At 62.4% G+C, this 57,671-nt stretch carries 51 protein-coding genes (2 of these 51 running past the window's edge); 20 read left to right on the top strand and 31 right to left on the bottom strand.

Features of this window, described 5'->3' with window-relative positions:
• The 8 genes from HBA54_RS02670 to HBA54_RS02635 form a co-directional block, all read right to left on the bottom strand.
• Positions 1-201 carry the 5' portion of an SDR family NAD(P)-dependent oxidoreductase gene (locus tag HBA54_RS02670; RefSeq protein WP_167221105.1) on the bottom strand. 567 nt of this gene lie to the left of the window's left edge, so the window shows 201 of its 768 coding nt (coding positions 1-201); its start codon is at positions 199-201; its stop codon lies off the left edge, out of view.
• 67 nt (positions 202-268) lie between these two features.
• Positions 269-1,042 carry an ATP-binding cassette domain-containing protein gene (locus tag HBA54_RS02665; protein WP_167221103.1) on the bottom strand — a complete coding sequence of 258 codons (774 nt, stop codon included), beginning with the start codon at positions 1,040-1,042 and terminating at the stop codon, positions 269-271.
• An 11-nt stretch (positions 1,043-1,053) separates the two neighbouring features.
• Positions 1,054-2,295, bottom strand: coding sequence for a sugar ABC transporter permease (locus HBA54_RS02660; RefSeq protein ID WP_167221101.1), 1,242 nt, complete (start codon positions 2,293-2,295; stop codon positions 1,054-1,056).
• A 134-nt stretch (positions 2,296-2,429) separates the two neighbouring features.
• Positions 2,430-3,479, bottom strand: coding sequence for a D-xylose ABC transporter substrate-binding protein (gene xylF, locus HBA54_RS02655; RefSeq protein ID WP_167221099.1), 1,050 nt, complete (start codon positions 3,477-3,479; stop codon positions 2,430-2,432).
• A gap of 184 nt (positions 3,480-3,663) precedes the next feature.
• Positions 3,664-5,304, bottom strand: coding sequence for a CRTAC1 family protein (locus tag HBA54_RS02650; protein ID WP_167221097.1), 1,641 nt, complete (start codon positions 5,302-5,304; stop codon positions 3,664-3,666).
• Positions 5,301-5,996, bottom strand: a complete 696-nt coding sequence (locus tag HBA54_RS02645) for a pentapeptide repeat-containing protein (RefSeq protein ID WP_167221095.1) — start codon at positions 5,994-5,996, stop codon at positions 5,301-5,303. Before HBA54_RS02645 ends, HBA54_RS02650 begins: the two co-directional genes overlap by 4 nt.
• Positions 5,997-6,098: 102 nt before the next feature.
• A complete protein-coding gene (locus HBA54_RS02640; RefSeq protein WP_167221093.1) occupies positions 6,099-6,938 on the bottom strand; it encodes an amidohydrolase family protein in 840 nt (279 codons plus the stop codon).
• Positions 6,939-6,952: 14 nt separating this feature from the next.
• Complete coding sequence (locus tag HBA54_RS02635) at positions 6,953-7,987, bottom strand: aldo/keto reductase (RefSeq protein WP_167221091.1); 1,035 nt, start codon at positions 7,985-7,987, stop codon at positions 6,953-6,955.
• A 398-nt stretch (positions 7,988-8,385) separates the two neighbouring features.
• Between HBA54_RS02635 and HBA54_RS02630 the strand changes: the two genes are divergently transcribed.
• The 4 genes from HBA54_RS02630 to HBA54_RS02615 all read left to right on the top strand — a co-directional run bounded on the left by HBA54_RS02630 (position 8,386) and on the right by HBA54_RS02615 (position 13,146).
• The gene (locus HBA54_RS02630; RefSeq protein ID WP_167221089.1) at positions 8,386-9,516 is read left to right on the top strand and encodes a sugar ABC transporter substrate-binding protein; all 1,131 of its coding nucleotides are present in this window, start codon (positions 8,386-8,388) and stop codon (positions 9,514-9,516) included.
• A 98-nt stretch (positions 9,517-9,614) separates the two neighbouring features.
• A complete protein-coding gene (locus HBA54_RS02625) occupies positions 9,615-11,201 on the top strand; it encodes a sugar ABC transporter ATP-binding protein (RefSeq protein ID WP_167221087.1) in 1,587 nt (528 codons plus the stop codon).
• Positions 11,198-12,178, top strand: a complete 981-nt coding sequence (locus HBA54_RS02620) for an ABC transporter permease (protein ID WP_167221085.1) — start codon at positions 11,198-11,200, stop codon at positions 12,176-12,178. The genes HBA54_RS02625 and HBA54_RS02620 overlap by 4 nt, the downstream gene beginning before the upstream one ends.
• Positions 12,179-12,180: 2 nt before the next feature.
• A complete protein-coding gene (locus HBA54_RS02615) occupies positions 12,181-13,146 on the top strand; it encodes an ABC transporter permease (RefSeq protein WP_167221083.1) in 966 nt (321 codons plus the stop codon).
• Between the two features lie 31 nt (positions 13,147-13,177).
• Here the strand turns inward: HBA54_RS02615 and HBA54_RS02610 are convergent, their stop codons facing one another.
• From HBA54_RS02610 to HBA54_RS02580, 7 genes are all read right to left on the bottom strand, one after another.
• Positions 13,178-13,597, bottom strand: a complete 420-nt coding sequence (locus HBA54_RS02610) for a response regulator (protein ID WP_167221081.1) — start codon at positions 13,595-13,597, stop codon at positions 13,178-13,180.
• Entirely contained in the window at positions 13,594-15,090 is a 1,497-nt protein-coding gene (locus HBA54_RS02605) for a sensor histidine kinase (RefSeq protein ID WP_167221079.1), read from the bottom strand. The genes HBA54_RS02610 and HBA54_RS02605 overlap by 4 nt, the downstream gene beginning before the upstream one ends.
• Before the next feature lie 237 nt (positions 15,091-15,327).
• The gene (locus HBA54_RS02600) at positions 15,328-16,236 is read right to left on the bottom strand and encodes an SMP-30/gluconolactonase/LRE family protein (RefSeq protein WP_167221077.1); all 909 of its coding nucleotides are present in this window, start codon (positions 16,234-16,236) and stop codon (positions 15,328-15,330) included.
• Between the two features lie 89 nt (positions 16,237-16,325).
• Positions 16,326-18,029: a hypothetical protein gene (locus HBA54_RS02595; RefSeq protein WP_167221075.1), complete on the bottom strand. Its 1,704-nt coding sequence runs from the start codon at positions 18,027-18,029 to the stop codon at positions 16,326-16,328.
• Positions 18,030-18,054: 25 nt separating this feature from the next.
• On the bottom strand, positions 18,055-19,779 hold the full coding sequence (locus HBA54_RS02590) for a ShlB/FhaC/HecB family hemolysin secretion/activation protein (protein ID WP_167221073.1): 1,725 nt from the start codon (positions 19,777-19,779) through the stop codon (positions 18,055-18,057).
• Between the two features lie 278 nt (positions 19,780-20,057).
• Positions 20,058-21,056: a glycosyltransferase family 4 protein gene (locus HBA54_RS02585; RefSeq protein WP_167221071.1), complete on the bottom strand. Its 999-nt coding sequence runs from the start codon at positions 21,054-21,056 to the stop codon at positions 20,058-20,060.
• Positions 21,057-21,061: 5 nt separating this feature from the next.
• Complete coding sequence (locus HBA54_RS02580) at positions 21,062-21,862, bottom strand: UDP-2,3-diacylglucosamine diphosphatase (RefSeq protein WP_167221068.1); 801 nt, start codon at positions 21,860-21,862, stop codon at positions 21,062-21,064.
• A 348-nt stretch (positions 21,863-22,210) separates the two neighbouring features.
• On the opposite strand from HBA54_RS02580, the gene HBA54_RS02575 reads away from it, so the two are divergent.
• From HBA54_RS02575 to phnN, 3 genes are read left to right on the top strand one after another with little or no spacing between them, the layout of a single operon-like run.
• Positions 22,211-22,951, top strand: coding sequence for a DUF1045 domain-containing protein (locus HBA54_RS02575; RefSeq protein ID WP_167221066.1), 741 nt, complete (start codon positions 22,211-22,213; stop codon positions 22,949-22,951).
• Positions 22,948-23,523: a phosphonate degradation HD-domain oxygenase gene (locus tag HBA54_RS02570; protein ID WP_167221064.1), complete on the top strand. Its 576-nt coding sequence runs from the start codon at positions 22,948-22,950 to the stop codon at positions 23,521-23,523. The genes HBA54_RS02575 and HBA54_RS02570 overlap by 4 nt, the downstream gene beginning before the upstream one ends.
• A 4-nt stretch (positions 23,524-23,527) precedes the next feature.
• Entirely contained in the window at positions 23,528-24,106 is a 579-nt protein-coding gene (phnN, locus tag HBA54_RS02565) for a phosphonate metabolism protein/1,5-bisphosphokinase (PRPP-forming) PhnN (protein WP_167221062.1), read from the top strand.
• Positions 24,107-24,160: 54 nt separating this feature from the next.
• Here the strand turns inward: phnN and HBA54_RS02560 are convergent, their stop codons facing one another.
• Positions 24,161-24,820 carry a hypothetical protein gene (locus tag HBA54_RS02560; protein WP_167221060.1) on the bottom strand — a complete coding sequence of 220 codons (660 nt, stop codon included), beginning with the start codon at positions 24,818-24,820 and terminating at the stop codon, positions 24,161-24,163.
• A 218-nt stretch (positions 24,821-25,038) separates the two neighbouring features.
• On the opposite strand from HBA54_RS02560, the gene HBA54_RS02555 reads away from it, so the two are divergent.
• From HBA54_RS02555 to HBA54_RS02545, 3 genes are all read left to right on the top strand, one after another.
• Positions 25,039-25,359 carry a hypothetical protein gene (locus HBA54_RS02555; RefSeq protein ID WP_167221058.1) on the top strand — a complete coding sequence of 107 codons (321 nt, stop codon included), beginning with the start codon at positions 25,039-25,041 and terminating at the stop codon, positions 25,357-25,359.
• A 272-nt stretch (positions 25,360-25,631) separates the two neighbouring features.
• Positions 25,632-26,411: a DUF1194 domain-containing protein gene (locus tag HBA54_RS02550; protein ID WP_167221056.1), complete on the top strand. Its 780-nt coding sequence runs from the start codon at positions 25,632-25,634 to the stop codon at positions 26,409-26,411.
• Between the two features lie 102 nt (positions 26,412-26,513).
• Complete coding sequence (locus tag HBA54_RS02545) at positions 26,514-27,515, top strand: DUF808 domain-containing protein (RefSeq protein ID WP_167221054.1); 1,002 nt, start codon at positions 26,514-26,516, stop codon at positions 27,513-27,515.
• 34 nt (positions 27,516-27,549) lie between these two features.
• Here the strand turns inward: HBA54_RS02545 and HBA54_RS02540 are convergent, their stop codons facing one another.
• Entirely contained in the window at positions 27,550-28,899 is a 1,350-nt protein-coding gene (locus HBA54_RS02540; protein WP_205944373.1) for a tetratricopeptide repeat protein, read from the bottom strand.
• A gap of 282 nt (positions 28,900-29,181) precedes the next feature.
• Here HBA54_RS02540 and HBA54_RS02535 point away from each other — a divergent pair, with 282 nt between their 5' ends.
• The 6 genes from HBA54_RS02535 (at position 29,182) to HBA54_RS02510 (ending at position 37,865) form a co-directional block, all read left to right on the top strand.
• Positions 29,182-29,919, top strand: coding sequence for a DUF3047 domain-containing protein (locus HBA54_RS02535; protein WP_167221052.1), 738 nt, complete (start codon positions 29,182-29,184; stop codon positions 29,917-29,919).
• Positions 29,916-30,686 (top strand): ferritin-like domain-containing protein, encoded by a 771-nt coding sequence (locus HBA54_RS02530; protein WP_167221050.1) that lies wholly within the window; start codon positions 29,916-29,918, stop codon positions 30,684-30,686. Before HBA54_RS02535 ends, HBA54_RS02530 begins: the two co-directional genes overlap by 4 nt.
• Positions 30,687-30,691: 5 nt before the next feature.
• A complete protein-coding gene (locus HBA54_RS02525) occupies positions 30,692-31,405 on the top strand; it encodes a TIGR04283 family arsenosugar biosynthesis glycosyltransferase (protein WP_167221048.1) in 714 nt (237 codons plus the stop codon).
• A gap of 376 nt (positions 31,406-31,781) precedes the next feature.
• Positions 31,782-34,715 (top strand): DUF8508 domain-containing protein, encoded by a 2,934-nt coding sequence (locus tag HBA54_RS02520; protein ID WP_167221046.1) that lies wholly within the window; start codon positions 31,782-31,784, stop codon positions 34,713-34,715.
• 94 nt (positions 34,716-34,809) lie between these two features.
• Positions 34,810-36,558, top strand: a complete 1,749-nt coding sequence (locus tag HBA54_RS02515) for a type I secretion system permease/ATPase (protein WP_167221044.1) — start codon at positions 34,810-34,812, stop codon at positions 36,556-36,558.
• Positions 36,555-37,865 carry an HlyD family type I secretion periplasmic adaptor subunit gene (locus HBA54_RS02510; RefSeq protein ID WP_167221042.1) on the top strand — a complete coding sequence of 437 codons (1,311 nt, stop codon included), beginning with the start codon at positions 36,555-36,557 and terminating at the stop codon, positions 37,863-37,865. Before HBA54_RS02515 ends, HBA54_RS02510 begins: the two co-directional genes overlap by 4 nt.
• Before the next feature lie 10 nt (positions 37,866-37,875).
• Here the strand turns inward: HBA54_RS02510 and HBA54_RS02505 are convergent, their stop codons facing one another.
• Positions 37,876-38,760: a DUF547 domain-containing protein gene (locus HBA54_RS02505; RefSeq protein WP_167221040.1), complete on the bottom strand. Its 885-nt coding sequence runs from the start codon at positions 38,758-38,760 to the stop codon at positions 37,876-37,878.
• A 169-nt stretch (positions 38,761-38,929) separates the two neighbouring features.
• Here HBA54_RS02505 and HBA54_RS02500 point away from each other — a divergent pair, with 169 nt between their 5' ends.
• The 4 genes from HBA54_RS02500 to HBA54_RS02485 all read left to right on the top strand — a co-directional run bounded on the left by HBA54_RS02500 (position 38,930) and on the right by HBA54_RS02485 (position 45,077).
• Entirely contained in the window at positions 38,930-40,504 is a 1,575-nt protein-coding gene (locus HBA54_RS02500) for a hypothetical protein (RefSeq protein ID WP_167221038.1), read from the top strand.
• Positions 40,505-40,731: 227 nt separating this feature from the next.
• Complete coding sequence (locus HBA54_RS02495; protein ID WP_167221036.1) at positions 40,732-42,006, top strand: MgtC/SapB family protein; 1,275 nt, start codon at positions 40,732-40,734, stop codon at positions 42,004-42,006.
• A 345-nt stretch (positions 42,007-42,351) separates the two neighbouring features.
• Positions 42,352-43,620: a sigma-54 interaction domain-containing protein gene (locus HBA54_RS02490; RefSeq protein WP_205944372.1), complete on the top strand. Its 1,269-nt coding sequence runs from the start codon at positions 42,352-42,354 to the stop codon at positions 43,618-43,620.
• Positions 43,621-43,766: 146 nt separating this feature from the next.
• Positions 43,767-45,077 carry an autotransporter outer membrane beta-barrel domain-containing protein gene (locus HBA54_RS02485; RefSeq protein WP_167221034.1) on the top strand — a complete coding sequence of 437 codons (1,311 nt, stop codon included), beginning with the start codon at positions 43,767-43,769 and terminating at the stop codon, positions 45,075-45,077.
• A gap of 167 nt (positions 45,078-45,244) precedes the next feature.
• Here the strand turns inward: HBA54_RS02485 and HBA54_RS02480 are convergent, their stop codons facing one another.
• From HBA54_RS02480 to HBA54_RS02420, 13 genes are all read right to left on the bottom strand, one after another.
• Positions 45,245-45,844 carry a hypothetical protein gene (locus tag HBA54_RS02480; RefSeq protein WP_167221032.1) on the bottom strand — a complete coding sequence of 200 codons (600 nt, stop codon included), beginning with the start codon at positions 45,842-45,844 and terminating at the stop codon, positions 45,245-45,247.
• Positions 45,845-45,916: 72 nt separating this feature from the next.
• Entirely contained in the window at positions 45,917-46,627 is a 711-nt protein-coding gene (locus tag HBA54_RS02475) for a C39 family peptidase (RefSeq protein WP_205944371.1), read from the bottom strand.
• Between the two features lie 29 nt (positions 46,628-46,656).
• Positions 46,657-47,046 (bottom strand): hypothetical protein, encoded by a 390-nt coding sequence (locus HBA54_RS02470; protein ID WP_167221029.1) that lies wholly within the window; start codon positions 47,044-47,046, stop codon positions 46,657-46,659.
• A 113-nt stretch (positions 47,047-47,159) separates the two neighbouring features.
• Complete coding sequence (locus HBA54_RS02465; RefSeq protein ID WP_167221026.1) at positions 47,160-49,472, bottom strand: beta strand repeat-containing protein; 2,313 nt, start codon at positions 49,470-49,472, stop codon at positions 47,160-47,162.
• A 513-nt stretch (positions 49,473-49,985) separates the two neighbouring features.
• On the bottom strand, positions 49,986-50,303 hold the full coding sequence (locus HBA54_RS02460; RefSeq protein WP_167221024.1) for a hypothetical protein: 318 nt from the start codon (positions 50,301-50,303) through the stop codon (positions 49,986-49,988).
• A gap of 213 nt (positions 50,304-50,516) precedes the next feature.
• Positions 50,517-51,260: a LuxR C-terminal-related transcriptional regulator gene (locus HBA54_RS02455; protein ID WP_167221022.1), complete on the bottom strand. Its 744-nt coding sequence runs from the start codon at positions 51,258-51,260 to the stop codon at positions 50,517-50,519.
• 452 nt (positions 51,261-51,712) lie between these two features.
• Positions 51,713-52,021 carry an Hpt domain-containing protein gene (locus HBA54_RS02450; protein WP_167221020.1) on the bottom strand — a complete coding sequence of 103 codons (309 nt, stop codon included), beginning with the start codon at positions 52,019-52,021 and terminating at the stop codon, positions 51,713-51,715.
• A gap of 86 nt (positions 52,022-52,107) precedes the next feature.
• Positions 52,108-52,299, bottom strand: coding sequence for a hypothetical protein (locus HBA54_RS02445; protein ID WP_167221018.1), 192 nt, complete (start codon positions 52,297-52,299; stop codon positions 52,108-52,110).
• A 71-nt stretch (positions 52,300-52,370) separates the two neighbouring features.
• Positions 52,371-53,717, bottom strand: a complete 1,347-nt coding sequence (locus HBA54_RS02440) for an amidase (RefSeq protein WP_240932474.1) — start codon at positions 53,715-53,717, stop codon at positions 52,371-52,373.
• Between the two features lie 16 nt (positions 53,718-53,733).
• Complete coding sequence (locus HBA54_RS02435) at positions 53,734-55,089, bottom strand: TRAP transporter large permease (protein ID WP_167221016.1); 1,356 nt, start codon at positions 55,087-55,089, stop codon at positions 53,734-53,736.
• On the bottom strand, positions 55,082-55,711 hold the full coding sequence (locus HBA54_RS02430; protein WP_167221014.1) for a TRAP transporter small permease subunit: 630 nt from the start codon (positions 55,709-55,711) through the stop codon (positions 55,082-55,084). The genes HBA54_RS02435 and HBA54_RS02430 overlap by 8 nt, the downstream gene beginning before the upstream one ends.
• Before the next feature lie 103 nt (positions 55,712-55,814).
• Complete coding sequence (locus HBA54_RS02425) at positions 55,815-56,951, bottom strand: TRAP transporter substrate-binding protein (RefSeq protein ID WP_322095964.1); 1,137 nt, start codon at positions 56,949-56,951, stop codon at positions 55,815-55,817.
• 627 nt (positions 56,952-57,578) lie between these two features.
• Positions 57,579-57,671, bottom strand: partial view of a GcvT family protein gene (locus HBA54_RS02420; protein WP_167221012.1) — the final stretch only. The gene runs 2,331 nt beyond the window's last position; 93 of the gene's 2,424 nt are visible here — the last part of the coding sequence; its start codon lies beyond the right edge, outside the window — the gene reads right to left on this strand; the stop codon is at positions 57,579-57,581.

Below are 57,671 nucleotides of genomic sequence, written 5' to 3'. Positions count from 1 at the left end.
CACGAAGTGCGGCTTGTGATGACCCGCCGCCGCCATATCGGCCACCAACGTCTCGGAGCCTTGCGCATCGACATCGACAAAACCGACCCTGGCGCCCTGCCGGCAGAAATGCTCCACGATAGAGGCACCGATGCCGCTGCCGCCGCCGGAGACGAAGACGACGCGGTCTTTCAGACTGGGATATGTAGCTGTCGCTGTCATGGGGCATCACACCTTCAAGAGTAACCACTGATATTCTTCCGGCGGCGCCGGATCCCTGCGCGATCAATCAATGCAGGGCGGCCAGATCCTCCGGCGTTTCCTCTTCCGGCAGCTTGCCGAGGATGATCATACCGAGCACCTCATCCTTGGTGACCTTGGCGGTCTGGCGGGTGCCGACAAGACGGCCGTTCTTCATCACCGACACCCGGTCGGAAAGATCGAAAACATCATGCAGGTCATGACTGATCAGGAAGATGCCGATCCCTTCCTTTTTCAACTGCTGGATCAGTTCAGAGACCATGGCCGTCTCCTGAGGGCCCAGTGCGGCCGTCGGCTCATCCATGATCAGGATCTTGGCGTTGAAGAGAATGGCCCGGGCAATGGCGACCGACTGGCGCTGCCCGCCGGACATGTTCTTCACCGGGTCCTTGATGTTCGTGAAGTTGGGATTGAGGCGGTGCAGCACCGCCCGCGCCTCATGCTCCATGGCATCGTCATCCAGGGTACCGAAGGCCGTCATCAGCTCGCGTCCCAGGAAAAGATTTGCCGGCGCATCCAGATTGTCGGCCAGGGCGAGGGTCTGATAGATCGTCTCGATCCCGAAGCTGCGGGCATCGCGCGGGGTTTCGATCACCGCCCGCTCACCATTCACATAGATCTCGCCGCTGTCGCAGGGGTAGGCCCCCGCCAGCATCTTGATCAGCGTGGACTTGCCGGCGCCGTTGTGGCCGAGCAGTCCGACGACCTCGCCGGGGTAAAGGTCGACCGACACGTCGTCCACCGCCTGCACGCCGCCGAAGCGCTTGGAGATGTTGCGCATCTCTACCAAAGGTCTGGTCATCGCCCTGCCCCCTATCGCCGATTGCGGTTGTAGACGACGTCGAACCAGACCGCCGCCACCAAAACCAGGCCGATGACGATCTGGCGCACCGCGCTGGATACCCCCAGCAGCACCATCCCGTTATCCAGGCTCTGCATGATGACAGCGCCCAGGATCGCGCCGGGAATGGTGCCCAGGCCGCCGGCCAGAGAGGTGCCGCCGATGACCGCGGCGGCGATCACATTCAACTCCGCCAGGGTTCCCATCGAATTGGTGCCGGCGTTGAGGCGTGCCGTGGTGATGACGGCGGCAATCGCACAGAGCATGCCCATCACCACGAAGATCATCACCGTCGTGCGCTTCACATTGATACCCGATAGCGCGGCAGCCTCGGGATTGCCGCCCATGGCAAAGACGTAGCGTCCGAACTTGGTAAAGCGCGTCACGAAAGTCATCACGATGACCACCCCCAGCATGATCAGCACCGGCACCGGAATACCCCGGGCGATATCGCTGCGCGGCTTGGTGTAAGCGTTCATCACCAGCACAAAGCCGATGATCAGCGCCGACCAGACGACGATCATCATCAGCTCCGCCCAGAGCGGCTTCATCGGAAAGCCGAAGCGTGCCCGCTTGGCCCGCGCCTTCAGGCTGAAGAACGCCACCGCGGCTGCCGCGAGAAGGCCCAACGTCAGACTGGCGGTCGCACCGATGGAACCATCGATGCCGCCACCCAGAAGCTGATAGGTCGGATCGAGCGGGGCGACGGTGCGGCCATCGGTGATCATGAAGGCGCCGCCGCGAAACATCAAAAGGCCGCCAAGGGTGACGACAAAAGCCGGCACGCCGCCGTAGGCCACCCAGGACCCCTGCCAGACCCCGACCAGGGCGCCGAGAAAGAGCCCGACCAGGATTGTCGCGGGCCAGTTCCAGGCGGCGCCGAGCGGAAAAATCTCGACCTGCAGGAAGGCGATGCACATGCCGAGAAAGCCGAGAACGGAGCCGACCGAAAGGTCGATGTGGCGGGCCACGATGACCAGCACCATGCCCGTCGCCATGACCCCTACGACCGAGCTTTGAACCGCCAGATTGTAGAGGTTCCGGGGGGTCAGGAAGATCCCGTTGGTCATCACGTTCAGGACGACCCAGATCACGACCAACGCCCCCAGCATCGCCAGCAACCGGGTATCCAGCCCCGTGAAACGGGAGAACTGGTCCATCGGACCTAATTGAAGCTTGCCTGGCGCAGCTTCGGACTCGGCATCGCTTGCCATGATCTCGTTAAAGCCCGTTTGCCCCACCGCCTTTGGCCTTGCAAAGCGGTCCCCGGGTCCGGCCTTCCCTTCTTTGGCGCAACGGCCAGGCGCCTACTGGAGCCCGGCCGCGCGCATTGCTCTTGCAGACAGGATTACTTGCAGGCAGCCGGTGCTTTGGCAGCCTCGACACCCTGGCAGGCCACGTCCTTGCCCACCCAACCGGCATCGATCACGAGACCAAGGTTCTCCGAGGTAATCGGAACGGGTGTCAGGAAAATCGCGTCCATGGTGACCCCCTTGGGGCCGCCGCTCCACTTGGTGGCGCCAGCAACCTTGTTGGCCATGGTGCCGCTGCCAAGTTCGACGGCGATCGCCGCGGCCGCTTTACCCAGCTCCCGCGCATCCTTCCAGACGCTGACCGTCTGCAGGCCCTTGGCCACCCGGTTCAGGGCGGCATGGTCACCGTCCTGGCCGGATACCGGCAGGCCTTCCATGCCCTGTGCGGTCAGGGCGGCGACGACGCCGCCGGCGGTGCCGTCGTTGGAGGCCACGACCGCATCGACCTTGTTGTCGTTGGCGGTCAGGATCTGCTCCATGTTCTTCTGGGCATTCTCCGGCAGCCAGCCGTCGGTGTACTGCTCGCCCACGACCTTGATGTCGCCCGCCTTGATGGCGGCATCCAGCACTTCAAGCTGGCCGGAATGCAGGAAGTCCGCATTGGGATCGGCCGAGGACCCCTTGATGAAGACGTAGTTGCCCTTGGGCTGGGCCTTGAGAACCTCGCGGGCCTGGATGCGGCCGACTTCCTTGTTGTCGAAGGTCAGGTAGAAGACGTCGGGCACCTCGATCAGGCGGTCATAACCAACCACCGGAATACCCTCCGCTTTCGCCTTTTCGATGCCCGGAACGATGGCCGAGGCGTCTTGCGCCAGAATAATCAGCGCCGTTGCGCCGCGGGCGATCAGTCCTTCGATATCGGCAATCTGCTTTTCATTGGAGCTTTGTGCGTCGGCGCTGATATAGGTCGCACCGAGCCGCTCAAGTTCGGCCTTCATTGCCGCTTCGTCGGTCTTCCAGCGTTCTTCCTGAAAGTTCGACCAGCTCACGCCGACAACCGTCTGCGCCACAGCGGCGGTTGCCGCCGAAAGCACCAGGCCCGCCGTCAAGACACCGGCAGCCAGCCCACGTATCACGTGTTTCATGTGTTCCTCCCGTAGTAACCGCGGCGGGCCATCCCGCGGCGGTCGTTCGTTTCATCGAATCTTGTTGCTTGGATCCATATTTGACGTACGCACCCGGTCTGTCAATAAGCTGTTTACCTCAAAAAGAGATAAATTGATCATCCAAAAATGATGCAATCACATCATTTCAATGATTGATCCTGGCCTATCTGCCGGGTTTGCCCGATGTCGTCAGCCGATCGCCGACATCATCATCGCGGAAGAGCTCGACAAACTCCCCACCGGCGACGGCCAGCCAGGGCCCCCAATCGCCCTGAGGCCACCGCACCCGTATTTCGGCTGAGTCCTGATTGCCCAGGCCAAAGTGCAGCCAGCCGGTCCCGCCGCCGGCGTGGCCGCCACCGACAAAGACTTCCCTGCGCTGAATCCGGCCCGCCGTGCGCAGTTCGACCCAGGCGCCGACAGCGTCGCGATTCCCCGACGCCTGGCGTAACCTCACCCGCAGCCAGGACCCGCTGTCACCGGGGCGGTCGATACCAAGGCCGCGCCAGACCTGCGCCGGCTCTTTGCGGTTGAGCACGACGACATCCAACAGGCCGTCGGCATTGAGGTCGACCACCGCGGCACCCCGCCCCCTCGCGCCGCTGTCCAGACCGGACAGGCCGCCGGCCTCGGCAAAACTGCCGTCCGGCAGGCCCAGCAAAAGATTGTTGGGGTCCCGCAGAGCGAAATCCTCCATCGCCTCGATGTTGCCTTTGGCGACGAAGAGATCGGCCAGGGTGTCGTTGTTCACGTCCTGAAATTCGGCATGCCAGGCGGTCGAGGGCTTGCTCTGATCGCCTTCATAGGGGCGGTGCGCCGTCACGCCGCGGGTAAAGGCGATGTCGCGATAGGCCGGCCGCTCGCCGCCGCCGTCCAGGGTGCGCAGCTTGTTGTCCGCCATGGAGGTCAGGAAATAATCCGGCAGGCCGTCGCCGGTAACGTCATGGCTGGCGATGCCCATGCCCCAGACCTGAAGCTGCGCCCAACCCTCCGCCCGGGTATAGGGGCGCGGGGCAGCGCCCGGGCGGACATGCCAGAGCTGCTCCTCACCGCCGCGATAGTACTGCCGGTCATTGCTGATCCTGAGATCGGCCTGCCCGTCACCGTTCCAATCGGTGAACAGCATCGAAAGCGCGCAGTAACCGGGCGACAGGGCCAGCGGCGCGGCAAAGCCACCGCCTGGGCCCGGCCGATGCAGCCTGTTGTCGAAGCAGGTCCCCCAGGGCGCGCCCGGCTGGTCGAGGTCGATGTAGTTGCCGATGGCCAGCGTCGGCCAAGCCTCACCTTCCTCCCAGATCGCCGCGAAAGCGGTCGACCAGGCCGCCCCGCCGTCGAAACCCCAGGTTTCGTTCGCGCGCTCGAAACGGCAATCCCCCAGGCCGCGAAACAGGACATTCTCGCCGAAGCGCAGCACCGCCAGATCCTGAAGGCCGTCGCCGTCGATATCCAGCGCGTAGGCGCCGGTCACCGCGTCCATCGCCAGGGGCGACCCGGCCTCAGCCTCGAACTTCAGGGCACCGCCGGCCACCCCCCGATTCCGGAAAAGCCCGGACGTCGACGCGCCACCGGCCAGATAGAGGTCGGTCATCCCGTCGTCATCGCAGTCCAGATGGGCAAGCCCGCCCCCCACGACATAGCGGCGCTCCCCGCTGAAGACATGGGTCAGGCCGCTGGCGCGGGTCTCCTCGGCGAAGCTGGGCAACGGAACCGTTAGCCCTGCCCTGTCGAATGAGGTTTCCGTGGCCGGGCTGCAGGCCTGCAGCAGCAGGCCGAGAACCAGCAACCCGGCGGCGGTCCGCATCATTCCTCGCCGCAGGGCCAGGAGGCCGGCCGCTGCAGGCCGGCAGGCAGCACGGTTTCGTCATCGCCGCAGGCCGCATCGATCTGGAATTGAACAAGGCCTTTCGTCTGCGAAAGATCGGTCCCTTCAAAGCGGGCCAGATAGGTGTAGGCTTCGGAAAGATTACTGCCCGCCAGGCTCGCGCCCTTGAAAATCGCGCGGGCGATTTCCGAGCGGCTCATGTCGGCGCCGTCCAGTATGGCCCCGGAAAGGTTGGAGCGCCCCAGTTCCGCCTTGATCATCACCGCACCGGTAAAGTCCGCGCCAGTGAAGTCGGCCCGGGACATCTCCGCCTTGGTCATGTCCACGCCTTGAAGCTTCGCTTCTGCGAAGTCGGCGCGGTCGCCGTGGGTCTTGATCATCCTGGCTTTGCCGAGGTCAGCCCCGGTCAGCCGGGCGTTGGAAAAGTCGGCCTCGCTGAGGTCGGCCCCGATGAACCTGGCATCTTTCAGATCCGTGCGGCCGAAATCGGTGTGGGCGAAAACGCCTTTGCTGAGATCCTGGCCGCTGAGATTGAGGCGACGCTTCTCGCACTTCGTCCAGTCTACGCCGACACCCGGCGAGGTGTTGCAGGCTGCGACAGCCTCTTGGCCGGCCAGCAGCAAAACGAAGGTTGAAACCAAAGCCAGCAGGCAAAATCTGGAAGGCGAAGCCATTCGTGTCATCCTGGCAACAGGCTCCTTTTCTGGTTGTAAGGGCCGTGATCGTAGCGAAGCCGCAGGGGCTTGAACAGCGGATGATCATGCACAAAAGCGCGATCAGGACAGGCGATAGGCCCGCACTGCATTGCCGCCGAGCACCTGCGCCTTTTCCGTCGGCGTCAGATCCGCCAGCAGGCGTTCAACCGCTTCCCACCAATCCATATAGCCCGCGGTCAGGGTCAGGACAGGCCAGTCACTGCCCCAGATCAGCCGCGCCGGCCCGAAGACCGACAGCAGATGGTCGACATAGGGCCGAAGGCCCTCCAGCGACCAGCCCGGCCCCGCCTCGGTGATCAGCCCGGAGAGTTTACAGAAAGCATCGGTTTCGTGCGCCAGCAGAGCCATGTGCTTCGACCAGCCGTCAAAGCCGCCGGTGGCAATCTCCGGCTTCGCGCCATGGCAGATCACCGCCCGCAGATCCGGGTGGCGCTGCAGCAGGCTCAAAAGGTTGGACAGATGGACGGGCCGCACCAGGCAGTCGAAGGTCAGGTCCAGGTGAATGACCGCTTCGAAGCCGGCCGTCAGGTCATCGCCCAGCATCCAATCGACATCGGCGATGTCGTGGATCATCGGACGAACCCCCTTGAATGCCGGATGGGCCGCCAGCTTTTCCAAACTGGAAACAGCCTCAGAACCATCCATCGCCACCCAGCCGACAACGCCGGCCACCTCGGGATGAGCATCGGCCTGCCGCAGCAGAAATTCACTCTCGGCGACAGTCGCGGCGGCCTGCACCATCAGAATCCCCTCGATACCGGCCTCGCGGGTCAACGGCCTGAGATCGTCTGCGCCAAAATCCCGTTTTATTCCGGCCAGCCCCTCCGTGCCCGGCCCCATCATCCAGTCGTAATCGCCCCGGCCGAGCTGCCAGAAGTGAACGTGGCTGTCGATGATCATTGTGTAGGCCGGGTCTAAACCGGCGCAGGCGCTTCTTGGCGCAACAGTCCCTCGCCCTTCAAGTCGCTCCACAGGGCCGCCGGAATGGGGTGATCGAAGGTCGCGAGGTTCCGCGAAACCTCATCGGCGGTGCGCGCGCCGGGAATGATGGCGGCGATGCAGGGATGACCGAGAGGAAACCGCAGAGCCGCGCTGGCCAGCGGAACGCCGTGCGCCCGGCAAACCGCTTCAATGCGCCCTACCCGCTCGAGAATCTCGCTGGATGCGGGCTCGTAGTTGTACATGGCGCCCGGCACCGGCCCGCTTGCCAGAATACCGCTGTTGTAGGGGCCGCCGAGAAAGATCCCGATGTCCTTTTCGGCACAGAGCGGCAGGAAGCTGGTCAGCACCTCCTGTTCCAACAGGGTGTAACGCCCGGCGATGAGGAAGCAGTCGAAATCGCCTTCATGGATCAGGCTCTCGGCCACCTCCCAAAGGTTCAGCCCGGCCCCGATGCCACTGATATCGCCGTTCCGGCGCAACTCGTCGAGGGCGGCATAGCCGCCGCCCCCGGCACCGGCGAAGAGCTGGCGCCGGTGGGCTTCGGTTTCCTCTTCCGACCCGATGGAATCGATGTCCAGGTCGTGAACCAGCAGGACATCGATGCGGTGCAGCCCCATGCGTTGAAGCGAATCTTCGAAAGAGCGCATGACGCCGTCATAGCTGTAGTCGAAGACCGGTTTGAACGGCAGCGCGCGCCTGAACACGCCCGGCCACTCCTGCGCCGGGTCATGCGGCTTGATCAGCCTGCCGATCTTGGTCGACAGCACAAAGGCGTCACGCGGCTGGTTGCGCAGAAACTCCCCGACCCGCTGTTCGGCCAGCCCATAGCCATAGAAGGGTGCCGTATCGATGAAACGCAGGCCGCCGTCCCAGGCCGCTTCAAGGGTCTGCATGGCGACCTTGTCATCGATCTTTTCATAGAGATTGCCAAGCGGCGCCGTCCCGAAACCGATTTCGGTCACCTGCAGGCCGGTTTTACCCAGACGCCTTTGCGCCATGTCTTTCATCGCTTAAACCGCCTTACCGTTTTCAGGGTCGAAACTCTGCGCCTTGATCATCTCCGGGAAGATCGCAACCGCAGCATCGGGGAGTGACAGGTCAGCCTATTGCAGGCGGCTTGCCACCTCAACCGTAGAGCTATGCTGCAGGTGCAAACAACACGCCACTTTCAAGCGATCCGCCTGCAGTCGGAACCGTTAAGTTCGGCTTGTTCTAGGGTAAGCCAATCCACGTCTGACGGACTGATCAATTGACTGCATACCAATCCTGGGTCACCCTGATATCGATAACCAAAGAACACTTTGCCTGCGCACAAACGGTCACCCGGTACCCGCAAGGGACCTGAATCAAGAACCGAAAAGCACAGGACAAGGGAAACCCAGTATGACATTTGGGAGGAGTATCCATGGTCACCAAAGCAATGCTCGGTGCCGGTCTGGCAGCCCTGTTGGTTGCCGGCGCCGCGTCTTCGTCTTTTGCCGCCGGCCCGGAAGTGGTCAGCGGCCCCGGGCATAACCCGTCCTGTTTCGCCCCCTTCAACGCAGACACTAAGCACTTCAAGTTCGAGGCGAAAGAGCCGCCTTACCGCATCGCCCTGGCCAATGGTTTCGTCGGCAACACCTGGCGCATTCAGATGATCAAATCGCTGAAGGCCTATGCCGAGCAGCCTGACGTGAAGCCGCTGATCAAAGAGCTGAAGATCGTTTCGACCGGCACCGACGTCGCGGCACAGATTGCGGCGGTGGATAACTTCATCAACTCGGGCTATGACGCCATCCTTACCATCGCCGTCAATCCGACCGCCTTCGCCCCGGTCATCCGGCGCGCCAACCGCGCCGGCGTGGTCCTGGTGCCCTTTGACAACGTGCTGGACAGCGACAAGATCATCCAGGTCAACGAAGACCAGTCGGAGATCGGCCGCATCAACGCCCGCTGGCTGCTGAAGCACCTGGGGACGTCGGGCAAGGTTCTGGAAGTCCGCGGCCTGCCGGGCAACTCCGTCGACCGCGACCGCCATCTCGGGTTCCGCGAGTTGATGGAAGCCGGCGGCAACAGCTTTGAGATTGTCGAGGTGGTCGGCAACTGGGACGATGGCACGGCACAGAAAGTCACCGCCGACGCCATTGCCGTCCACGGCAAGTTCGACGCCATCTTCGTTCAGGGCGGCTCCACCGGGGTGGTCCGGGCGATGATGGATGCAAAACATCCCTTCGTGCCGATCTCCGGCGAGGCGGAAAACGGCTTCCGCAAGCTCTGCGCCAAGCACGCCGACGAGGGGCTGCTGTGCTCCTCCGCCGGCCAGTCGCCGGGCCTCGTTGCCATTGCGGCCAAAACGGCGCTGACCGCCCTGCAGGGCAAGGTTCTGCCGCAGTATGTCTCGGTGCCCATTCCCCTGGTCGAGCATCCGGACTTCAAGGCCAACGTGAACTACTTCCCGGACCTCACGGACAACTTCTTCACCCCGAACGAGTTCCCGCCGTGCAACGTCAATATCCCGGCAACGGAGATCATGGCGAAGACCGAGGCCGATCAATAGTTCCGGCTGTTGCTTAATGATCCGATGGACGCCGCACCTGGGTTTCGGGTGCGGCGTCGCTTCTCTGCAGAGTTTGTATCCCTTTCCCGGCGGGCCAGATGACCGACCCTCAGGCTTCTTCACGTAACGCCGTCCATCCCGGTTCCGCCTTCTGGCGCATGCAGGGCATCGGCAAGCGCTACGGCGGCGTCGTGGCCCTGGAGGATGTCGACTTTGCCTGCGCGCCCGGCGCCATCCACGCCATCCTCGGCGAGAACGGTGCCGGCAAATCGACCCTCATCAAGATCGCCGCCGGGGTCGTCCAACCCAGCGCCGGAAAGCTGGTGCTTGACGGCGCCGAGGTCACCTTTGCGACGCCGCAGGCGGCAAACAGCCAGGGCACTGTCTGCATCTTCCAGGAACTCTCGCTGATGCCCGACCTTTCGGTTGCGGACAACATCTGCATGGCCGAGCCGCCGTGCCGCTGGGGGCTGATCGACCACCGCGAGCAGCGCCGCCGCGCCGAGGCCTTGCTGTCGCGGGTCGGCTGCGAAGACGTTCACCCGCTGGAGCTGGTGAAGAACCTCCCCCTCTCCCGTCGCCAGATGGTCGAAATCGCCAAGGCATTGGGCCGCAATCCCAGGATGCTCATCCTCGACGAGGCAACCTCGGCCCTTACCGCCGCCGATGTCGAGAAGGTCTACGAGATCCTCCGCGACCTGCGCCGCCAGGGAATGGCGATCCTCTACATCTCGCACCGCATGCACGAGATCGAGGAACTGGCCGATACCTGCTCGGTCTTTCGCAACGGCCGCCACATCGAGACCTTTGCCAAGGGCGCGCGCAGCGACAATGAGATCGTGCAGCTGATGATCGGGCGCGAGTATACCCAGATCTACCCGGCCAAGCCGGTTCGCGAAACCCGGCCGGTGCCGGAGCTGGAAGTCTCCAAGCTGTCCTGGAGCAACCGCCTTTCCGAGATATCCCTCTCGGTCGGCAAGGGAGAGATCGTCGGCCTTGGCGGCCTGGACGGTCAGGGACAGCGCGAACTGCTGCTCGCCCTCTTCGGTGTGCTGCGCGGTGTCTCCGGCGAGGTGAAGATCGACGGCAACAAGGTTCGCCTGAGCAGCCCGCGCTTTGCCAAATCGGACGAGATCGGCGTAGCCCTGATCCCCGAAGACCGCAAGTCGGAGGGGCTGCTGCTGCCGATGTCGGTGCGCGACAATATCTCCATGGCTTCGATCGGCCGCTTTACCCGTGGCATCTTCATCGATCGCCAGCGCCAGAACGCCGAGATCGACGAAATGGCGCGCCGCCTCTCCATCAAGGTCGGCGATATCGACGATCCGGTCGCAACCCTTTCCGGCGGCAACCAGCAGAAGGTCGTGATCGCCAAATGGCTGATGACCGATGCACGCATCGTGCTGCTGAACGATCCGACCAGGGGCATCGACGTCGGCACCAAGCAGGAGATCTACCAGCTGCTGCGCGACCTGGCCGACGCCGGCACCGCCATCCTGCTCTACACCACAGACTATGACGAACTGATCGGCTGCTGCGACCGCGTCAGCATCATGTACGACGGGCGCATCGTCCGCGAACTCACGGGGGATGCGATCAATGAGGAGAACATCGTGGCCAGCGCCTTGAACCTGACGCTGGACGGCCAGGCAGAGACGGCAAAACCCGCGGGAGAACCGCTGTGAAGGACCTGAAACTGCGTCTCGGCCAAAGCCAGGGGGTACTGCTGGCGATCCTGGTCTTTGTATTGATGTTCACGCTCTATATCGCCAATCACCCCGCGGGGCTGACGGTTCCCGTCGCCACCACGGCGGCCAACAAGGCGGTACTGCTGGCCCTGGTGGCGATGGCGCAGACCCTGCCGGTGCTGACCGGCGGGCTGGACCTCTCGGTCGGCATGATCTTCATCATGACCAACTGCGTGGCGTCCTCCCTGGTCAGCGGCGACCCCTGGCAGGTCGCCGTCGGCATCGTCATCGTCCTGCTGACCGGCGCTCTGGCGGGCTTCGTCAACGGCGCCATCGTGGTCTACGGGCGTCTCCAGCCGATCATCACGACGCTGGCGACCGGGGCGGTCTACTACGGCATCGCCCTGCTGCTGCGCCCGGTGCCCGGCGGCGAGGTGGACGAGGACCTGGCCGACATCATGACCTACACCGTCTTCGAGGTCGTGCCGACCTCCCTGGTTCTGCTGCTCGCGGTGGTGGTGATCATCTGGCTGCCGTTCCGCAACTCGGTGATCGGCCGCGGCTGCTATGCCGTCGGTTCCGCCGAGGGCGCGGCCTATATGTCCGGCGTTTCCATCGACCGTTCCAAGCTCGCCGCCTACACGCTCTCCGGGCTTCTGGCCGGCGTCGCCGGGCTGATGCTGACCTTCATTACCTTCTCCGGCGAGGCCTCCGCCCCCATCGGCGGCACCTACACCCTGAACTCGATTGCCGCGGTGGTGATCGGCGGCACCTCGCTTTACGGCGGCACTGGCGGGGCCATCGGCTCGATCTTCGGGGCCTTCATCCTGCGCACCATCGACGACCTGCTCTTCGTCTTCGACCTGCCGCCGCTATGGCAGCCGCTGTTCCAGGGCGTCGTCCTGCTGGTCGCCGTCAGCCTGGGGGCCGCCCGCGTCTTTCGGATCCGCAACCGTCTGGAGCTGTTCAAGTAGCCATGTCCGTTCAAACCAGCATGCAAGCGGTTCTGAAATCCGTCGACAAGCCGGTCGCCATCGCCTTCGTCTTCATTCTGGTCATGCTGCTGGCCGGCAGTCTCTATTCGTCGAGCTTCCTCTCCGCCAACTACCTGCTGCAGCAGCTTCAGGTCGCGGCCTTTCTGGGGATCATCGCCTCGGGCGTGATGCTGGTCATCCTGCTCGGCCACATCGACCTTTCGATCCCCTGGCTGGTCACCGTCGGCGGCATGATGTCGACCGCCGCGGCCGGCTGGTGGGGGCCGGAGTGGGCCATCCCTTTCGGCGTTTTCTGCGGCCTCGTCTTCGGTCTGATCAACGGCCTGGGGGTCGCCATCCTGCGCGTCCCCTCGATGATCTTCACCCTCGGCATCAACGCGGTGGCCCAGGGCGTCATGGTGCTGCACACCGGCGGCTTCGCGCCGCAGGACCATGCCACCAAGCTGATGCACTGGCTGGCCGTCGACCGCAGTCTGCTGGGCATTCCCAACGCGGTCTTCATCTGGGCCATCATCGGCATCGCCGTGGTGGTGCTGCTGAAGCGCACGCCGCTGGGTCGCTACATCTACGCCATCGGCAATCAGGAGGCGGCGACCTTTCTCTCCGGGGTCAATACCAAAGCCGTGCTGATTGCCTGCTTCGCCATTTCCGGCATGTGCAGCGCCATGGCCGGGGTGCTGCTGGCGGGCTATTCCAACAAGGGCTATCAGGCCATGGGCGATCCCTACCTGCTGCCCGCCATCGCCGCCGTGGTACTGGGCGGCACCCATATCCTGGGCGGCCGCGGCAGCTACCTGGGCACCGTCGCCGGGGTGATCCTGATATCCCTGCTGCAGTCCATCCTCTCGGTCATGCAGATGCCCGAAGCCGGCCGCCAGATCATCTACGGCTGCGTCATCATCGCCATGCTGCTGGTCTACGGCCGCGGCCAGAAGGTGCAGAGCTGACGATCCGGGCGAAGCTCAAGATCCCGGGCTGTCAGCTGTAGTGTTTGGCAATCACGTCTTGCAGCCGCTCACGTGTCAGAGGCTTGACGACATAATCTTTGACGAAGCTGTAGGAGAATGCCTTCGCCTTATCCTCCGCGTGATTGGAGGAGGTGAACATCATGACCACCATGTAATCTGGATCGCTCTCGCCTAGTTCCCGACTTATGGAGTCCAGAACTTCAAAGCCGTTCATGCGCGGCATGTTGACATCCAGCAAAACCAACATAGGCGGCGGGGCGGTTCCTATTTCAGCGGCCCGCTTTTTGCTGTCGCTCAACACCTCCAGAAACTCATCGCCAGCCTTGTATTCTATCACTTTGGCTTCGATGTCGCTTTCTTGGACAATACGCTGAACAATGTAACGGTCAACTTTGTCGTCGTCGATGATCACTACCGGAATTGTCGTCATGCGATCTCCACGCGGCTTTCAACGCCGCCAACCCTGGTTTCTTCTCGTACCTGAGGCAAAGCGATGGTGAAGGTCGTTCCATCACCGGTGCTTTGAACGATAATCTCGCCTTTCAAACGCAGCACGTTTTTCTGCACCAGTGCCAGACCGAGGCCGCTGCCGGGCTCATCCGTGTTGGCCACACGTTTGAACAGCTTGAAGATATCCGCATGATGCTCGGCCGGAATACCGATACCATTGTCGCGAACAGATATCTTCAGAACGCCGTCATCGTCCCAGGTTTCGATATGAACAGTCGAATTCGGTTTGCTTTGATCTCGATACTTGATGGCGTTTGAGAGAATGTTCTCAAGGACAATAGAGAAACGAGCGGGGACAGTGCGGATCGGATCGGTGTGGCCAAAAGCCGTTGTCAGCTCGATCGCGGATGACATCTTAGTTCGCAGAACTTGCCATATCTCGGCAACGGAATCCGCTAAATCGAGATCTTGCCAACCGTCGTCCACATTGTCGGTCCTTGCCAGGGCAAGCATGTCTTCGATCCGGCCGGCAAGCCGGCTTGCCAGCTGTCGGACGCGCCCCAGGTTTTCCCGGACTTCATCGAAATTGCCGGCTTCCAGATCGCTTTCGCAGAACTGCAGGATTCCACTGATGGACGAAAGCGGCGCCTTCAGGTCGTGCGATGCGCTGTATGCAAACTCTGAAAGCTCGGTGTTCAGGCGCAGCAGCTCTTCGTTCGTTTGCTGTATTCTTTCTTCATGTTGCTTGCGCTGGGAGATGTCGATGATCGTCGCCATGACCAGCCCGCCTTCCTGGCCGTCGATCGGGTTCAGGCCGATTTCCACCGGGAATTCCGAGCCATGCTTCGAAAGCCCGAACAGATTGCGGCCGACCCCCATTGAACGCCTGTCTCGGCTATTCTGATAACTCATCCGATAGACGGTGTGTTTTCGGCGATAGCGCTCGGGTACCAGCTTTTCGATGCTTTCGCCGATCAGCTCACCCGGGGCATAGCCGAACAAGATCTGTGTCAGCTCATTGACCAGTTCAATCTTACCGTTCTCGTCGATCATCACCATGGCGCTGGATGCGGCGTCAATCGCTTGGCGGATCTTCGCCTCGCCCTGTTTGCGCGCGCGAATATCCAGAACGGAGACCATCACCAAAGCCTCCCCATCCTGTTCGACCGGGTCCAACCCGATCTCAACCGGAATCATCTCTCCGTCCTTGCGGGCGCCGAAAAGATCGCGGCCGGTTCCCATGCTGCGGTTGGTGGGGACCTCAAAGAACGCCTCGCGCAGCTCCGGATGGAAATCCTTGATTTCGCTGGGCACCAGTACATCGACCAGTTGGTTCCGAAGCTCGCCCTCCCCATAACCGAAAAGCGCATTAAGGCGCTTATTCGAGAGAACGATCCTGCCGTCCCGAGATACCATCATCAACGGCGTCGGACTGATCTCCAGTGCGATCTGATATTCTTCCCGGACTTTCATGGCACCCAACCGAAACCGATACAGCATCACATATGGCAAGGTACCTTTAAGTTAAGATTAATCGTATGGATTATTATTGTATGACATTATAGTTATGATTGGTGCTGCGTGTTTTTTGACGCCCGAAGCAAAGGGGCAAATCCAAGGAACACCCGCACAAGCCGGCAACCGGCCAGGACGGCCGCGCCCGGACAAAGCGCGACCTTGGCGCCTATCCAGTGTTTCCTAGGCCGGATCTCACGGCCACTGAACCCCTTTGCGATTCAGGGTGACGGCGTAGAGCGACGTCGTGGCGGTGATGAAGAGGGTGTTCTTCTTGCGGCTGCCGAAAGTGACGTTGGAAACCGTCTCCGGCACCCTGATCTTACCCAGCAATTCGCCCCCGGGTGAGAAGCAGTGCACGCCGTCGCCGGCGCTGGACCAGATGTTGCCGTCCTCGTCCAGGCGGAAGCCGTCGAACAGCCCGGAATCGCAGACCGCGAAGACCTCGCCGCCGGAAAGGCTGTTGTCGGCGCCGACCTGAAAGGCGCGGATGTGGCGCGGCCCGTCGGGGTCGTGGGAGGCGCCGGTATCGGCGATATAGAGGATCTTCTCGTCTACGGAAAAGGCCAGGCCGTTGGGTTTGTCGAAGTCGTCGGAGGCGATGCTCAGCTCGCCGGTTTTGGGATCGAGGCAATAGACATAGTTGGCACCGATTTCGCTGTCGGCCTTGTAACCCTCATAGTCCGACATGATTCCGTAGGGCGGATCGGTAAACCATACCGTGCCGTCGGACTTCACCACCACGTCGTTGGGCGAGTTCAGGCGCTTGCCCTGATAGTTGTCGGCCAGCACGGTGACGCTGCCGTCCCACTCCGTCCGCGTCACCCGGCGCGCGCCGTGTTCGCAGCTCACCAGCCGCCCTTCCCGGTCGCGGGTATGACCGTTGGAATAGTCGGAGGGACGGCGGAACTCGGTCACCCCACCGCCCTGGGTCCACTTCAGGATGCGGTTGTTGGGGATGTCGCTCCACAGCAGGAAGTCGCCGTCGCAGAAGTAAACCGGCCCTTCGGCCCAGAGGCTGCCGGTATAGAGCTTCTCCAGCTTGCAGTTGCCCAGCAGATAGTCGCCAAAGCGCTTGTCGCGCACGTCATAATCCGGGTGCATCGGCCCCTCCTCCCAAAATCGCGGGCCGTCTGCGCCCTTTTCCGGCGGGGAGTTTAGCGCCTGGCGATGCGCGAGACCAACGAAAGCAGTCAGCGCGCGTCCGACGGCGCCGTAACGTATGACAACAGGCTCACGAAGCAATAGGAATGCGGCAGGTGATTGGTCGGCAGCGAGCGCAACACCGGATCGAGGAAATCGCCGCCGCCCTGAAGCGTCAGGTGGCTGGAGGCCCCGTAGCTGTCGAACTTCCAGCCCGGCGGCGGTTCGAAGAGACCGCCGAAGGTACGCTTGCCTTGACCGGTGGACAGCAGGCAGTAGTGGCTGTCGGCTGCGCCCGCAACAGGCTGTGCCGCCCCGGTTAGTGCCGGCGCCTGCTGACCGGCGACGCCGGCACCCACCTGAGCCGGTAAGAAAATACGACCGCTTGTTGCGGCTGCAGAGCCCTGATGGAGCGGTTGTTGGAACAGCAGCGCTGACCCGAGCGCCGCAGTCGGAAGCCCCCCCGGCGCTGTGCCACCAGCAATCTGCGGCGACAGCAAGGGTGTGACCTGAGCCACCTGCGGTGTCTGCGGCGGGATCGCCTGCGGCGTTGGGGTACCCTGAGGTGTCGCCTGCGGCGTTTGCGCCGGGATCGCCTGCGGCGTTGGGATACTCTGAGGTATCGCCTGCGGCGTTTGCGGCGGGATAACCTGCTGCTGCGGGGTCTGTTGAGTGATCTGCGGGGTCTGCGGCGGGGTCACCTGCGGCGTCGGGGTGCCCTGAGGTGTCACCTGCGGCGTTTGCGGCGGGATCGCCTGCTGCTGCGGCGGCAGCACCGGCTGCGGCTGCGCCACCGTGCCCTGCGGCGTCGGCGGCGTCTGCTGCGGCGGCAGCACCGGCTGCGGTTGCGCCACCGTCCCCTGCGGCGTCGGCGGCGTCTGCTGCGGCGGCAGCACCGGCTGCGGCTGCGCCACCGTGCCTTGCGGCGTCAGTGGCGTCTGCTGCACCGGCTGCGGTTGCGCCACCGTCCCCTGCGGCGTCGGTGGCGTCTGCTGCACCGGCTGCGGTTGCGCCACCGTCCCCTGTGGCGTCGGTGGCGTCTGCTGCACCGGCTGCGGTTGCGCCACCGTCCCCTGCGGCGTCGGTGGCGTCTGCTGCACCGGCTGCGGTTGCGCCACCGTCCCCTGCGGCGTCGGCGGCGTCTGCTGCATCGGCTGCGGCTGCGCCACCGTGCCCTGCGGGGTCGGCAGCGTCTGCTGCGGCGGCAAAACCGGTTGCGGCTGTGGCACCGTCCCCTGCGGCTGGGGCGGAATCTGTTGCAGGGGCAAGCCCTGTTGCGGCGTCACGATCTGAGGCAAGGACGGCGTCTGTTGCGGGATCTGCGGGATCAGTTGCGGTGGTAGTACCGGCTGCGGCACCAACTGGGGGGTCGGCGTCGGTATTGCCTGCTGGATCGGCTGCGGGATCGGCAAGCTGGGTTGCAGGGTCAGGGTAGGTATTGCGGTCGTTCCACCCACCCCCGGTGTACCGACGCCAAGCCCCCCGCCCTGCCCACCAGCACCCACGTTACTCCCAGTATTGCCGCCGCCTTGACCGGAACCGCCCCGGCCCCAACCCTGGCCCGGGTTCGTTCCGCTACCCGGCCGGCCCGACTGAGCCACCGCGTGACTGTGGTGCATCGGATTGTGGGTGTTTTGATTGTGCGAGCCGCCGGAAGGGCGGCCATTGTTCTTGGCCAAGACCGGTGCGCCAGCAAGCGGTCCAAACAGTATCGCGACTGACAGAGCCGCAAGAATCTTCCAACCCTGTTTCATGCCGGGCTTCCTTTGCGCCATTGCCTCACCACACATACCCGAGCTGGAAGAAGAACCGCGTGTCCTTGTCGCCCCGCGCCGTCACCTCGCGGGTCAATGGCTGGGCAACATAGACGCTGCCGATAAAATTGCGCGCCACGGTGGTTCGCAGCCCCCCGCCTAGCGACGTGAGCGAACCGTCGGAAAGCTCACCCGCGATCGTGTCGTGGTTCCAGATCTTGCCGGCATCATAGAAAGCGAAGATCTCCAGTGCGTTGAGGAAGCTGCGGTCTTCGATGGGAACTTCGTAACGCAGTTCCGCACGCCCAGCGATGCCGTAGTCACCGGCGATGTCGAAGGGATCGTAGCCCCTGAGATAGATCGCGCCGCCCAGGCCGAACTCCTCGCTGGAGGGCAGCGGATCGGGGCTCAGCTGACCGGTGACCCCAATCAAAAGCGAGAGGTTCGGCGTGATGAAATCGAGCAGTTGCCGCCGCGACGCACCGAAGCGAAAGTTGGTGAAGCTGGAGTCCGCATTGGTGCGCGAGCGCCGTGGGTCGTCATCGTCGCTGGCGCCCAGAATGTCGAGCCCGAAACCAAGACTCAGTTCCAGATAGTTCTCGCCGCCCCAGAAGTCGCTTTGGCCAAAAGCAAGCCCCGCCCGTGCGATCCGCAGGCTGTCGCGCAGGAACTCGTCGTCCTCATTGATGTCCTCGGTCAGCTCGACGACTTCGATCTCGCCGGTGATGAAGAGGTAGCGGTCCAATTCCCGAATCAAGGGGTAGCCCACAGCGACCGTGCCCAGGAAGGCCTCCCCCCTCAAGTCGAAGTCGTCGAGCGGCCCACCGGGACGAGTATGGCTGCCGGCGACAAACCCGAGCAGGTAGGCACCGTCGGAGAAGATCGGTTGCCGCCAGCTTGCGAAACCGCCGATGCTCTCGATCCCCGAGGAACCGGTGATCAGGGGTGAGATCTCGATCATCTCGCCCAGGCCGAAGGGAGCATTCAGCGCCACCGTACCGTAGGCCTGCCCCGGCCCGAAGAATTCGGAGCCGCGGTTGTCCAGGCCGACCACACCGCTGGTCGCCTTGGCGCCCGTCTGCAGGATCAGCTCCGCCGAGGCCAGCCCCGCGCGCGACGGCGCCACAAAGGCGCGCAGCGCAGCGCCCGGCAGGTCGTTGATCAGCAGCAGATAACGCTCCAGGTCGCTGTCGGTCAGTGGGCGGGATTTCAGGATCTGCTTGGCATAGCTTTCCACCTGCCCACGGTTGCCACCGGGGTCGCCCTCGATCCGATAGCTGCCGATCGCCCCCTCGACAACGTTGATGGTCACCTGACCACCGGTCACCTCCTGCGCCGGCACGAAGGCCTGGGAAAGGATGTAGCCGTCTGCCTGATAGCGGGCGGTAATGCGGTTGGCGATACCGTAGACCTCGGCTAGAGGAATCTCCTGACCCAGCATCGCACGGTAGGTGGGTGCCAGCGCTTCGGTATCGTAGACGGTGGCGCCAGTAATCGTGACGCTCTCCAGCACGAAACGCTGATCCGGCAGGACCGGAACCGGCAAAGGCACCACCCGCGGCAGGCTGAGCGGCGCTCCCTGTCCCTGCGGTAAAGCCGGGACTTGTGGCTCCGGCCGCTGGATTCCCCTCTCCGGACCGGCCCCGCTGGGCAGTTGTTGGGCTGTCACGGGCGATCCCATGAGGCTCACCACGGCCAGCACGACAGCAGCGAGCACGTCGCAACACCGCCCTCTTTTGATTATCCCCATGCCCCGGTTTTCTTAGTTTTATCATACTCGCTATGAATATGTTCCACAGCCACGATAGCCGAAATCAAACTCAACTCAATGTTAAGTACGTACAGACACAAGAAAAACACGCCATGGTTATATTGAAGGGGTAGCCTATTCGACTTTCTGGCGCCGACGGCCTTGAACCGGCCGAAAACAACGCGATAGCCCAACAGACTCGGCCGTGTGAGAAGACGGCAGCGGCTAACCTGTCGAGGGGGCCCCCCGAACCGAAACCTGATTAACGCGCAGTGGCGCTAATTCAGCGGCTGCAGGTTGGCGCGGAAAATGTCGGCGCAGTTGGCCCAGGAGAAGGTGAGCGCGTGTTCGCGGCAGCGGGCGCGGGAAATCTTGATGGCGTCGCGGGTCGCCGCGCCCAGATCTTCGCTGAGGACCCCTGCCCCGGAGCCGTCCACCACGTCCAGCGGCCCGGGCACCGGATAGGCGGCGACCGGCATGCCGCTGGCCAAGGCCTCCAGCATCACCAGGCCGAAGGTGTCGGTGCGGCTGGGAAAGACGAAGACATCGCCGGAGGCATAGTGCGCCGCCAGGTCCTCGCCCTGCTTGGCCCCAACAAAGATGACATCGGGATAGTCGGCCTGAAGCTGGGCGCGCTGCGGCCCGTCGCCGACCACCACTTTGCTGCCGTCGAGGTCGAGGTCCAGAAAAGCCTTGATGTTCTTTTCCACCGCCACGCGGCCAACATACATGTAGACCGGCCGCGGCAGGTCGAGGGCCTGCGGTGCGTTCGGCCTGAACAACGTGGTGTCGACGCCGCGCGTCCAGTCGACGATGCCGGTGAAGCCCTTGGCCTCCAGCTCACGCCGCATCGACTGGGTCGCCACCATGATGCCGCTTGAGGGTTTATGAAACCAACGCATGAAGCGGTAACCCAGTTCCGGTGAAACCGGTATCCGGGCAGAGAGATATTCCGGAAAGCGGGTATGGTAGGAGGTCGTGAAAGGCAGCTTGTGCTTCACGCAGTAGTTTCTTACCGCCAGGCCGATCGGCCCCTCGGTGGCGATGTGAATGGCGTCGGGACGAAAGGCCTCTACCCGTTTTCTCAGCCCGATGCCCGGCAGGACCGCCAGGCGGACCTCCGGATAGGAGGGACAGGCAATGGTGCGGAACTGATCCGGCGCGATGACCTCGAAGACATGGCCCTCGGCTTCCAGTTCCTGACGCACGCGGCTCAGGGTCCGGACCACGCCGTTGATTTGCGGAAACCAGGCGTCGCTCGCCAGCAGAATACGCATCGTCTCTAGGCCGCCACCACCGATGCCGGCTCCAGCATGGGAAAGGCGCGCAACTCCGCCCAGGGCAGAATCTCCAGGCGGCCGTCCATGTGCTCGACCAGGGCTGTGCAGCTTTCCACCCAGTCGCCGTCGTTCACATAGAGGATGCCATCGATCATCCGCATCTCCGCCAGGTGGATATGGCCGCAGATCACCCCGTCGGCGCCGTGGCGCCTGGCTTCGGCGACCACCGCGTCCTCAAAGCTGCAGATGAACTGAACGGCGTTCTTCACCCGATGCTTCAGATAGGCCGACAGCGACCAGTAGCCGAAACCCAGCTTGCGCCTGAAGAAATTGAACCAGGTGTTCACGTGCAGCATGGTGACGTAGGCCCAGTCGCCGAGCAGCGCCAGCCAGCGCGCATACTTCACGATGCCGTCGAACTCGTCGCCGTGGATCACCAGCATGCGCCGGCCGTCGGCGGTTTCGTGAATGACTTCCTTCATGACTTCGACGCCGCCGAAGTGCATGCCGAGGTAGCCGCGCAGGACCTCGTCGTGATTGCCCGGCACATAGACCAGACGCATGCCCTTGCGCACCTTGCGCAGCAGCTTTTGCACCACGTCGTTGTGCGCCTGCGGCCAGTACCAGTTTTTCTTCAGGCGCCAGCCGTCGAAAATGTCGCCAACCAGATAGAGCGTCTCACAGTCCGTGTTCTTCAGGAAATCGAGCAGATAGTCTGCTTTGCATCCCCTTGTACCCAGGTGAATGTCAGAGATGAAAATACTGCGATACCTTGAAGGTCTAAAAGGGGCCAGGCCATCCATGGGTCCACTCCGCAGACTCTGTATTAATCACCAAAAGCGGTGACCTTTCCGCGGCTTATACCAAGATGTTTCTACAGAACAAATCCCGGCTGCCAAAGTTGCCGTGAATATAACCTCTACGTCATTACATCGTCACAGAAGCTACATACTTCACATGATTTGACGCCATTTCAACACCGTGGAACGGCGACTCCAGAGCGCCGCCGTCTCTCAGACTCGATGCCTACCGGCCGTCATGAAACTGTCGTATTTCCGGTCCTGTACGCCGGGCCCTGCACTCGCTACAAGACGATACTGAGTTTCTCAAACAGCCCCATCCTCCAGACTGTCCCACCTGCTGAGGCCCCGATGACCACCAACCATCAGCCGCGCTACGCCGTCTACTACGCCCTACCCCGGGAAAGCGCCCTTTGGTCGATGGCGCAGACCTGGCTGGGACGGGACTGTGAAAACGGCGCGCGCCTGCCCCAACCCGCTCTGGAGGGTTGGACGCAGGCCGAGATCGCGGAAGTGACGGAAAGCCCGCGCCGCTATGGTTTCCATGCCACCCTGAAGGCCCCCTTCCCTCTGGCACCCGGCATTTCCCGGGGCGAACTGCGCGATGCCGTTGCCGCCTTTGCGGCGGCCCAACAGCCATTTCAGGCGGCGCCGCTGACGGTTTCCGCCATCGGGCCCTTTCTGGCCCTCACCCTCTCCGAGCCGACACCGGCCATGGCGGCGCTCGCCACGGCGGCGGTGACAGACCTCGATCCCCTTCGAGCACCCTTGGCGGAAGCCGATATCCAGCGCCGCCTCGGCAACGGCCTCTCGTCACGCCAGGAAGAGCTGCTGCGGGCCTGGGGCTACCCTTACGTCCTGGAGGAGTTCCGCTTCCACATGACCCTGACCGGGCCGCTGGCGCAGCCGGAAAAGCGCGCGCGGCTGCAATCGGCCCTGGCCGCGCATTTCAAAGCGGCATTGGAACAGCCTGTTCCGGTCCAAGAGGTCTGCCTTTATAGTCAGGACAACAGAGAAGCCCCCTTCTTTCTCGCTGAACGTTTTCGTTTCGCTGCGGCGGCAACCACGGAACAAGGACAGGCAAAGTCATGAGCGAGCCCCTGGAACGCGACGTGCAACCGGTGCAAAAGCTGCTGACCCTCTTGGAAAACCTGGGCGGCGAGCGATACGGCGGCGAAGACGTCAGTCAGTTGGAGCATGCCCTGCAGTGCGCCATGCTTGCGCAGGAAAACGCCGCGCCGGAGAGTTTGGTCGTGGCGGCGCTGCTGCACGACATCGGCCACCTGGTGAACCCTAATGACGAGGGTGCTGCGGCAGCGGGTATCGATGCCGCCCACGAGAGAACCGGCGCCGCCTATCTGGCGCGCTGGTTCGGGCCGGCGGTGACGGCCCCGATCGCCCAGCACGTTGCCGCCAAGCGCTATCTCTGCCAGGCCGAAGACGGCTACTTTCAACGCCTGTCGGACGAGTCGGTGCGCAGCCTTGCGGTACAGGGCGGCCCCTTTAGCGAGACTGAGGCTGAAGCCTTTCTCTCCCGGCCCTACGCCGAGGCCGCCATTGCCCTGCGCCGCTGGGACGAGGCTGCGAAGGACCCGGAAAAGGTGACCCCTTCCCTGGGCGACTTCCGGCCCCTGATCGAACGCGCCCTTGCAACCAGGCAGTAGATACATGCCCGCCGATAACCCGGCCGATACGCCGGGCGGACACCTGATCCTCGTCGTCGGGCCCAGCGGCGCCGGCAAGGACAGTGTCATCAACGCGGCCAAAGCCGAACTGGCCGGCCACCCGGACTATGTCTTTGCCCGCCGCATCATCACCCGGCCCAGCGACCCCGACAGCGAAGAACACGATACCCTTGCCGAGGCCGAGTTCGACCGCCTCTGCGGTGAAGGCGCCTTCTTTCTTCACTGGGGCGCCCATAGCCTGCGCTATGCCCTGCCGGCCTGCCTCGCCGACCAGCTGGCCGCCGGCGCGACGGTGATCGCCAACGTGTCGAGAGCGGTCATCGAAGAAGCGCAAGCCAAACACCGCAATACCACGGTGGCCTTCATTACCGCCTCGCAGGCCGTGCTGGAGCAGCGCCTGCTGGCGCGCGGACGCGAGGACCGGGCAGCGGTGCGCCAGCGCCTGGCCCGCAGCGCCGCCCTTCCACCCGGGACAAGCGTGGTGACGATCATGAACGATGGCGCCCTGGCAGACGCGGTGGCGCAGTTTCTGGCGTTGCTCGACGGAACTACCACCCACTAACCTGCCGTCCACTGAAAACCGAACCACCGGGCGCCAGGCAGTCTCAGTAACCCGTCAACGTCCGGCGTTCACCCAAGCGGAAAGATGTTCCATAGCCTCCCGCACCGCCTCGACCGATGCGACAACACCCTCCGCCCTGTCAAAGCCGTGATCAGCGCCCGGCACCACTGCCAGGGTCATGCCATCCCAGTTCAACGCCGGCAGAAGATCTTCGCTGTAGCCCGGATCCGTCGTACCGAGGATACAGATTGAGCGCTGGGGACAGCGCCGCATCCTTTCCAAGAGCCCCGTACCCAGGACACTCGGGGTCAGCCACACAAGAGCCGCATCGGACAGACCGGGCTCATCAGGAATCGACCAACCCATTGCGATGGTTCCAAGCGATTTTCCAATAACCGTGATCCGGTCATAGCGCCCAAGGCCGACAGTCGTCTCAAACACTTTCCGACCGTCAGCGGCAATCCATGCCAGTTGCTCTTCCTCAGAGGCCTCCAAGAAGGCGTTGATCCCATCGTAGACAAAATGCACGTCCAGAATATCAGCGCCGCGGTCTCGCATCAGCGCTCCAGCATAGTAGAGCAACGGCATGGAGGTCCGATAGCGAAGCCCGGGCAGCAGCACTGCAAGCTCATTGCCGCCGGTTTTCTCCAGCGTCGCTTCTACTTGAGAGTCACGATACCCGTGAATGGCGATACGCTCGGCTGTCATCCCCATGACGATATCATGGCGGTCTCCGGTCCTGGAACCGGGAACCCTAGGTCTGACCAGGAGATGACACAGAAAAAAAGGCAGCATATCCGCAGCAAGCGACTCAAATTCCTCTCAATTCTTTGCGCCAAGGGTGAAACCCAGGCACACCCGGCCGCGTAAGTCTTAGCAGGAAGCCAAGGAGTGCCCCGGCGGGGGCGCAAAATGCTAAGGAAAACCAGGCCATGTTTGCCGCTCAAACATTCTTCTTCACCACTATCTGCGACTCACTGCGGTCGCCGCAGGAAGCCCGGGCATCCAAGCCGCGGCGGCAAGGTGGCGATGCACCACAGACGATGACGGACGCCCGGGCCTGCCTGATCGCCGCCCTGGCCGAGATGCTGCCTTCCACGCTTGAGGAACTGGCCCAGGCCACCACGTTGGAAGCCCCGACCGCCCAGGCTTACCTGGCAGAGATGTCGGCGCGCTGCGTCGTCATGTTCAACCCGCTGACCAAGCGCTACAGCCTTCCGAAGGTCACGCCCGGTTGCGCGCTCGCCGCCTAGCCGGCGACATCCGGGAACAAATGAAACAATAAGGCGGCCAAGGCGACACCTTGCGGAAATGCAGTAAGCGCATATTGCACTGGTGCTCGTCAGCCGGATATCCAGTCGCCCGGCCCTGTAAAGGCCGGCTGAACAAATAATTCAATACTCAAAAGACCCGGCATATTGCGGGTCACAGCCGCAGAAAACAGTAAAGCGCAAGACCACCGCATAGCGAATTAACCAGTTTTTTCCGTCTTGCGTGCTGAAATTTGAACTGAGGAGCAGAAGCAATGCTGTTCAGAATACTGACTGCTGTCCTATTTCTGAATATCACCGCGGCAATTCATCCCGCCGCCGCGGACAATGCGGCTCGCCCGCTTGCCACCGACTTCAACCTTATTACTGCCGTCGATGTCTCCGACTCGATCACCCGGCATGACGAGTGGCTGCAGTACACCGGCCTCGCCCGCGGGGTAACCGACCAGGATTTCCTCTCGCTGATCGGCGAGGGTCTGATGCAACGCATCGGCTTTATGGCCTTTACCTGGTCGAGCGACGGCCAGCTGCGCATCGTCGTGCCCTGGACCGTCATCGCCAGCCCTGAGGATGCCGCGCAGGTCGCCGCCCAACTGCGCGCGGCGCCGCGTATCGACCGTTCCCACTACGATAGCAATCACCAGGGGCCGCAGGCCGTCCAAAGCGACACAGCGTCCTCAGGTGGCGGCATGACCGATATCGCCCAGGCGGTGGGCGCCGCAAGCAGGCTGGCCATCGACGCACCTTTCCAGGGGCGCCGGGCGGTCATCAACATCCTCAGCAACGGGGTGGACAACGCCGGTTTCGACCCCAGCCTGCAGCGCGACGCGGCAATCCGCCAGGGTGCGACCATCAATGGCGTGGTCTTCGGCGGCCGCCGCGACCTGCCCGCCTACTTCAAGCAGAACGTGATCGGCGGTCCGGGCGCCTTCCTGATGACCGTGCGCGACCCCGCCGACCTGCCCAGGGCGCTGGAAAAGAAATTCTGGCGCGATCTGATCGCCGCTTACGCAACGCCGTCCAACAACGGTTGACCTCACCCCGGACCAAAGATACCAAGAAGACGGCGATCCGGTCGTTCCCGCGCCGGTCTATCTTGTGTTTCATCTGTCAAACGGTCTGAGGAAAAGCTGGCCATGAGCGGACTTCTGGCCCTTCTCGACGATGTTGCGGCGCTGGCCAGGGCCGCGGCGGCACAGGTGGACGACGTTGCCAGCCAGGCGGCAAAGGTCAGCGCGAAAGTTGCCGGATCGGTCGTCGACGATGCCGCCAAGGCGGGAACCAAGGCCGCGGGTGTCGTCATCGACGATGCCGCGGTAACGCCGAAATACGTTCACGGCCTGCCGGCGGCGCGTGAGCTTCCCATTGTCCTGAAGATCGCCCGGGGTTCAATCTTCAACAAGCTGGTCATCCTGCTGCCCGCGGCGATGATCCTCAATGCCTTTGCGCCCTGGCTGCTCACCCCGCTTTTGATGCTGGGCGGCTGCTATCTCTGCTTCGAGGGCGCGGAGAAGGTGCTGCACATTTTCGTACCGCATGAAGATCACGGGCCCGAGCCGGCGACGCTGGATGCCGCGCACCTGGAGCGTGAACGCGTGGCCGGCGCCATCAAAACCGACTTCATCCTCTCGGCTGAAATCATGACCATTGCGCTGGCGGAGATCGAGGCCGACAGCCTCTGGATCAAGGGCGTGGTGCTGGCCATGGTCGCGGTGGGAATCACCGCTCTTGTTTATGGCAGCGTCGCGATCCTGGTGAAGGCCGACGACATAGGACTGAAGATAAGCCAGGTCGGGCGCTTTGAACTGACCCGCGCGCTGGGCCGCAGCATTGTGAAGGGTATGCCGCGCTTCATGACGCTGATTGCGGCCATCGGCACGGCGGCCATGCTCTGGGTCGGCGGTTCCATCGTGGTCCACGGGCTTGAGGTGCTGGGCTGGGGTATGCTGGGTCATGCCATCCACGCCACTGCCGTGGCCGCCGCGCAGATGGCGGCCACGGCAGCGGGCTTCGTGGAATGGCTCGCGAAGGCCAGTCTTGACGGGATCGTCGGCCTGATCCTCGGCTTCGCGCTCATCCCGCTGGTCACCTACCTGATTCTACCCCTGGCGCGGCGCTTGACGTCGCGGGCGAGCTGAACGGTCGCCGGCGGAGACGCCGCACAGCCCGGATTCAGAACATCGCGGCCCCTGAAATCTCCGCCAGGCGGCGCGCCGCGTCTTCGCGATAGCGCTGATTGAGAGGGCTGCTGGGTTTCAGTTCCACCCGCTCGTTGGCCAATTCGCGCACCAGGGCCAGTTGGCCCGCCCGCTTCGCCGCCTCCAGCAAGGTAAGGTCGAAGATGTCGCGCTGGGCATGGCTGCCGCCGAAACGATTCAGGCGGCTGCGCAGGGGCCGCAGCAGATCCACACAGGTGGCATAATCGCCCCGCCCGAAGGCGCGCAGCGCATTGCAGACCGGATGGCCGATCTGGTTTGTCATCATGGCATTGCTGGCGTTGCCGGCCATCGCGCGCTGCTGCGCGGCCAGAACCGCATCGGCGGCCTCATCCCGCCCCGCGGCCATGAAGGCCATCATGGCGTGGGCATCGTTGAAGGCATAAAACCCGTCACCGGCCAAAGGCTCCCAGCAGTCCGCCAGCTCCATCCACCGCTCGCCCACGTCGACATCGCGCAAATGCAGACGCCAGAGCAAGGCCGAGGCGTCGAGCAGATCCAGCATCACCTGGGAACGGTCTTTGCGAAGCGGGCCGTCGTAGAGCGACAGAACGCGGTCCGTCTGATCGAGGTCCAGGTGAAAGAGCGCCAGATGCCACCAGTTGTGGATGGCAAAGAAGTTGTCCTCGGCCCAATAGCGCTCCCGCCCGGCCATCCATTTTATACCGTCGTCCTGGCGGCCCTGCATCTCCATGACGTGGGCGACCGCGTGCTGGGCCCAGGCGTCGTGCGGGTTCAGATCGATGGCCCGGCGGCCCATGTCCTCGGCGCGGGCGTAATCGCCGCACTCCTCCAAGCCGAATGCGTACATGGCGAGCAGCGCATGGTAACCAGGGTCGTCCGCCGACCATTCCGGCAGCACCCGGGCAACATGATCGCGCAGACTGCGGGCATCCCCGGTGTAGAAGTCGCTGAGGTGAACCACCTGCAGCGCCAGGGCGTCGCGCGGCGAGTCGATCAGGACATCTTCCAGGGCTGAAATGGCGCCCTCCCAACTGCCGGCCAGGAACTGTTTGATCGCCGCCAGATGGCGTCTTTCACGGGCGGATGTGGTCAGACCGCTGGCGGCGTCGAAGCTTGCCCGGGCCTCTGCCATGGCTTCGACCTCCGTTGCCAGCGCAAAGAGGTAGGCGCGCAGACAGTGCGCCATGACGAATTCCGGGCTGTCCTCGATTGCCGCTTCTATGGTGGCGACCGGATCGCCCTGATAGCACTGAAGCTGCGCCAGCGCCTTTTCGTAAAGGGTAATGGCCGTCTCCGAGGCGCCACTGACCGGCTCCCCACGCGCATCGACGTGAGTCATCATTATTATATATCTCCCCATTTGTATTTCTCATGCGCGGCGCACGGCCAGGACGACCGAGCCACACTGCCTACGCCTTCATTGCAGGCAGCCCCTGTGGGAAATCTCACAGATGATACATTTGAAACACAGGCCCCGCTGAAACACCGGCACAAGCGGCAAAGCAAAATCCCCCACCGGGCGCGGTCTTCCCCCAATCAAGCGCAATTGATGACGAAGTGAATTGCCCCGGCGGCCACGGAGGCACAGGTTTCTGGCAAGGATCACCCCGTTTTCGGAGCCCCCATGGGTCTTTTCCAAGCTCTCCGCCGCCGTCGTCTGCCGGGCAGGTCCGCCGCCCTGGCCCTCTTCCTGCTCACCCTGCCCGGCCTCAGTGCAGCAGCGGAAACGGGAAACCGCTTCGCCGATTGGCGGCTCCTCACCCTGCCGGAGAAGACGCCGGCCGCCTTCACGGCCCTGGCGGAGGACGAGCTGCGCATAGAGGCGCAGGATGCGGTGGCATTTCTCTATACCGAATTCACGGGGGTGTCGGCGAAACGGCTGAACTGGCGCTGGCGGGTCGACAAGGCCATCGCACCCTCCCCCCAGGACCGCGTCGGCCGGGACGACCGGCCCTTGGCGGTCCATCTATGGTTCCCGCCGCCCGCCGCGCAACGCTCGCTCCTTGACCGCCTCGGCGGCGTCTTCGGCTATCCCGCCATCGGACGGGTGATGACCTATGTATGGGGCGGCACGAGCGAGCGCGGTACCGTCATCCGCCATCCTCACTTCGATGAGGGGCGGCTGATCATTCTGCGCGGGACCGAAGCGCAAGCCGGTACCTGGTATGACGAGAGCATCGATTTTGCCGCCGACTATCGCCGGGCTTTCGGCGAGGCGCCGCCGGATCGGCTGTACCTCGCCATATCAGCCGATACCGACGACCTTGGCGGCATGTCTTCGGCCCGACTGCAGGCCCTGCACTGGGAACAGCGGGTAAGCGAGAGCGGCCTGCCGCGTCGGCAAACCGCATTGCGGCCATGACCGACAGACTGGACGGCGACCTTCGGGATTTGCTGGAGAAGGGCCATCAGGCGGCAAGGCGGCCGCCTGTATCGTCATGGCAGGCGATCGCCGATTGGCCGGAAGCGCCCGACGACCGGCTGGCTGTAATCCTGGCCGGTCAGTTCCTTCTGGGTGAGGAGGTGACGGCGCAGGCCTGCCGCAACCTCAGCCGTCAGGTTCCTCTGGCCTCGGCCCGCGATTGCCTGGCCCTACAGGCCGAAGAAGAACAGCGTCATGCCGCGCTTTACCGCCGCTTTCTCCAAGGCCGGAGCGCCTGGCCTGGAAGTCAGGGGCTGCTGACCCCGGCGGCCGAGCGTATCGCCGCCTGGCAGGGTCCGCCGGAGGCCGTTCTGCTGGCTCTGCATGTCATCATCGAAGGCGAGGCCCTGGCTTTTCAGGAGACGGCGCGGCGCTTCACCACCTGCCCGCGCTTTGCCGCACTGTCACGGGCGATTGCCCGCGATGAGGCGCGCCATGTCGCCTTTGGGCAGCGCTACCTTCCCGCAGCGCTGCCGCAATTGACCCCGGCAGAGCGTCAACGGATCTACATCTGGCTCCGCGGTCTTTGGTTCGACTGCATGGAACGCCTGCCGCTCGCCGCGCCGTTTCCCGGGGTCCGAGGGGTTCCCCTCCGTCTCTGGGCGCAGCGCTGGGCACGCCACCGCTGGGCTCACTGGCAGACTCACCTCAGGGCGCTTGGTCTCTTCGATGGCATGGACCGAAAAATGCAGGCCGGGTTGGAGTGACACCAGTGAAACTCTCGATTGTCATTCCGACCCTGAACGAGGCCGGGCGTATCGCCGGGCTGGTGAAAGAGCTGCGCGCGCAGGACCCGGGCAGCGATATCCTGGTGATCGACGGCGGCAGTCGCGACGGCACCCTCGACTGCGCCCTGAAGGCCGGCGCCAGAGCCATCCGCGGCGCCCGGGGCCGCGGCCAGCAACTGGCGCTTGGTGCCGAAGTGGCCGAAGGCGACGTACTGTTATTTCTCCACGCCGACAGCAAGCCGGGCGATGGCGCCCTCAAAGCCCTTCGCCAGGCTTTAGGAGATCCGGAAATGATCGGCGGCAACTTTCGCATCGTCTTCGACGGCGGCCGCCCCTTCGACCGTTGGCTGACGCGCTTCTATGCCCGCTTCCGCCGCTTCGGTCTCTACTACGGAGATTCGGCGATCTTCGTCAGGCGTAGCGCCTACAATGCCTTGGGCGGCATAAGACCGATTGCCCTGATGGAAGACTACGACCTCTGCCGCCGTATGGAGCGATACGGCAAGACAATCTGCATCGCCGAGCCGGCGGTGATGACCTCGTCACGACGATTCGAGGGACGCTCGCCGCTGCAAATCGTCGCCGGCTGGCTGCTCATTCATGCGCTGTACTATCTCGGCCTCCCGCCAAACCGTCTCGCCCGCCTCTACAACGCAACACGCGCACCCTATCGCGGTGCGAAGTCTTCGGGCTCGTAAACCAACCCTTTCGGTGACGGGTGCGGTTGGCACATCTCCTTTGAGATGCAAATCACCCCGCGCCGTTTCTCATCCTCACTCTGAAAATCAGCCATAGTTCTGACACAAGCCATGACGCCGGAATTCAATGCAACCTATGGCTGGGTAAGAAAAACTTTCATTTTGTGTCACGCGACGTTCACGGCTCTCCGACACCTTCGCGGGGGCCGTCTCAGGGACAAAGTCCCAGCGGCCTCAACGAAGGTCCAGAGGCGTAGTCTGTTTTGAAAAACTCGACCTTTGCGAGAGCGCTCACCGCCGCCCGCCGATCTGGCCGGCAGGCGGCTGCTTGCGATGCGAAACCATTCCGTAAACACCAATCGAAGGGGGATCCACCATGCCGGCGGTCATAAACGAATTTGTCTTCAATCACGATGGCACCGATACCAACGAATTCGTCGAGATCTTTGGGGACCCCGATACGGACTACTCGAACCTCTGGCTGATCCAGATCGAGGGGGACGGCAGCGGGGCCGGCACCATCGACACCGCGATCCAACTCGGCACCACGGACGCCAACGGCTTCTGGACCACCGGATTTCTCAACAATGAATTCGAGAACGGAACGGTAACGGCGCTGTTGGTGGAAGACTTCACCGGTAGCGAGGGCGACGATGTCGACACCAACAACGACGGCACCCTCGACAGCCCACCCTGGGCGTCGGTTGTCGACTCTGTGGCGGTGACCGACGGCGGCGGCGGCGATCAGACCTATTCGGCAAGCGTGCTCGGGTCGGACGTCGACGGCGCCTCACGCATTCCCGACGGCACCGACAGCGACACCGCGGCGGATTGGGTCAACAATGAATTCACCAGCCCCGCCGATCCCTCGGCGGCAGTCCCTGGAGAGGCTCGCAACACACCCGGCGCCAGCAACATCCAAGTCGAACTGCTCCCCGCCGTGCCCGCGACAATCATGCAGATTCAAGGTGCGGGACATACCTCTGTATTCAATGGCCAGTTGGTCGTCACGACGGGCATCGTCACCGCCTTGGCCGGCAATGGCTTTTTCATCCAAGACCCGGACGGCGACGGCGACATCGCAACCTCCGACGCCATCTTCATTTCCTCGGGCGAGACAGTCGCTGTCGGCGATGCGGTGGAGGTCACCGGCCTTGTGGAGGAAGACCTGCCCGGCGGCGCGGCGACCAATCTGACGACAACCCAGATTGCCGGTAATCCCAGCGTCACGATTGAAAGCAGCGGCAATGCCCTGCCCGCCTCGACGATCCTCGGGGCCGGCGGGCGTGTTCCGCCACAGCAGGTCGTAGAAGACGACGCCTTCGGCTCCTTCGATCCGACCACCGACGGGCTGGACTACTTCGAAAGCCTGGAGGGCATGCTGGTGACCGTACCCGATGCGGTCGCGACCTCGGCAACCAGCCGTTTCGGAGAGACCTGGGTGGTCGCCGACGGCGGCGACAATGTCGGCCCCGAAGGGTTGAACCCGCGCGGCGGGATCGATCTGGAAGAAAACGATATCAATCCCGAACGCATTCAGATCCAGACCAGTTCCGGCCTTGGCGCCGACGTTGGTGACGGCCTCGGCGATGTCACCGGCGTACTGGGTTACAATTTCGGCAACTACGAGGTCCGCCCGACCGGGCCTGTTGTCGTCACCGACGGTGGCCTGACCGCCGAGACCTCCGCACTGGCGGGTACGGAAAACCAACTCACCGTCGCCAGCTACAACGTGCTGAACCTGGACGGTAGCGGCGGCGATGCAGCCCAGATGGCAATCCTGGGCCAGCAGATCGCCAACAACCTCGGCGGGCCCGACATCATCGCCCTGCAGGAGATTCAGGACAACAACGGCATCACCAACGATGGCACCACCGATGCCAGCCAGACCCTGCAGCAGCTTGTCGATGCCATAGCCCTGGCCGGGGGGCCGACCTACGCGTTCTTCGACGTCGCGCCGGTCGACGGCACCCAGGGCGGGGCACCGGGCGGCAACATCCGCGTCGCCTACCTCTACAACCCCGACCGGGTGGAACTGGTCGACGGCTCGGTGGAGGCGCTTGAACTGGACGCCTTCGCGGGCAGCCGCATCCCGCTCCAGGCGCGCTTCGATTTCGAGGGTAACGAGATCACCCTTATCAACAACCACTTCTCCTCCAAGTTCGGATCGACGCCGGTCTACGGCGCGATCCAACCCTTCATCAACGCCGGTGCCGATGAACGCGAGGCCCAGGCCCAGGCCATCAACGACCATGTCGACGGCCTGAAGGCGGACGATCCCGATGCCAAGGTGATCGTGCTTGGCGACCTCAACGATTTCCAGTTTGCCTCGCCCCAACCGATCCTGACCGGTGAAGCCGACGGCAACCAGGTACTCTTCGACCAGATCGAGGAGTTGGAGGACGATGAGGTTTATACCTTCATTTTCGAGGGAAACTCCCAGGTTCTCGACCATTTCCTGGTGACGGAAAACCTGACGGAAGATATCGAATTCGACATTGTTCATGTGAATGTGGACTTTGACGACGGCGCCCGCAACGGTACCGAAACCGGCAGCGACCACGAGCCCATCCTCGGCCGCCTGAGCCTCGACGCCCGCCCGGACGGGATAGAGGAGGACGGCACTCGTAGCGCCGACCTGATCGAAGGCACCGCCGGCCACGATACGTTATCGGGTGAGCGGGGCGACGATACGCTGATGGGTGGCAGCGGGGACGATGAGATCGACGGCGGGCGCGATGACGACCTCGTCGACGGCGGCACCGGTGCCGACACGATCGAGGGCGGGCGCGGCGAAGACACTATCATCGGCGCTTCCGGGGATGACTCCATCGACGGCGGCCGCGACGAAGACCTGATCAGTGGCGGCAGTGGCGAAGACACTATCGAAGGCGGTCGTGGCGACGACACCATAGATGGTGGTGACGACGACGACGTTATAGACGGCGGCCGGGACGACGACCTCATAGCCGGCGGCGAAGGTGACGACGACATAGTCGGCGGCCGCGGGGACGACACTCTGGAGGGGGGCGAAGGTGACGACACGCTGGAGGGCGGACGCGATGACGATGTCTTCGTGTTCGAGAGCGGAAGCGGTGTCGACACCATCAACGACTTCGAGCCGGGCGACGACCTCATCAGGCTTGACGGCTTCTCCATCGCTGACTTCGACGACGTCCTGGATGCTGCCGAGGACGATGGCGACGATGCGGTTATCACCCTGGACGAAGATGGCGGAGACGAGATCCGACTGATCGGCGTCAACAAGGATGACCTGTCATCCGATGATTTCATGATCAGCAGTGCCTAAGGCCTCGCAAACTCCGTAGCCCGGACGGGGCGGCGGTGCCAAAAGCTGCCGCCGCCTTTGCCGGATATTGAAACCGAAGAAAACAGGCCCGGACATGAGCAGAACGCCCCGGAAACAGCTGGATAACCCCATCGGCGAAGCCTTGAGGCAGGTTCGGGCCACCTTCCTCTCCGTTGGTTTCTTCAGTTTCTTCATCAACCTTCTGGTGCTCACCGGCCCGCTCTATATGCTGCAGGTCTACGACCGGGTTCTGACCTCCGGCAGCCGGCACACCCTGATCATGCTGACGGTCGTGGCGGTGGGCATGATCCTGACCGGCGCGCTGTTGGAACTGGTGCGCTCGCGCGTACTGGTGCGTATCGGCTCGCGGCTCGACAACGCCCTGAGTGAACGCCTCTTCGCGGGCCTGCTGCGCCAGCGCCTGCGCCAGAATGACGACGCTGGGTCGCAGCCCCTACGGGATCTGGAGAGCCTGCGCGGTTTCCTCACCGGCAGCGGCCTGATCTCCTTTTTCGATGCGCCCTGGACTCCCCTCTTCCTGGTCATCGTTTTCCTGCTGCATCCGCTGCTCGGCCTGGTCGCCCTTTCCGGCGCGGTTATCCTTTTTGTATTGGCGCTCATCAGCGAGTTCGCCACGCGCACGCCCCTGCGCGAGGCGTCGCGTGACAGCGCCGCTGCCCACGGCTTTGCCGAAGCGACGCTGCGCAACGCCGAGGTCATTGAGGCCATGGGCATGCTGCCTGCCCTGCAACAGCGCTGGCAGCAACGTCACCACGCGGCGCTGTCCGCCCAGGCCACCGCCAGCGATCGCGGCGGGCTGCTGACCGCAGGGGCGAAGTTCGTCCGCCCGGTGCTGCAGGTCGCCATCCTGGGTACCGGCGCCTATCTGGCCCTGCAGCAGATCATCACTCCTGGCGTGATGATCGCCGCGTCGATCATCATGGGCCGCGCCCTTGCGCCGGTTGAAGGCGCCATCGGCCAATGGCGCGGCTTCATACTGGCGCGCGCCGCCCATACCCGCCTGAAAAACTTCACCGCAAAGGACCCGTCACCCGAGAGCGCTTTGCCGCTGCCCCGGCCGAAAGGCGCCGTTTCCATCGAGCGCCTCGTGGCCGCCGCGCCCGGCCTGGACAAGCCGGTCCTGAAAGGGATCTCCTTCGCGCTCGAAGCCGGTGACAGTCTGGGCATTATCGGCCCCAGCGCCGCCGGCAAGTCCACTCTGGCCCGGCTGCTGATCGGGGTCTGGCATCCCTCGGCCGGCCATGTACGCCTCGACGGCGCCGATATCGGCGACTGGGACCATGTGCAGCTCGGGCCCGCCCTCGGCTATCTGCCGCAGGATGTCGAGCTGTTCGACGGGACCATTGCCGACAACATCGCGCGTTTCGGGTCAAGAGATCCGGCAAAGATCGTGCGCGCAGCCGAGCGGGCCAACGTGCACGAGATGATCCTGCGCCTGCCCCAGGGTTACGACACAGTCATCGGCCAGGGCGGCGCCGCCCTTTCCGGTGGCCAGCGCCAACGCGTCGGCCTCGCCCGCGCTCTCTACGACGACCCCGCCTTCGTCGTGTTGGACGAACCCAACGCCAATCTTGACGGTGACGGCGAGGAGGCGCTGCGCCGGGCGGTCGCCGAATTAAAGAACGGCGGCACCACCCTGGTTGTCATCGCCCATCGGCCTTCGATCCTCGCCAACATGGACAAGCTTCTGGTGTTGCGGGACGGCCTGATCGAGCAATTCGGTCCGCGTGCGGACGTCATGCCGAAGGTCACCAAAGCGGTACCGCAGCAGCGTCACCGGCGAGACCGGATCACCGCCGGGAAGAAGGAGCTCCAGGCATGAACCAGCCCAGACCCGCCGCGCCCACAGGCAGCCGAACCGTTATCCTGGCAGGGCTCGCCGTCCTTGCCCTCACCTTCGGCGGCTTCTTCGGCTGGGCCGCCACGGCCGAGCTTTCCTCCGCCGTCATCGCCTCCGGCAAGGTAACGGTCGACAGCAACCGCAAGTCCCTGCAGCACATGGAAGGCGGTATCGTGAGCCAGATCCTGGTGCGCAACGGCGACGCAGTGCGTAAAGACGAGCTTCTCCTACGCCTCGACGAAACCCGGGCCAGGGCATCGCTTTCCATCCTACAGGCCAAGCTGGACGAGAACCGCGCCAACGAAGCGCGGCTCAGGGCCGAGCGCAACGACACCGAAACAATCACCTTCCCGGACGACCTGATGGCCCGCGCCAGTATCCCGCAGCTGGGCGACAGCCTGCGCGGTCAGCAAAGCCTCTTCGCCGCCAGACGGGAGACACTGAAGGGTGAAATCGAAATCCATCGGGAACGTATCGTTCAGGTCGGCGAGCAAATCCACGGGCTGACGGCCCAGCAGAACGCAAAAGCCCGCCAGATCGATCTCATCGGCGAAGAGCTGAACGGCTTGAAAAAGCTGTTGGCGAAGGGCTTCGCCGAAAAGAACAAGGTGCTGGCGTTGGAGCGCGAGGCCGCCCGCCTCGGCGGTGAGCGCGGTGAACACATCGCCGAGATCGCCGCCGCCAAGACCGCCATCAGCCAGGCCGAACTGGAGATACTGCAGCTGCGCAAAGACACGCGCGAAGCCGTGGAGGTGGAGCTGCGTCAGGTCCGCACGGAGATCTTCGATCTGCGAGAGCGGGTTCTGGCCTCGCAATTCGTGCTGGATCACCTGGAGGTACGCGCGCCCGAGGACGGCATCATCGTCGGCCTGGCGGTTCATGCCCCCGGCCAGGTGGTGCAGCCCGGCGCGACCATACTGGAGCTCGTCCCGGTGGACGATGAGCTGATTGTCGAGGCAAGGGTTCAACCCTTCGACATCGACAATCTGTCTCTCGGCCTGCCGGCGGATGTGATCTTCACCGCCTTTCCGCAGCGTACGACACCGAAACTGCAGGGCACGGTGGCCTACTTCTCCGCCGACCGCTTCGAGGACGAACGCAGCGGCGAGGCCTACTACCTGGCCCGCATCGCTATTTCCGAGCAGGAGGCGGCGCGGCTCGGCAAAGATCAGATCCTGCGGCCGGGGATGCCCGCCGATGTGATGATCAAAACCGGGGCCCGCACCGCCCTGGACTATCTCGTGCAGCCGCTGACGGAAAGCGTAACCAGGGCCTGGCGGGAGAACTGATGCCCTGACCTCAACCCTCGGGAACCGCCGCAACGCCGTTCAGGTTCCAGTCGTAGGCCGTCCCTTCAATATCGCCGATTTCCTCCAGGCGGGCGGCCAGGGCCGGATCGGCATAGCGCTGCAGATGCGCCAGGACCGATTTCGTGTTGCCGCCGAAATCCTCATGGAACCAGTCGTAGATCTTTGACACAGTCACTTTGCCGCCGGCGATGCTGACACCGCGCGGATCGTTGATATAGCTGCGCGCAGCCGCATCGAGCTGGGTTTCCATACCGCTTCCGGTGAAAGCGGCTTGGGCCAGATTGGGGCAGCCGATAGAAGCGCAGTTCACTGCGTAGTGAATGCGCGGATCGTCCCACACCGGTCTGAGTATCCGGTGCTCGATGTCGTTGAGGGTCAGCGCTTCGCCTTCCACCGTCACCAATTCCCGATCCCACGGCCCCTCCGAGAACAAGCCGGGGGAGATGTCGATGTCGCGGATGGTCTCGACCGGAAAGTGATCGACAACGACCTTTATGGTCACGGCATTGTAGAGGTTGACCCAGAAAGCAAACTGCTCGTTTCTTGCGAAGTTGCTGATCGGCGTGGCGGCCATCTCTTCAACGATCCGCGCCAGAGTATCCTTGTCCTGCGCAGCCACCGCGCCATAGTCCAGCCGACTGACACCCACGGCGTCGATCGTGACGTGACGTTTCAGAAAGCCGTCCCAGGCCGAGAAATCGATCTCTGCGGTATTCCCCGGGTCATGGCGCTCCCAGCGCGGCCAGAGGTCCGACGAGGGCGCGAACAGCCGTTCCGCCGAGGTAAAGGCCGCCAGGGGAATAACCAGGGCAACCGGCAGGACCAGTCTGACCAGCGGGCGAAGGCCCGATAAAAATACCGTGAGAATCTGCATGGACGGCTCCGAAACAAGCTGTTTGACCTGCCTCACCACTTTGTGCGCCGCGACGAAAAGTGAACTCAAAGGATCGCGAGGGCAACGTGAAGGGGTTACCACCCCATAGCCGGTGCGCGCGCAACAGCACCCCGTTAGCAAATGTATTCAACCATGCTAAAGTAATCGAATGAGCTATATAGAAGGCATCGCACGCGACGCGCTGGTGAACGCGCACCGAGACCTGGGCAAGAGCCGGCGGGCCCTTCTGCTGATCGCCGGCCTGATGGCGCTGATCCACCTGCTGACCGTCCACCCCTACCTACGCATTTCCGCCGAGACCGCCGAGCTGGAAACCTCGATCGCTAGCAAGAGCGATGTACTGACCACGCTGGAGCCGGAACTGGCGCGACTGACCAAGCTGCAGGCAGACACCCGGGAACGCCTGGATGAAACACTGTCGCGGGCCACAAGCGCCATGGTGAGCGACTTCGTGCGTCTTGGCGACGATCTGAGGGCCGCACGCGAAGGGCGCCTGGGCCCGAGCGGTGAAGTGACACTTGCCGCGCCCGGCCGACCTGTCGGCCAAGACCTTGCGCCGGCTCTTCAACCGGGCCCGGAGGTCATGCTGCCGCAGCAAATGGAATCACCCTATCAATACGAACAGATGGCAATGCCGGAGCAAATGGCGATGCCCGGGCCAATGGAGATGCCGCAGCAGATGGTGATGAGCGGCCAAAACCAGGCGCCGCGTTCCGCCTCTGATGAAGGCCGGCCGATTACGATCTACATCGACCCTGCCCTGGCCGAGATCGTCGCCGCTCTGGAGGATGGTCATCCCGATGCCCCGGAGCGCATCTCCGCCTATGCCAGGCAGATGATCGTCGAACCGGCTTATGGCCGCGCGCAACAAGCCTGGTCCCAGACCATCAGGCCACCCTACCTCGACGCCTTGCAAAGCGCTTCAGACGCGGCAGGCAGGGCGGCAGAGGCTCTCCCCGAGAATGCCGAGGTACTGAATACGGCGGCTAAGGCCCTGGTACGGGAGAGCGAAACCGTCGCGGCCCTCGTCATAACCCCCGATCAGCGCATCGATGAAACCTTTGAATCCGATTGGTGGGCAACCGTCGGCGGCAAGCTGGCCTTCGCCGACGCCGTCGTCCGCGCAATCGGCGAGCAATTGCAGGGCAAAATCCTGCTCGGCGAACCTTTCGCCGCTGTCGGTGATGCGGTGAAGCAACAGGAAAGAGTGCAGGCTGCGCTGCTGGGGCAGCGCCGAGTGCTGGAACAGCAGTTCATTGAGCAGCGCAAGCAGTTGGCAGCGCTTGCCGGGGCATCGGCCATCGTGCCGGTCGACCTGCGAAGTTTCATCGGCCTCTTCCCCCTTGTGCTCGGGCTGGTGCTCGGCCTCATGCTGATGCGGATCGCTCAGGCCAGACGCGAAGCGGCCCTGGCGCTGGATGATCTGACCATGGCTGACCCGACTGCAGAGCGCGGCCCCCGGATCTGGCTCAGCCGCCGGGCCCTGGGCGGCCAGGGTGACGCAAGCCGGCCCAGCCTTGAAACCGCCGTCATAGCCGGCCTGGCGGTTATCTGGGTTGCCTGGTCCGCGGTCTCGGTGATGAACAGTCCGCTTCAACCACCCATTCCGGCGTCGGTCGCGGCGGCTCTGGGCATCGCCATGATCCTCGGCGCCTGCGGATGGGATATCGCCGCGATCCGGCGCCTCGCGGCGGCTTTGGCGAAAGAGCAGGCCGCGGCTTGACCTGACGCAAGGCGACCCTCTTCCGTTCCCTGTAGCTTTGAAACCTTGCGGCCTCTGTGCTGTGGATCGATGGCTCTGGATCGTTTTCGACTTACGTCGGATCGGTTCCAGCCCGCACCCCCTCCCGGCCACCCACCAGGATAATCGCATTGGGTGGCCGGGAGGGGGTGCGGGCCGGTGCCGTCAAACTGTGAAAGAGTCTAGCGTAGGGCACGGTTGACTGGAACATGGAACAGGATCTCCTCGATAGCTTTCTGCGTCTCGCCGTCGCCCTGGCCGCGGGTCTTCTGATCGGCGCGGAGCGTGGCTGGCACAAGCGCAGCCAGGCCGAGGGGACCCGTGTCACCGGCATCCGAACGCTCGGTCTCAGCGGGCTGCTCGGCGGGCTTTGCGCTCTGATCAGCCAGCAGCTGGACCTGATCCTGCTCGGCTTTGCTTTCGTCGCCTTTACGCTGGTGGTGTTGGTCACCCGCATCAGGGCAAGCAGCGAGACCCAGGATCTCGGCGCGACCACCATCATCGCTGCGCTCGTCACCTTTGCCCTGGGCGCCGTCGCCGTCCTGGGGGACATCGCCATCGCGGCGGCGGGGGCCGTCGTCACCGCCATGCTGCTGGGCGTCAAGACAAGCCTGCATCGCTGGCTCAGCCTCGTCACCGAAGAAGAAATGCTTGCGGTGCTGAAGCTGCTCGCGATGTCCGTCGTTCTGCTGCCTGTGTTGCCGGACAAAGGCTACGGCCCCTGGCAGGTGCTCAACCCCTATGAGCTGTGGTTGATGGTGGTGCTGATCGCCGGCGTATCCTCACTGGGTTATGGCGCCATCCGTATTGCCGGTCCACGGCGCGGCGTCCTGCTTGCAAGCCTTGCCGGCGGCATGGTGTCTTCCACCGTCGTCACGCTGAACTTCGCACACCTCTCACGCAGCCAGGACAGTAACCCCCGCTTGTTGGCCGCCGGCATCGGGCTTGCAGCGACGACCATGTTTCCACGTTGCCTGCTCGTGGCGGGCATCCTCGCACCCGGCCTTCTACCGTTCCTGGTCTGGCCGCTGGGGCTTGCAACTTTGGGCGGTCTGGCTGCAGCGGCAGCGGTCTGGCCCCGGCAGGCAATGCCGGCAAACCGGCCGGACATGCCCCTGGGGAACCCCTTCGAATTCATAACCGCCTTGAAGTTCGGGCTACTGTTGGCCTTGGTCATGTTGTTGGCGACGGCCTTGCGCCTGTGGTTCGGCGATGCCGGTATCTTTGTTCTGGCGGCCATCTCGGGCCTGGCTGACGTGGACGCGGCAACGCTCTCCCTGGCCCGCCTGACCGGGCAGGATCTGCCGCTGGGGCTTGCGGCCCTGGGCATTCTGATCGCGGCGACCAGCAACAGCCTGGTGAAGGTCATCATCGCAGCAAGCGTCGGCGTGCGTTCACTCGGCATCCATGTCTTCGTGATCTTGGGTCTGGCGCTTGGCTGCGGCGGGCTGGGCATGGCTCTCGCGCTGAGCCTCGCGCAGTAATCGCCAAGCGTGTATATGCCGATCGACACACCCAAAAGGCGATCCAAAGGCTTGTTTTCACGCCATAATCCCCTGGGGTTATGCCTTTAGTTTATCTCCCTCGGTCCTTTGGGCCGAAGGCTCGTAATTAATAGCGCTTATGCACTCTGGCACTGCGATCCGTCCGAAAGTTAGAATTCTTTTGTCACACGATGGTTTCAGCAAACGTCAGCGACGCCACGGGTGAAGACCAAAAAAGGTTCGACAAGAAAACCGCCATTGGGCAATCCGCAACCGGGGCTTGGGTCCTGGTTCAAGCGACAGGGGGTTCGCGGAGATGGTGCCGGAGCATTCGGAGCGGTCAAGATGATCGGCCGAGAACTCACCCATGACGAGGTCATGAGCCGCAGCCAGGAAGCTTTGGCCGACTTGCTCGTCAAGCTGGGGAGCAGCGACGCCGGCCTTGCAACTTTGGTGCGTGCGCTGAAACCGGCGCCGACGCTCTCATCCCTCGACATCAAAACAAGCGCGGGCAAAGATTTACCGGCACCCCGAGATCTGGGCAAAACCACAGACGAACCTTTTATGGTCGGCGAAAGCCCTGCCATGCTCAGGGTCTTCGATACAATCAGGCGATTCGCCAAGACCTCGGCGCCGGTACTGATCCAGGGCGAAAGCGGAACCGGCAAGGAACTGGCGGCCCAGGCGATTCATGAGCGCTCACCCTACGCCGACGGCCCCTTTGTCGCCATCAACTGTGGTGGCCTGCCTGCCTCCCTGATCGCCTCGGAGCTGTTCGGCCACGAGAAAGGCGCCTTCACCGGCGCCCACCAGCGTAAAATCGGCAAGTTGGAAGCGGCAGACGGCGGCACGCTGTTCCTCGACGAGATCGGCGACATGCCGCTGGAACTGCAACCGCATCTTCTGCGGTTTCTCCAGGAACAGACCATTGAGCGCGTCGGCAGCAACAAGCCGGTGCAACTGAATTGCCGTATCATCGCGGCGACGAACCGCGACCTGCAAAAGCAGATCGTCAACGAGCAGTTTCGCGAAGATCTGTTCCATCGCCTGAACTGCCTGGCGCTGACGTTGCCGCCACTGCGCGAACGCGGTGAGGACATCGTCTTGCTCGGCGCTTTCTTTGCAAAGACCTTCGCCGCCGAGATCAACGGCAACGAGCGTTTCCTTTCCGAGGCTGCCATCGCCGCGATGCGACGCTATCACTGGCCCGGGAACGTGCGCGAGCTGATCAGCAAGCTTCGCCGCGCCGTTGTGATGACCGACAATGACCATCTGTCCGTTGAGGATCTCGGGCTGGTGGAGAGGCCGGACCTGCAAAGCCGCGATGATGCTGGCGCCCTGGCCGGCGCCGCCGGAGCGGCGGAATCGATCGATATCGGCCCCCTAACGGGCGTCGGCCTGTTTGGCCACCCGCAAGAGCCCTGCACCAGACACCGCACCACCCTGGAGGAAGCCAAGGCCAGGATCGAAGAGACTCTGGTCCGCGATGCACTGGGCAAGCACTCTCACAACATCACCGTGGCGGCGCGGGATCTCGGCGTTTCCCGGGTGACACTTTACCGGTTGATCGAAAAATACAGCATTCGCTGCGAAAACACCCCTTCGGCCCATTGATGATTTACTTGGGCCGAAGAAACCGTTCCTGCCGAAGCATTGTGATGTGCGGGACCGCCCATTGCTTACAGGATTTCTTGAACCTTGAATTGTATGCGCACTATGATTGACAATGGAAAGTGACCAAGGGGGGAATGGGGAGAATCATGGTCGCGCTACCGACAGGGGCCCAAATACTGACCACGGGGGCGGTCGGGCTGTGCCTGACGCTCCTGAGCACCGCTGCCTTGGCCCAGCAGGCAAGCCCGCAAGCGGCGCCGGTGAGCGTCGAACAGCTCTTCGACCTGATCCAGGTTCAACGCGCCCAGATCGAAGCCCAGCAGCGACGTATCGAGCAGTTGGAATATGCGATCCGCGGCATTACCGGTGCCGGCCAGCCCGGAACCAACTTCAGCCAGGCTGATTACAGCGGACAGCCGGGCCAGGTCGCCCAGCAAGGGCAGACCCAGGGGCAACAACAACAGAATCAATCGACCCCGCAGGGCCAGGCCGTACCGCAACAACCGGTCGGTGAAGAAGATCGGGATGCACAGCGCCGACGGATAGACGTGTCCGGCGTTCAGGACATCGGCGGGGTCCTCACCCGCAAGAACCATTTGGTCTTCGAACCCTCCGTTGAGTACGAGAATACCAGCAGCACTCGTTTCTTCTTTGACGGCGTCGAGATTATCGAAACCGTGCTGGTCGGCGATATCGAAGTTTCCGATGCCGACCGCCAATCGATAACCGCCGCGGGCACGCTGCGTTACGGCCTGACGAGCCGCTCCGAAATCGAAGTCAAAGTACCTTTCGTCTACCGCAACGACGACGTGACCCAGGAAGTTATCGGCGCCGGCGGCGCCACGACCAGCAGCCTGGACGCCGCCAATATCGGCGACATAGAAGTAAGCGGACGTTATCAGCTGAACTCCGGCCGCGACGACTGGCCAATCTTCGTCGCCAACGCCCGGATCAAATCAAACACCGGCCGCGGACCCTTTGACGTCAGCCGCGATGCTGACGGCATCGAGACGGAACTGTCGACCGGCTCCGGCTTCTGGGCCATCCAGCCGGGCCTGACGATGATCTACCCGACCGACCCGGCCGTCTTCTTTGCCAACGTGAGCTATACCCACAGCTTCGGCGAGGACGTGGACGAGACGATCGGCGGTGCGGAAGTCGGCAACGTACAGCCGGGCGACGTGGTCGGTTTCGGCTTCGGGATGGGCTTTTCTCTCAACGAAAAAGCCTCCTTCAGCGTCGGTTACGCCCATGACTTTGTTTTTGAAACGGAACAGGAAATCGACGGCGTCACTTTCGAGTCCGAGAGCTTCGAGGTCGGGCGTCTGAGCCTCGGCTTTTCCTATGCTTTGTCGAACAACATTAACGTCAATCTGAACACCCAGATCGGTGTCACCGACGACGCGCCCGATGTGGTCCTGACGCTACGCACGCCCCTCACCTTCGATCTGAACTGACGGGCCGGCGATCTGAACTGACAGGCTGATCCGAACCAAGGGTGATGTAAAGTAGACGTGAAAAAAAGGCCTTTCGGCCCCTTTCTCTTTGCTCTGCACATTCAAATTTCAAATCAGATATCGATACCGGCTTTACCGCTTATCTTGAATATCGCTCCGCCTCTTTTTTATCGGGCCAGGCTGCGAATGATTGATTGCTGGGTCTCCATCGGCATCCGCCGGCCGTTGCCGAGCGCCCGGCCGCCCTTGCGCACGTTGCGAAGGCCGATAATATCGATCGCCAGCGTTGAAACGTTTTCGATCTGGACCCCATCTTGGGAATTCAGGATGGTTGCACTGATCCCGTCCGGCCCGGCGGCGTGGATAATGTCCGTGCCCCCCGCTGCACCATTGGAAACAGAAATCGAGTTGAGATTGGGAACGATGCCGTTGCCGCTGATAATGTCGTTCAGAGTGAGGACGGTCGTGAGCTGCGATGACCCGTTCACCATCGTGCTGAACTCAAACCCGAAATCGACCTGAAACCCGCCAACGGAGATGAAACCGCCGCGCTGCTCTTCCAGAACCTCCTCCTCGACGACGGCATCCTGAGCGATCGCCCGCCCACTGGCCATGGCGATCAGGACGTTCTCCCTGGCGTCGCAAAGCCCGGCCCGATCGACCTGGCAGGCTGCGTCGCCGCTCGGCAACGTCCCACTGACCATCTCACCGCCTGCGCAGGCCCCCGTGGCCAGAACCAGGCCAAGCATCACAGCAAAGCGACGCAAGCCTGAAGCCGGCCGGCCAGCGATTGTTCGGAACATTGGGTGTTCTATGGAATTCAACATCGAGTTCGTCCCTCAGCGGGTTCCAGTTCCGGGCAGGTAGATCGTGATGTTCGCCAGGCTGCTTTGACTGACTGCCGGCCCAAAAGGAGCGCTTGGATGCGCGCTCCAGTCATCCACAAGATTGAAGTTGGCTTTGGCGATCTCGACCTGGGTGCGCACGACGAACACGATGTCATTGGCCAAGAGTTTACCGAAGTCGGTGCGCTTATATCGCTGAATGCCGCGTGACGGGTCACCGACCAGAACATGTTCTGCCGTTACCCCCTTGATCACCACAAAATGCTTGTAGCCATACAGGTCGAGCAAGACGATGGCCGGCACGCCGACCTCCGCAAGCTTGTCGAGGCTGACGCGGAAACCGTCGGCCGTGTAGCCGCGCGCATCGAGAAATCGCTTCATATCAAGAAGTGAGAAACCCTGCGCCATGATTTTCTGACGGTCACCAACGGCGAACATGGCGTCGAAAACCTCGACTTCCTCGGTCGGCCGACCGTAGTGGTAGGAAAGCAGCGTCGCCACCGCCGCAGACCCGCAGGAAAAATCCCTCTCCTGGCGGACCACAGAGTGCCATTTCCTTTCCTTGATGCTTTGAACCTTCAGGTTAAAGGACATACCGCCGGCAGAGACAAAGCGCGCATCCGCCGCCCGGGCCGAAGAAAATGGTGCCATGGCGCTAAGCGTGACCGCAGCGGCGAAGAAAACCGCAGCGGCCTTGTTCGACAATGACAGTTGCGAGCTCATGCCGCACCTCCCTACGGCGTGATCATGCTGTCGACCACGGTGACAGCAATCACATTCTGGTTCTGGAGGGCGACATTGTTTCCGGTGTTGATGACGTTCAATGACATCACCTGGTCGGCAAAGGTGCCGTTGCCGGCGTTGATCGTACCGCCTGAAAGATTACCGGTCACATGGATGGTATTGGTAACGGTCTGGTGCTGCAGACCGACCGCTGCCGCCAAGGCGGAATCGTCCACCGCTACGGCAATGTCGCCGCCGCGTTCGCTGAACAAAGTACCCTCGTTCACATTCTGCCAATCGGCAAAGGGGTCCTCCGCGAAAGCCGCCGTCGAAGCGGCAAAGCACAGACTGGCTCCAGCAAATGCTGCCGCCAGTCTTGATATTCGGATCTTGAACTTCATCTCAATGCCTCCCGAGCATTGCAATCGATATCCGTCTCTTTTCGATTGGAGCCCGGTGGGGCCAAAGCCCCACCGGTCCAATCGTCCCTGCATTCCGCAGGCCTACCCCCGGCTTAGTTGCCCGAGGAGTTGCCGCTGAATGCGACGGCAACGGTGTTCGCGCCCTGCTGAACCGAGTTGATGCCAGAGTTGATGTTGTTCTGGTTCATCACTTGGTTACGGAAGGTGTTGTCACCGAAGTTGTTGTTAAAGGCGTACTCGGGGCTGCCGCCGATGCCGGCATTGCTGTTCCCGCTGACCGTCGCAGTATTGGTGACGGTCTGGTCCAGGTCGGAAAGAGCCACAGCGGTATTCAGGTCGAGGCCGCCGCCACCACCCAGATCAATCGCCATCGCCACGGTGTTCGCACCCTGCTGGGCGGAATTGATACCGCTGTTGATGTTGTTCTGGTTGATCACCTGGTCCTGGAAGGTCGCTTCACCGAACTCGTTGGTGAAAGGGTCCTCGCCGTCGCCCTGGCCGGTTGGATTACCGCCGACGCCACCGCTTTCGTCGCCCGTTACCTTGGCAAGGTTGCTCAACGGAGCCTCGTCATCACCCTGATCCAGGAAAGTCTTGGATGTGGCGATGTTCGTGTCGACAATGCTGCCGTCATCGGCCACAGCGATAGCGGCCGTATTGGCACCCTGCTGTGCGGAGTTGATACCGGCGTTGATGTTGTTCTGATTGATCACCTGGTTCTCGAAGGTGTTGTCCCCAAACTGATTGTTCAGGTTGCTTTCCTCCGCACCGCCACCGATACCGAGCCCGTGCTCGACAGGGTCGCCATCATCCGCATCCGGACGATCCCCCTGAGAGGAATCATTCGCGATGTTTTCACCATTCTGGGTTCCGTCGCTCTTGGCGGTCGCCATGTTGGTGTCCATGTCACTCGCCGAATTGTCGATCGCCAGAGCCACCGTATCCATGCCCTGCTGGCCGTTGTTGATGCCGGCGTTGATGTTGTTCTGGTTGATCACCTGATCCTTGAAGGTTTCCTCACCAAAATTGTTATAGAGTGAGTCGGAGTTATCGTTGTCGTCGAACCCTCCAACACCGTCGTTATCCTCACCCGCGGCCTTGGCCTTGTTTGAGAACTGTTGATCCTGGGTCGACTTTGCGTTGGCAATGTTCATGTCTTCGCCGTCGACATCACCGTCATCCACATCGGTTGCGATAGCGACCGTGTTGGCACCCTGCTGTGCAGAATTGATACCGGCATTGATGTTGTTCTGATTGATCGTCTGGTTCTCGAAGGTCTCGAAGCCAAACTCATTGGCGAAGGAGTCGTCGGGGTCGCCGCCAGCGCCACCGTCATCATTGGTTTCAGCCTCGTTCTTGGCCACATTGGTGACATCCTGCACACCATCGGATGTCGCCGTCGCTTTGTTGATTTCGCTGGCTTCCGGATCGCCGCCGTTGCCAATCGCCGAGGCATCGAGATCAAAAGCCTCTGCTACGTTCTCAATCGCGCTGTTGATCACCTCGGCTGTTTCGCTGTCAAGCTCGACAACACCGAAGCTGGGGGTTGCGCCGTCCTGAGCACTGACTGCGATAGCCACCGTGTTAGCACCCTGTTGGGCGGAATTCAGTCCGGAATTGATGTTGTTCTGGTTGATCACCTGGTTTTCGAAGGTGCGACTGCCAAAGTTGTTGTTATTGGAGTCGTTGTTCTCGCCCAGAATCGCGTCGTTGCCGTCACTGTCATCGCCAACCAGAGCCTTGTTGGTAACCGTCTGATCCAGAACGTTGTCAGCTTCAGCCGTGTTCTTCACGGGCGTCGGGCCGGTGGCACCGTCCAGATCGACGGCGATGGCCGCTGCGTTGCCCCCTTGCTGGGCAGAGTTCACACCAGAGTTGATGTTGTTCTGGTTGATCACCTGGTTGTCGAAAGTGTCGGCGCCGAAGTTGTTGTTGAAAGAGTCCTCGGCGGAGCCACCGATACCGTCGCCCAATCCCTCGTCATCCGGCGAGTCGACCTCCGCCTTATTCGTCACTGTCTGGGTGGCGTCATTCTTCGCCTTGGCGATGTTGGTCTCAACATCCGGTCCGCCGCCGCCGCCGGCACCGTCACCGTCAACGGCGATGGCCGCTGCATTGCCGCCCTGCTGCGCCGAGTTGATGCCGGAATTGATGTTGTTCTGGTTCAGCACCTGGTCCTGGAAGGTGTGCTGATCGAAATTGTTGTTGAACGATTCCGAAGGATCGCCGCCGATACCGTCGTTGGAATTCTCGTCGTCGGTCGCAGAAGCCTTGTTCACAACATCCTGGTTCATAGTGTTGGTGGCGCTGGCGCTGTTCAGGTCGGCGCTTTGCGCAAAGGCCGTCCCGCTCAGCCCCGCGACCAATGCGAAGACAGAGGCCCCCGCGATCAGAGACTTTCTCATGGTTTTCTCCTCTTGATGCGTTATCCGGTTCATTGCTTCCTCCCTGGAAGCGCCGTTCCCCGGAAGTCTCCCCCGACAGACCTCCACCCCCTGGCTTCCCCTCGGGCTCGACCTTTACGGGACCTTCCGGCCGGGGGTCCGCGCAAGCGCGCAACCCCAGCCCCAACAACGCAACCGCCGTGCCACAAATCGAACACAGCAAATTCTCGAGTGATCTTAGGGGGTTGAAGCTCTACGCGCAGACCGCGTGTAAGCCTTGAAACCAATACCGGGCGCTAATCGCTTTACAGCCTGTATAGTGGCTTTACGCATTTGTCCGGGTAGCGTGACAAGGGCAGCCAGGCAGCCTTCGCCGGAGCCGTAAAGGGGTAGCCAAAATCGCCGGATACCCACATTTAACCGCCCGCCCCGCAAGGAACAGCGCAGTGTTACAGCTGCGTTACACCGTAAAGAGTGTGAACATGGCCAAGTACGGGAGCGGCGCCAAGCGGACCGTCGGCAAAGGCCTCAGCATCAGCGGCTCTGAGACGCGCTGAAAGAACTCTGTCCCCGGCCCGGTTGTGGCTGTGGTTGTGGGGCGCCCGGTTTCATCGGTTTGATCTCATCCCACAGGATGACGCCCCAGTCGTCCGGCACGCCGTCGGAGGAAAAGCCTTGATCTGAAAGGCCCTTTGCCTGCTGCTGACTGAGTTCGTGTTCGCTGACCGCAGGGATCTCGACTTCAAGAAGAACCTCGAAGTTCTGGACTCGGTCCGCCGCACCACCCTTAACAACAAGCATCAAGGGCAGCACACTGCCCGCAACGATCAGCCAAAAAGCCGCTAACTTCATCGCAACCCCCGCCCGGGTCAGCGCGCCCCGTCGCAGACGCCGGACAGTCACACCGATCCCCACGGAGATCCGTAGCAAGTGGCATGCCATGGCAGGCACCCACGCACCGAAAGGCTCTAGAAGAAGGCCTTGGACATCCCGGCAAGGCTAATAGGATGCCGAATGGCAGATCAAGCTGCAGATCAAATCAAGGAAAAAGAAATCGATCAATTGCTACGCCTGACCCGGGAAGGGATAGATCTTTCCTTCTTCCCCGCCATGACCGGTCGCCACTTGGAGACCCGCGGGGCGGCTCTCCGCAGCTGAGGGTTCCAGCACCTGGGCGGCGGCCAAGGCGGCCTGGACGCGATTGGCGACGCCGAGTTTGCGGAAAACCGTGCGCAGCTGCGCCTTCACCGTTCCTTCCGCGATCCCCAGTTCCCGGGCAATGACCTTGTTTGATTTTCCTTCGGCGAGGCGCTCAAAAATCATTTTCTGGCGCTCGCTGAGGGCCGGCAAAGGCGGGCCGGAACGTGGAGATGCCCTGAGCGTGCCGCTATCCGCGGCCATGTCCCCACCGGCCATCAGCGCTTCCACCGGCGCATAGGTGCCACCGGCAAGGACCAGTTCCAAGGCATGCTGCAGGACCGCCATGCTATCGCTCTTCAGGATGTATCCTTTAGCCCCTTGCCTGATCGCACCGCAGGCATCGGCTGGTTCATCGGATGCAGAGACCATGACCAGGGGTATGGCTGTATTGATGCGCACCAAACCTGCAACGCTGTCATCGGTCTCCATGCCGGGCATCCGCAGATCGCAGATCACCAGGTCGATGCAGGTTTCGTTCTCCAAAGTGGCTGCGAGGCCATCCCGGTCGGCGGCCTCGAGAACTTGTGTTTGCGGACCGAATGCATCCTTAAGGGCACTGCAAAGGCCAGCCCGGAAAAGCGCATGATCATCCGCCAGAGCAATCTTCATCGGTCTTCTCTCCCCTCGACCGCGACGATCTTAATCTAGTGGAGTCCGATTGCAGCCTCGTGACACCTGCACTGCAGCAGATGTCACACCGGCCCAGCGACAGTCACAGACGAGAAATTCTGCCGTAATGGACCAGTCCCGTCACATCACCACACAGATCAGGCGCCGAACTTCAGACTTCCTGTCTGCTGCAGTATAAAACCTGCAAATGGCCAGTGTGACGATCACCCCGTGACTACATTGGTAATCTCTTGGAGGGACACCACGATTATTTGCGCCTTGCGGCCTACCACTACCCTGAATAGTAAAGACTATCATTCAACCCCATATCTACTGACGATAGCGTCTTGGACGAACCGAGTACAGGGTCTTTCGCTTCTTTATTCAATCCGCGCAAAAAAGTGAACGTAACGATCAACTCAATAAGTTCAGGCCATGAAGCCGGAACGGGGTCAGCAGAGCGCTCTCAGCCGGGAAACCAGTTGCCGAACAAGCCCGGGGGCGTTCTCCTCACGCCAGGTTTCCGTCTTGATGGTTCTTTCGAAGTCAGCCGCAAGGTCAGTGGCCTGCGGCACGCCGAAGGGCCGGCCGGTGCCCTTGATATCATGGAGTTGCGCTGAGAAGGCGGCAGAGGCCTCCTCGAAGCTCGCGCGCCCTGTCTGAAGTTGATCGATCACGGCTTCGATCTCGCTCAGGCGCCGGGCAAGGTCCGCCTGAAAAGCCGCACGCATGGCCGCCGACTTGTCATTGTCGAGGCCCACTTGAATCCTATGGCCGCTTGAGGGAAATCAGCACTGCTGGCGCCGGCGGCGAGGCCGGATCTCCGCAGGGCCGGTTTGAAGGGCGGTTAGTCTTTCTTGTGAATGGTGATCGCCTTGCCATGGCCCGCACCCTTCCAGAAGTCATACAGCGCCATCGCCGTAACGACCCCTACCACAATGATCAGATCGGGCTCACGCACCCACCAGATCAGAATACCCAGGAAGGTGATAAAGAGCGCCATCGCAAGCAATGCCAGCAGCTTATCGATCAGGGGCATCGCAAAGTCTCCTCAAGAAGCCGAAACGGCAAAATCGATGATAGACCCGGCGGCGGAAGAACCATAGCCATTCATCCGTCCTCCACAGCCAGGGCCTCGGCCAGCCAGCGGGCGCTGCGCAGCAGACGTGCGTCATCACCGCGCGCGCCCACTATCTGCACACCGATCGGCAAACCAGCCGCGCCCTGCAGCAGCGGCAGCGTAATCGCCGGTGTCCCGCAAAGCGTCCAAAGCGTGCAGAAAGTCGGATCGCCGGTGGCCGAAAGCCCCTGCGGAGCCTCTCCGACAGCCGCCGGCGTCAGGATCGCATCGTAGCGCTCGAAGATCTCCGCCAAGCCGGCATTCAGGACATCGATCCATTCTTCGGCCAGGGCATAGTCCACGGCGAGCACCGTTCTGCCCTCCTCGATCGCCGCGCGCATGACGTCACTCAGACGGTCCCTGCCCTTTTCGTAGTAAGGTGCCAGGTTCTTGGCAAAACCGGCAACCATCAGCAGCCGCTGGAGATCGTGGGCCCGCTCGAAAGCGGAGGGCAATGTCACTTCGTCGCAGTCCTCCCCCAGGAAGTCGCGCAACTCCGCAAGGCCGTCCTTGGTATCCGCATCGGCCGCATCCCAGGTCGGGCCCTTCACCAGGGCGAAGGAAGGCTTCACCGGCGGCGCAGCACGGGCCGTCTGCAGCAGGCACGGCCGCGCCATGGGCCGGGTCGCGCCATCGGCCGGATCATGGCCGGCCATGGCATCGACAATCAACGCCGCATCTTCGACCGTCCGGGCAAACGCCCCGACGGTATCCAGGGGCGGCGACTGGGACAGCAGGCCGTGGCGTGAAACCAAACCGTGGCTTGGCTTGTAGCCGACCACACCGCAGAAAGAGGCCGGACGGATGACCGAACCGTTGGTCTGGGTACCCACCGCCAGCGGCACCTGCCCCGCCGCCACCGCGGCAGCCGAGCCACTGGAGGATCCCCCCGGGGTGCGCTCGGGGTCATGCGGATTACGGGTCTTGCCCGGCGCATAGAAGGCCAGCTCGGTGCTGACGGTCTTGCCCAGAATAACCGCCCCCGCCGCGCGCAGGCGCGATACCAGCGTCGCGTCCTGACGCGGCTGCCGCCCGGCGTCGAGCGGCGTGCCGTTCTCGGTCGGCATGTCCGCCGTATCGACGATGTCCTTCAGGCCGACAGGCACCCCGTGCAGCGGCCCGAGCGGCAGGCCGGAGCCCCGTTGGTCATCGCGCTGCTGCGCCTGGCGCAGGGCATAGTCCGGGTCCAGGTGCGCCCAGGCCTGCACCGCCTCGTCGCCCGCGGCGATGCGGTCGAGAAAACGCTTCACAAGATCCACCGACCGCAGACTGCCGGCCGCAATCGCCGCCGCCTGCTCCGCCGCGCTTGCGCTCTCTTCTGCGATCAGCTGATCCAATGCCGGGTTACTCCGATCAATGTCCGTAGAAATACTCAGGCAGGAACAGCGCGACGCCCGGGAAGTTGTACATGATGACCATGGCCACCAAGATCATCGACAGGAAGGGCAGCACGCCCTTGAAGATGGTCACAAGCTGGACATGCGGCGGCGCCACGCCCTTCAGATAGTAGGCCGCCATCGCCATGGGTGGCGTGAGGAAAGAGGTTTGCAGGTTGAGCGCCACCAGGATGCCGAAAAACAGCGGGTCGATACCGAAGAAGGGCAGCAGCGGCAGGAAAATCGGCACGAAGATGATGATGATCTCCGACCATTCCAGCGGCCAGCCCAGCAGGAAGATGATCAACTGCGCCATCAGCAAAAAAGCCAGCGGCGACAAATTCAGGCCGAGCACGAACTCGCTGATCAGGGCCTCTCCGCCGAGGTAGGAGAAAACCGAAGAAAAGACCCAGGATCCGACGAAAAGCCAGCACACCATCGCCGAGGTCCGCACCGTCAGATAGACCGACTCGCGCAAGCGCTCCCAAGTCAGCGAGCGATAGGCAGCCGCCAGACCAAGACCGCCGAGAGCGCCGATGGACGCCGCCTCGGAGGGCGTCGCGAGCCCGAAGAGGATTGCCCCGAGCACCGAGAGAATCAGGAATGCCAGAGGGAAGAAAGAGGTCAGCAGCATGATAACGAGCTGGAACACGCTTACCTGCTCGATATCCTCCTCGCGCGGCTTGGGCGCCAGCTTGGGATTGAGCATGGCACGGCCGATCACATAGGCCATGTAAAGCCCCGCCAGCATAAAGCCCGGGATAATGGCGCCGGCATAGAGCTTGACGATGGAAACATTCGACGTCGCGGCATAGACGATCAGCATGATGCTGGGCGGGATCAGAATGCCCAGGCAACCGCCCGCACAGATCACGCCGGAGGCAAAGCTGGTGTCGTAACGCGCCTTCAACATCGCCGGAAAGGCCAGCATGCCCATCAGCGTGACCACCGCACCAACGATGCCGGTCGCGGTCGCGAACATGGCGCAGGTGAGCAGGGCCGCCACAGCCATGGAACCGGGAATCCGCCGCGCCGAGATATAGAGCGTATGGAACAAGCGATCGACGATGTTCGCCCGTTCCACTATGTAGCCCATAAAGAGGAACAGCGGCACCGCGGTCAGCACATCATTGGCCATGACCGAATAGGTCTGGTTGACGAAGAGATCGAAGATCTGATTGTCGAAGACCGAGCGCATCCGCTCTGCGTCGTAATAGGCGTAGTAACCAAAGCCCACACCCATGGCCATCAGCGTGAAGGCGATGGGAAATCCGAGCAGAATGACAATGATGAAGATGCCCAGCATCATCACCGCAACTTGAGGATCAGTCATCGCGGCGCTCCAGCGGCTTTACAATATCGATTGCTTCGGAGGAATGGTGCAAGATGTCCCGTTCATGCTCCCGCAAAAGCAGATCCTCCATTTCTTCGACGTCATCCTCTGTGTGTTTCGGCCACTCGTTGTTGCGCATGCAGATGATGCAACGGAACACCTGGGCCACCCCTTGAATCAGCAGCAGAATACCGGCGGCGATGATCACGCTCTTGAACTGAAAGATCGGCACGTTCGCCGGGCTCATGACGCTCACCTCGGTGTAGCTCCATGATCGCGCCGCGTACTTCCAACCGGCGATGATCAGCGCGAGAACGCCTGGGAAAAAGAACAGGAAATACAGGACCAGTTCTATCGTCGCCTGAGTCCTGGGCTTCAGGAGGCGATAGACGAAGTCGCCGCGTACGTGACCGTCGCGCGACAAGGTATAAGCGCCCGCCATCATGAACAGCGTGCCATACATCATATAGCTGACATCAAAGGCCCAGGATGTCGGATCGCGCAGCACGTAGCGCACGAAGACCTCGTAGCCGACACCGAACGTCATGACCAGGATCAGCCAGGCAAAGGCCTTGCCGAACCAGGCCGAAACCTTATCAGCAAAGATGATGTAGCTTTCCATAGAGCGCCCCAGAAGGTTATCAGCCGGGATGACGGCAGGTTATGGCGAGGGCGGCACGCAAAGAGTGCCGCCCTCTTGACCTGACGAGTCTGATCGCCTTCGCTTAGAAGTCGATCTTGCCCGGGAAGTAGTGCTGGTAGGCCAGCTTGTAGTCGGCTGAGTTCATCAGGTCGTAGAACGCAACACGCTCCGCCCAGGCCTTCTGACTATCCACAATCTTCTTGAAGAAGGGATCTTCTACCAGACCCTCCAGAACCTTATCCCAGGATTCCAGCTGCGCCTTCATGATCGAGGTGTCGGTGCGGTAAACATTCACGCCGTCCTCGTTGATCAGTTTCTGCAGATCGCGCGAATAAGCGTCCATGGCGAGGCCGTAGTTCGCTGTATTGGTCGCCTCGGCCGCATACTCCAGGATCGCTTTCTGCTCGTCCGGCAGTGAGTCGAAGCGGCGCTTGTTGAAGATGATCTCGAAGAACTCGGCCGCCTGATGGTAGGAGCCCATGTGATAGTGCTTCGAGACATCCTGGGCGCCGAACTCGCTGTCCGCCGTCGGATTGTTGAACTCGAAAGCCTCGATCACGCCGCGCTCCAGCGCCGGCACGATTTCACCGCCCGGCAGCTGGGTCACTTTCAGGCCCATGCCCTGCATGATGTCGGTGGCCAGACCGACGGTGCGGTACTTCAGGCCCTGCATTTCTTCGGCGCTCTTCACGTGCCGTTTGAACCAACCAAGCGGCTGAGTCGGCATCGGCATGGCAAAGAAGCCGACAAGATCGAGCTTCAGAACGTCCTGGACCAGTTCCTGGTAAAGCTCCTTACCACCGCCGTAGTGGATCCAGGCCAGAATCTGCGACGCATTGGCGCCGAACACCGGGCCGGTGCCGAACAGGGAGGCCGATTTGTTCTTGCCATACCAGTAGGCGGTCACCGTATGAGCGGCGTCCAGAATACCGTCATGGCAGGCATCCTGCACCTGGAAGGCCTTCACAACCGCGCCGGCCGGCAGGTAGTCGATCTTCAGACGGCCGCCCGACATCTTGTCGACGCGCTCGGTATACTGCTTTGCCATGTCGCTGAAGATCGAAGCGGCGCCCCATGAACCCTGCATCTTCAGGGTTACGGTCTGCGCCCGCGATACCTGTGGCATGGCGATCGCGCCAGCCGCCGCGCCAGCGGCAACGGCGCCACCCGTCAGCAACTTGCGGCGCGATACGTTCTTTGTCTTCGAATTCTTTTCCACGAACTTCCTCCCTGTTTTCGACAATTCCGAAGGGTCTTGATGTTCCGGCAAAACCGGCCCCTTCAACTAGGCACCATTCAAAATTCGGTAGTGTCGTTTGTCCATGAGACGTTTTCGGCCTTCTTGGCGTCACCTCTTTCAGCGAAGTCGCAACGGGCTCGTCAAAACCGCTGCCAAGCGCAGTGCAGAGCGCATGGAGACAGTCTTGCCGGGCAGCTCGTAGCGCCGGTAATTATAATGATGCTTCAGTGGCCGACAAGGCAACCGGTTCGCAGAACCGATTTGCCGAGATGCTCGCCCCAGCCTCTACCTCCCAATGTTCGATCGGCGGACCGCTTAAACGCGGCCTTCGCTTTTCTCAGCGCATTCATGGCCGACAACCTCAAAGGTGCCATACCACAATGCGGAAACGATTTCCATTATGCACAAATCCGTTAAAGGGTCACGGAAAAAATTCGTGAAGTCAATGGTTTGCCGGGCATACCAATTATGCAAAGCCGACCAAAAAGAGGCTCGCCGCGCGTGCCTGCCAGCCTTTGCTTTCCCTCTATCATGCTGATACTAGGCCAGATCCGGCGGCACTATCCAAATCACGCTTGCGCGAAGGGAACCGCCCCTGCCCGCCGGTCAGCCCAGCATGCGTGCGCGCTGCGGGTCGAACAACGGCCCGGTTTGAAGTTGCGCCGCGCGGCGGTCGCCCATGATTTCAATCTCAAAGCT

The sequence above is a fragment of the Pelagibius litoralis genome (assembly GCF_011683915.1).
GTDB classification, from domain to species: Bacteria; Pseudomonadota; Alphaproteobacteria; order Kiloniellales; family Kiloniellaceae; genus Pelagibius; species Pelagibius litoralis.
This window is presented reverse-complemented; position numbering and strand designations above follow the sequence as displayed.

Bases quoted from the DNA above. Each gene is read 5' to 3' on its own strand.
- HBA54_RS02665 (WP_167221103.1), bottom strand. From the start codon at position 1,042: ATGACCAGACCTTTGGTAGAGATGCGCAACATCTCCAAGCGCTTCGGC.
- HBA54_RS02660 (WP_167221101.1), bottom strand. From the start codon at position 2,295: ATGGCAAGCGATGCCGAGTCCGAAGCTGCGCCAGGCAAGCTTCAATTA.
- xylF (WP_167221099.1), bottom strand. From the start codon at position 3,479: ATGAAACACGTGATACGTGGGCTGGCTGCCGGTGTCTTGACGGCGGGC.
- HBA54_RS02650 (WP_167221097.1), bottom strand. From the start codon at position 5,304: ATGATGCGGACCGCCGCCGGGTTGCTGGTTCTCGGCCTGCTGCTGCAG.
- HBA54_RS02645 (WP_167221095.1), bottom strand. From the start codon at position 5,996: ATGGCTTCGCCTTCCAGATTTTGCCTGCTGGCTTTGGTTTCAACCTTC.
- HBA54_RS02640 (WP_167221093.1), bottom strand. From the start codon at position 6,938: ATGATCATCGACAGCCACGTTCACTTCTGGCAGCTCGGCCGGGGCGAT.
- HBA54_RS02635 (WP_167221091.1), bottom strand. From the start codon at position 7,987: ATGAAAGACATGGCGCAAAGGCGTCTGGGTAAAACCGGCCTGCAGGTG.
- HBA54_RS02630 (WP_167221089.1), top strand. From the start codon at position 8,386: ATGGTCACCAAAGCAATGCTCGGTGCCGGTCTGGCAGCCCTGTTGGTT.
- HBA54_RS02625 (WP_167221087.1), top strand. From the start codon at position 9,615: ATGACCGACCCTCAGGCTTCTTCACGTAACGCCGTCCATCCCGGTTCC.
- HBA54_RS02615 (WP_167221083.1), top strand. From the start codon at position 12,181: ATGTCCGTTCAAACCAGCATGCAAGCGGTTCTGAAATCCGTCGACAAG.
- HBA54_RS02610 (WP_167221081.1), bottom strand. From the start codon at position 13,597: ATGACGACAATTCCGGTAGTGATCATCGACGACGACAAAGTTGACCGT.
- HBA54_RS02605 (WP_167221079.1), bottom strand. From the start codon at position 15,090: ATGAAAGTCCGGGAAGAATATCAGATCGCACTGGAGATCAGTCCGACG.
- HBA54_RS02600 (WP_167221077.1), bottom strand. From the start codon at position 16,236: ATGCACCCGGATTATGACGTGCGCGACAAGCGCTTTGGCGACTATCTG.
- HBA54_RS02595 (WP_167221075.1), bottom strand. From the start codon at position 18,029: ATGAAACAGGGTTGGAAGATTCTTGCGGCTCTGTCAGTCGCGATACTG.
- HBA54_RS02590 (WP_167221073.1), bottom strand. From the start codon at position 19,779: ATGGGGATAATCAAAAGAGGGCGGTGTTGCGACGTGCTCGCTGCTGTC.
- HBA54_RS02585 (WP_167221071.1), bottom strand. From the start codon at position 21,056: ATGCGTATTCTGCTGGCGAGCGACGCCTGGTTTCCGCAAATCAACGGC.
- HBA54_RS02580 (WP_167221068.1), bottom strand. From the start codon at position 21,862: ATGGATGGCCTGGCCCCTTTTAGACCTTCAAGGTATCGCAGTATTTTC.
- HBA54_RS02575 (WP_167221066.1), top strand. From the start codon at position 22,211: ATGACCACCAACCATCAGCCGCGCTACGCCGTCTACTACGCCCTACCC.
- HBA54_RS02570 (WP_167221064.1), top strand. From the start codon at position 22,948: ATGAGCGAGCCCCTGGAACGCGACGTGCAACCGGTGCAAAAGCTGCTG.
- phnN (WP_167221062.1), top strand. From the start codon at position 23,528: ATGCCCGCCGATAACCCGGCCGATACGCCGGGCGGACACCTGATCCTC.
- HBA54_RS02560 (WP_167221060.1), bottom strand. From the start codon at position 24,820: ATGGGGATGACAGCCGAGCGTATCGCCATTCACGGGTATCGTGACTCT.
- HBA54_RS02555 (WP_167221058.1), top strand. From the start codon at position 25,039: ATGTTTGCCGCTCAAACATTCTTCTTCACCACTATCTGCGACTCACTG.
- HBA54_RS02550 (WP_167221056.1), top strand. From the start codon at position 25,632: ATGCTGTTCAGAATACTGACTGCTGTCCTATTTCTGAATATCACCGCG.
- HBA54_RS02545 (WP_167221054.1), top strand. From the start codon at position 26,514: ATGAGCGGACTTCTGGCCCTTCTCGACGATGTTGCGGCGCTGGCCAGG.
- HBA54_RS02540 (WP_205944373.1), bottom strand. From the start codon at position 28,899: ATGATGACTCACGTCGATGCGCGTGGGGAGCCGGTCAGTGGCGCCTCG.
- HBA54_RS02535 (WP_167221052.1), top strand. From the start codon at position 29,182: ATGGGTCTTTTCCAAGCTCTCCGCCGCCGTCGTCTGCCGGGCAGGTCC.
- HBA54_RS02530 (WP_167221050.1), top strand. From the start codon at position 29,916: ATGACCGACAGACTGGACGGCGACCTTCGGGATTTGCTGGAGAAGGGC.
- HBA54_RS02520 (WP_167221046.1), top strand. From the start codon at position 31,782: ATGCCGGCGGTCATAAACGAATTTGTCTTCAATCACGATGGCACCGAT.
- HBA54_RS02515 (WP_167221044.1), top strand. From the start codon at position 34,810: ATGAGCAGAACGCCCCGGAAACAGCTGGATAACCCCATCGGCGAAGCC.
- HBA54_RS02510 (WP_167221042.1), top strand. From the start codon at position 36,555: ATGAACCAGCCCAGACCCGCCGCGCCCACAGGCAGCCGAACCGTTATC.
- HBA54_RS02505 (WP_167221040.1), bottom strand. From the start codon at position 38,760: ATGCAGATTCTCACGGTATTTTTATCGGGCCTTCGCCCGCTGGTCAGA.
- HBA54_RS02500 (WP_167221038.1), top strand. From the start codon at position 38,930: ATGAGCTATATAGAAGGCATCGCACGCGACGCGCTGGTGAACGCGCAC.
- HBA54_RS02495 (WP_167221036.1), top strand. From the start codon at position 40,732: ATGGAACAGGATCTCCTCGATAGCTTTCTGCGTCTCGCCGTCGCCCTG.
- HBA54_RS02490 (WP_205944372.1), top strand. From the start codon at position 42,352: ATGATCGGCCGAGAACTCACCCATGACGAGGTCATGAGCCGCAGCCAG.
- HBA54_RS02485 (WP_167221034.1), top strand. From the start codon at position 43,767: ATGGTCGCGCTACCGACAGGGGCCCAAATACTGACCACGGGGGCGGTC.
- HBA54_RS02470 (WP_167221029.1), bottom strand. From the start codon at position 47,046: ATGAAGTTCAAGATCCGAATATCAAGACTGGCGGCAGCATTTGCTGGA.
- HBA54_RS02465 (WP_167221026.1), bottom strand. From the start codon at position 49,472: ATGAGAAAGTCTCTGATCGCGGGGGCCTCTGTCTTCGCATTGGTCGCG.
- HBA54_RS02460 (WP_167221024.1), bottom strand. From the start codon at position 50,303: ATGAAGTTAGCGGCTTTTTGGCTGATCGTTGCGGGCAGTGTGCTGCCC.
- HBA54_RS02455 (WP_167221022.1), bottom strand. From the start codon at position 51,260: ATGAAGATTGCTCTGGCGGATGATCATGCGCTTTTCCGGGCTGGCCTT.
- HBA54_RS02445 (WP_167221018.1), bottom strand. From the start codon at position 52,299: ATGCCCCTGATCGATAAGCTGCTGGCATTGCTTGCGATGGCGCTCTTT.
- HBA54_RS02435 (WP_167221016.1), bottom strand. From the start codon at position 55,089: ATGACTGATCCTCAAGTTGCGGTGATGATGCTGGGCATCTTCATCATT.
- HBA54_RS02430 (WP_167221014.1), bottom strand. From the start codon at position 55,711: ATGGAAAGCTACATCATCTTTGCTGATAAGGTTTCGGCCTGGTTCGGC.